General features: G+C 71.0%; 53 protein-coding genes and 2 pseudogenes (2 of these 55 running past the window's edge). 24 read left to right on the top strand and 31 right to left on the bottom strand.

Annotated features, from left to right (window positions below; all coding sequences use genetic code 11):
• On the top strand, positions 1–519 hold the 3' portion of the coding sequence (locus tag CFW40_RS30115; RefSeq protein WP_256331203.1) for a class I SAM-dependent methyltransferase. 444 nt of this gene lie to the left of the window's left edge; the window shows 519 of its 963 coding nt (coding positions 445–963); the start codon falls outside the window, past its left edge; the stop codon is at positions 517–519.
• A gap of 449 nt (positions 520–968) precedes the next feature.
• On the opposite strand, the gene CFW40_RS30110 is transcribed toward CFW40_RS30115, so the two are convergent.
• A complete protein-coding gene (locus CFW40_RS30110) occupies positions 969–3,566 on the bottom strand; it encodes an MFS transporter (RefSeq protein WP_107446820.1) in 2,598 nt (865 codons plus the stop codon).
• A 254-nt stretch (positions 3,567–3,820) separates the two neighbouring features.
• A complete protein-coding gene (locus CFW40_RS30105) occupies positions 3,821–4,264 on the bottom strand; it encodes an SRPBCC family protein (protein ID WP_088800944.1) in 444 nt (147 codons plus the stop codon).
• 158 nt (positions 4,265–4,422) lie between these two features.
• Between CFW40_RS30105 and CFW40_RS30100 the strand changes: the two genes are divergently transcribed.
• Positions 4,423–5,472 carry an Rv2578c family radical SAM protein gene (locus tag CFW40_RS30100; RefSeq protein ID WP_088800943.1) on the top strand — a complete coding sequence of 350 codons (1,050 nt, stop codon included), beginning with the start codon at positions 4,423–4,425 and terminating at the stop codon, positions 5,470–5,472.
• Between the two features lie 8 nt (positions 5,473–5,480).
• Here CFW40_RS30100 and CFW40_RS38420 read toward each other — a convergent pair whose 3' ends face one another.
• From CFW40_RS38420 to CFW40_RS30090, 4 genes are all read right to left on the bottom strand, one after another.
• A complete protein-coding gene (locus tag CFW40_RS38420; protein WP_256331204.1) occupies positions 5,481–5,615 on the bottom strand; it encodes a hypothetical protein in 135 nt (44 codons plus the stop codon).
• Positions 5,616–5,654: 39 nt separating this feature from the next.
• Positions 5,655–6,044: a hypothetical protein gene (locus CFW40_RS30095; protein WP_256331205.1), complete on the bottom strand. Its 390-nt coding sequence runs from the start codon at positions 6,042–6,044 to the stop codon at positions 5,655–5,657.
• A gap of 450 nt (positions 6,045–6,494) precedes the next feature.
• Positions 6,495–6,668, bottom strand: coding sequence for a hypothetical protein (locus CFW40_RS37315; protein ID WP_176956340.1), 174 nt, complete (start codon positions 6,666–6,668; stop codon positions 6,495–6,497).
• The gene (locus tag CFW40_RS30090; protein ID WP_088800941.1) at positions 6,665–6,874 is read right to left on the bottom strand and encodes a hypothetical protein; all 210 of its coding nucleotides are present in this window, start codon (positions 6,872–6,874) and stop codon (positions 6,665–6,667) included. Before CFW40_RS30090 ends, CFW40_RS37315 begins: the two co-directional genes overlap by 4 nt.
• A gap of 279 nt (positions 6,875–7,153) precedes the next feature.
• On the opposite strand from CFW40_RS30090, the gene CFW40_RS30085 reads away from it, so the two are divergent.
• A complete protein-coding gene (locus CFW40_RS30085; RefSeq protein WP_088802449.1) occupies positions 7,154–7,723 on the top strand; it encodes a hypothetical protein in 570 nt (189 codons plus the stop codon).
• A gap of 207 nt (positions 7,724–7,930) precedes the next feature.
• Here the strand turns inward: CFW40_RS30085 and CFW40_RS30080 are convergent, their stop codons facing one another.
• The gene (locus tag CFW40_RS30080) at positions 7,931–8,662 is read right to left on the bottom strand and encodes a HEAT repeat domain-containing protein (protein ID WP_088800940.1); all 732 of its coding nucleotides are present in this window, start codon (positions 8,660–8,662) and stop codon (positions 7,931–7,933) included.
• A gap of 386 nt (positions 8,663–9,048) precedes the next feature.
• Here CFW40_RS30080 and CFW40_RS30075 point away from each other — a divergent pair, with 386 nt between their 5' ends.
• The 9 genes from CFW40_RS30075 (at position 9,049) to pssA (ending at position 20,186) form a co-directional block, all read left to right on the top strand.
• Complete coding sequence (locus CFW40_RS30075; RefSeq protein ID WP_088800939.1) at positions 9,049–10,896, top strand: 3-hydroxyacyl-CoA dehydrogenase family protein; 1,848 nt, start codon at positions 9,049–9,051, stop codon at positions 10,894–10,896.
• Between the two features lie 136 nt (positions 10,897–11,032).
• Positions 11,033–11,836, top strand: a complete 804-nt coding sequence (locus CFW40_RS30070) for a TetR family transcriptional regulator (protein WP_088802448.1) — start codon at positions 11,033–11,035, stop codon at positions 11,834–11,836.
• A gap of 562 nt (positions 11,837–12,398) precedes the next feature.
• On the top strand, positions 12,399–13,736 hold the full coding sequence (gene ccrA, locus CFW40_RS30065) for a crotonyl-CoA carboxylase/reductase (RefSeq protein WP_088800938.1): 1,338 nt from the start codon (positions 12,399–12,401) through the stop codon (positions 13,734–13,736).
• A gap of 39 nt (positions 13,737–13,775) precedes the next feature.
• A complete protein-coding gene (locus tag CFW40_RS30060) occupies positions 13,776–15,812 on the top strand; it encodes a methylmalonyl-CoA mutase family protein (protein WP_088800937.1) in 2,037 nt (678 codons plus the stop codon).
• On the top strand, positions 15,809–16,783 hold the full coding sequence (locus CFW40_RS30055) for a CoA ester lyase (protein WP_088800936.1): 975 nt from the start codon (positions 15,809–15,811) through the stop codon (positions 16,781–16,783). Before CFW40_RS30060 ends, CFW40_RS30055 begins: the two co-directional genes overlap by 4 nt.
• Before the next feature lie 5 nt (positions 16,784–16,788).
• Positions 16,789–17,313, top strand: a complete 525-nt coding sequence (locus tag CFW40_RS30050; protein WP_088800935.1) for a MaoC family dehydratase — start codon at positions 16,789–16,791, stop codon at positions 17,311–17,313.
• A gap of 2 nt (positions 17,314–17,315) precedes the next feature.
• Positions 17,316–18,521: an acyl-CoA dehydrogenase family protein gene (locus CFW40_RS30045; protein WP_088800934.1), complete on the top strand. Its 1,206-nt coding sequence runs from the start codon at positions 17,316–17,318 to the stop codon at positions 18,519–18,521.
• 170 nt (positions 18,522–18,691) lie between these two features.
• Positions 18,692–19,339 carry a phosphatidylserine decarboxylase gene (locus tag CFW40_RS30040; protein ID WP_088800933.1) on the top strand — a complete coding sequence of 216 codons (648 nt, stop codon included), beginning with the start codon at positions 18,692–18,694 and terminating at the stop codon, positions 19,337–19,339.
• Positions 19,326–20,186, top strand: a complete 861-nt coding sequence (gene pssA, locus CFW40_RS30035) for a CDP-diacylglycerol--serine O-phosphatidyltransferase (protein WP_256331206.1) — start codon at positions 19,326–19,328, stop codon at positions 20,184–20,186. The genes CFW40_RS30040 and pssA overlap by 14 nt, the downstream gene beginning before the upstream one ends.
• 99 nt (positions 20,187–20,285) lie before the next feature.
• Here pssA and CFW40_RS30030 read toward each other — a convergent pair whose 3' ends face one another.
• Positions 20,286–21,434 (bottom strand): glycerate kinase, encoded by a 1,149-nt coding sequence (locus tag CFW40_RS30030; RefSeq protein WP_088800931.1) that lies wholly within the window; start codon positions 21,432–21,434, stop codon positions 20,286–20,288.
• Positions 21,435–21,648: 214 nt separating this feature from the next.
• Here CFW40_RS30030 and CFW40_RS30025 point away from each other — a divergent pair, with 214 nt between their 5' ends.
• Together CFW40_RS30025 and CFW40_RS30020 are read left to right on the top strand one after the other, a co-directional pair.
• Positions 21,649–22,152, top strand: a complete 504-nt coding sequence (locus CFW40_RS30025; protein WP_176956648.1) for an NUDIX hydrolase — start codon at positions 21,649–21,651, stop codon at positions 22,150–22,152.
• Positions 22,153–22,192: 40 nt separating this feature from the next.
• The gene (locus CFW40_RS30020; protein WP_088800929.1) at positions 22,193–23,023 is read left to right on the top strand and encodes a nucleotidyltransferase domain-containing protein; all 831 of its coding nucleotides are present in this window, start codon (positions 22,193–22,195) and stop codon (positions 23,021–23,023) included.
• A gap of 76 nt (positions 23,024–23,099) precedes the next feature.
• Here CFW40_RS30020 and CFW40_RS30015 read toward each other — a convergent pair whose 3' ends face one another.
• Positions 23,100–23,630, bottom strand: coding sequence for a DinB family protein (locus tag CFW40_RS30015; protein ID WP_088800928.1), 531 nt, complete (start codon positions 23,628–23,630; stop codon positions 23,100–23,102).
• Between the two features lie 37 nt (positions 23,631–23,667).
• Between CFW40_RS30015 and CFW40_RS30010 the strand changes: the two genes are divergently transcribed.
• The 3 genes from CFW40_RS30010 to CFW40_RS30000 all read left to right on the top strand — a co-directional run bounded on the left by CFW40_RS30010 (position 23,668) and on the right by CFW40_RS30000 (position 26,481).
• A complete protein-coding gene (locus CFW40_RS30010) occupies positions 23,668–24,426 on the top strand; it encodes an enoyl-CoA hydratase (RefSeq protein WP_088800927.1) in 759 nt (252 codons plus the stop codon).
• A 138-nt stretch (positions 24,427–24,564) separates the two neighbouring features.
• Positions 24,565–25,134: a TetR/AcrR family transcriptional regulator gene (locus tag CFW40_RS30005; protein ID WP_088800926.1), complete on the top strand. Its 570-nt coding sequence runs from the start codon at positions 24,565–24,567 to the stop codon at positions 25,132–25,134.
• Between the two features lie 132 nt (positions 25,135–25,266).
• A complete protein-coding gene (locus CFW40_RS30000; RefSeq protein ID WP_088800925.1) occupies positions 25,267–26,481 on the top strand; it encodes a GDSL-type esterase/lipase family protein in 1,215 nt (404 codons plus the stop codon).
• 55 nt (positions 26,482–26,536) lie between these two features.
• Here the strand turns inward: CFW40_RS30000 and CFW40_RS29995 are convergent, their stop codons facing one another.
• The 8 genes from CFW40_RS29995 to CFW40_RS29960 all read right to left on the bottom strand — a co-directional run bounded on the left by CFW40_RS29995 (position 26,537) and on the right by CFW40_RS29960 (position 36,024).
• Positions 26,537–27,082, bottom strand: a complete 546-nt coding sequence (locus CFW40_RS29995; protein ID WP_088800924.1) for a methylated-DNA--[protein]-cysteine S-methyltransferase — start codon at positions 27,080–27,082, stop codon at positions 26,537–26,539.
• A gap of 10 nt (positions 27,083–27,092) precedes the next feature.
• Positions 27,093–28,565: a DNA-3-methyladenine glycosylase 2 gene (locus CFW40_RS29990; protein ID WP_088800923.1), complete on the bottom strand. Its 1,473-nt coding sequence runs from the start codon at positions 28,563–28,565 to the stop codon at positions 27,093–27,095.
• A gap of 126 nt (positions 28,566–28,691) precedes the next feature.
• The gene (pip, locus tag CFW40_RS29985; protein WP_088800922.1) at positions 28,692–29,651 is read right to left on the bottom strand and encodes a prolyl aminopeptidase; all 960 of its coding nucleotides are present in this window, start codon (positions 29,649–29,651) and stop codon (positions 28,692–28,694) included.
• A 108-nt stretch (positions 29,652–29,759) separates the two neighbouring features.
• Complete coding sequence (locus CFW40_RS29980) at positions 29,760–31,073, bottom strand: diacylglycerol kinase family protein (RefSeq protein WP_088800921.1); 1,314 nt, start codon at positions 31,071–31,073, stop codon at positions 29,760–29,762.
• A gap of 54 nt (positions 31,074–31,127) precedes the next feature.
• A complete protein-coding gene (locus tag CFW40_RS29975; RefSeq protein ID WP_088800920.1) occupies positions 31,128–31,640 on the bottom strand; it encodes an O-acetyl-ADP-ribose deacetylase in 513 nt (170 codons plus the stop codon).
• A gap of 44 nt (positions 31,641–31,684) precedes the next feature.
• A complete protein-coding gene (locus tag CFW40_RS29970; RefSeq protein ID WP_088802447.1) occupies positions 31,685–33,106 on the bottom strand; it encodes an NAD(P)/FAD-dependent oxidoreductase in 1,422 nt (473 codons plus the stop codon).
• Positions 33,107–33,146: 40 nt separating this feature from the next.
• Positions 33,147–34,073: an inositol monophosphatase family protein gene (locus tag CFW40_RS29965; protein ID WP_088800919.1), complete on the bottom strand. Its 927-nt coding sequence runs from the start codon at positions 34,071–34,073 to the stop codon at positions 33,147–33,149.
• An 85-nt stretch (positions 34,074–34,158) separates the two neighbouring features.
• A complete protein-coding gene (locus CFW40_RS29960; protein WP_176956342.1) occupies positions 34,159–36,024 on the bottom strand; it encodes a gamma-glutamyltransferase family protein in 1,866 nt (621 codons plus the stop codon).
• A gap of 356 nt (positions 36,025–36,380) precedes the next feature.
• Here CFW40_RS29960 and CFW40_RS29955 point away from each other — a divergent pair, with 356 nt between their 5' ends.
• The 3 genes from CFW40_RS29955 (at position 36,381) to CFW40_RS29945 (ending at position 39,454) form a co-directional block, all read left to right on the top strand.
• Positions 36,381–37,145, top strand: coding sequence for a Sir2 family NAD-dependent protein deacetylase (locus CFW40_RS29955; RefSeq protein WP_088800917.1), 765 nt, complete (start codon positions 36,381–36,383; stop codon positions 37,143–37,145).
• Positions 37,146–37,400: 255 nt separating this feature from the next.
• Entirely contained in the window at positions 37,401–38,063 is a 663-nt protein-coding gene (locus tag CFW40_RS29950) for a response regulator transcription factor (RefSeq protein WP_088800916.1), read from the top strand.
• Complete coding sequence (locus tag CFW40_RS29945; protein ID WP_088800915.1) at positions 38,060–39,454, top strand: HAMP domain-containing sensor histidine kinase; 1,395 nt, start codon at positions 38,060–38,062, stop codon at positions 39,452–39,454. The genes CFW40_RS29950 and CFW40_RS29945 overlap by 4 nt, the downstream gene beginning before the upstream one ends.
• A gap of 131 nt (positions 39,455–39,585) precedes the next feature.
• On the opposite strand, the pseudogene CFW40_RS29940 reads toward CFW40_RS29945, so the two are convergent.
• Together CFW40_RS29940 and CFW40_RS29935 are read right to left on the bottom strand one after the other, a co-directional pair.
• Positions 39,586–40,311, bottom strand: a pseudogene (locus CFW40_RS29940) (hypothetical protein); the annotation flags it as partial.
• Between the two features lie 355 nt (positions 40,312–40,666).
• On the bottom strand, positions 40,667–41,509 hold the full coding sequence (locus CFW40_RS29935) for a hypothetical protein (protein WP_088802446.1): 843 nt from the start codon (positions 41,507–41,509) through the stop codon (positions 40,667–40,669).
• Positions 41,510–41,586: 77 nt separating this feature from the next.
• Here CFW40_RS29935 and CFW40_RS29930 point away from each other — a divergent pair, with 77 nt between their 5' ends.
• Positions 41,587–42,651, top strand: a complete 1,065-nt coding sequence (locus CFW40_RS29930) for a biotin/lipoate A/B protein ligase family protein (protein WP_088800914.1) — start codon at positions 41,587–41,589, stop codon at positions 42,649–42,651.
• 65 nt (positions 42,652–42,716) lie between these two features.
• On the opposite strand, the gene CFW40_RS29925 is transcribed toward CFW40_RS29930, so the two are convergent.
• Positions 42,717–43,892 (bottom strand): protein-L-isoaspartate(D-aspartate) O-methyltransferase, encoded by a 1,176-nt coding sequence (locus CFW40_RS29925; protein ID WP_088800913.1) that lies wholly within the window; start codon positions 43,890–43,892, stop codon positions 42,717–42,719.
• A 602-nt stretch (positions 43,893–44,494) separates the two neighbouring features.
• Positions 44,495–44,752 (bottom strand): hypothetical protein, encoded by a 258-nt coding sequence (locus CFW40_RS29920; RefSeq protein WP_088800912.1) that lies wholly within the window; start codon positions 44,750–44,752, stop codon positions 44,495–44,497.
• Positions 44,753–45,263: 511 nt separating this feature from the next.
• Between CFW40_RS29920 and CFW40_RS29915 the strand changes: the two genes are divergently transcribed.
• The 3 genes from CFW40_RS29915 to CFW40_RS29905 all read left to right on the top strand — a co-directional run bounded on the left by CFW40_RS29915 (position 45,264) and on the right by CFW40_RS29905 (position 47,098).
• Positions 45,264–45,998 (top strand): DUF5753 domain-containing protein, encoded by a 735-nt coding sequence (locus CFW40_RS29915; protein WP_306427445.1) that lies wholly within the window; start codon positions 45,264–45,266, stop codon positions 45,996–45,998.
• The gene (locus CFW40_RS29910) at positions 45,995–46,204 is read left to right on the top strand and encodes a DUF397 domain-containing protein (RefSeq protein WP_088800910.1); all 210 of its coding nucleotides are present in this window, start codon (positions 45,995–45,997) and stop codon (positions 46,202–46,204) included. The genes CFW40_RS29915 and CFW40_RS29910 overlap by 4 nt, the downstream gene beginning before the upstream one ends.
• A 156-nt stretch (positions 46,205–46,360) precedes the next feature.
• Complete coding sequence (locus CFW40_RS29905; protein ID WP_088800909.1) at positions 46,361–47,098, top strand: VOC family protein; 738 nt, start codon at positions 46,361–46,363, stop codon at positions 47,096–47,098.
• 201 nt (positions 47,099–47,299) lie between these two features.
• Here the strand turns inward: CFW40_RS29905 and CFW40_RS37595 are convergent, their stop codons facing one another.
• The 10 genes and pseudogenes from CFW40_RS37595 to CFW40_RS29860 all read right to left on the bottom strand — a co-directional run.
• Positions 47,300–47,959, bottom strand: coding sequence for a phage portal protein (locus CFW40_RS37595; protein WP_218136782.1), 660 nt, complete (start codon positions 47,957–47,959; stop codon positions 47,300–47,302).
• A 16-nt stretch (positions 47,960–47,975) separates the two neighbouring features.
• Positions 47,976–48,248 (bottom strand): annotated as a pseudogene (locus tag CFW40_RS39030) (phage portal protein); the annotation flags it as partial.
• 1,228 nt (positions 48,249–49,476) lie between these two features.
• Complete coding sequence (locus tag CFW40_RS29895) at positions 49,477–49,656, bottom strand: hypothetical protein (RefSeq protein WP_088800908.1); 180 nt, start codon at positions 49,654–49,656, stop codon at positions 49,477–49,479.
• 185 nt (positions 49,657–49,841) lie between these two features.
• A complete protein-coding gene (locus CFW40_RS29890) occupies positions 49,842–50,843 on the bottom strand; it encodes a TIGR03842 family LLM class F420-dependent oxidoreductase (RefSeq protein WP_088800907.1) in 1,002 nt (333 codons plus the stop codon).
• Positions 50,844–51,121: 278 nt separating this feature from the next.
• The gene (locus CFW40_RS29885) at positions 51,122–51,778 is read right to left on the bottom strand and encodes an HD family hydrolase (RefSeq protein ID WP_176956344.1); all 657 of its coding nucleotides are present in this window, start codon (positions 51,776–51,778) and stop codon (positions 51,122–51,124) included.
• Positions 51,779–51,813: 35 nt separating this feature from the next.
• On the bottom strand, positions 51,814–53,175 hold the full coding sequence (locus CFW40_RS29880; RefSeq protein WP_176956345.1) for an NCS2 family permease: 1,362 nt from the start codon (positions 53,173–53,175) through the stop codon (positions 51,814–51,816).
• The gene (locus CFW40_RS29875; RefSeq protein WP_088800905.1) at positions 53,162–53,977 is read right to left on the bottom strand and encodes a hypothetical protein; all 816 of its coding nucleotides are present in this window, start codon (positions 53,975–53,977) and stop codon (positions 53,162–53,164) included. Before CFW40_RS29875 ends, CFW40_RS29880 begins: the two co-directional genes overlap by 14 nt.
• Complete coding sequence (locus tag CFW40_RS29870; RefSeq protein ID WP_088800904.1) at positions 53,974–55,398, bottom strand: MFS transporter; 1,425 nt, start codon at positions 55,396–55,398, stop codon at positions 53,974–53,976. The genes CFW40_RS29875 and CFW40_RS29870 overlap by 4 nt, the downstream gene beginning before the upstream one ends.
• A gap of 28 nt (positions 55,399–55,426) precedes the next feature.
• On the bottom strand, positions 55,427–56,359 hold the full coding sequence (locus tag CFW40_RS29865; protein WP_088800903.1) for a nucleoside hydrolase: 933 nt from the start codon (positions 56,357–56,359) through the stop codon (positions 55,427–55,429).
• A gap of 78 nt (positions 56,360–56,437) precedes the next feature.
• A protein-coding gene (locus CFW40_RS29860) for a glycosyltransferase family 4 protein (RefSeq protein WP_088800902.1) crosses the window boundary here: on the bottom strand, positions 56,438–56,591 show its 3' portion. It continues 932 nt past the right edge of the window; 154 of the gene's 1,086 nt are visible here — the last part of the coding sequence; its start codon lies beyond the right edge, outside the window; it ends in the stop codon at positions 56,438–56,440.

Genomic DNA, 56,591 nt, shown 5'->3' with positions numbered 1-56,591 from the left:
GCCGCACGCGGGGTGCTGGTGACCGCGCAGGGCGTGCTGATGTATCTGCGGCCCACTGAAGTGACCCGGCTGATCGCCGACTGCGCCGAGGCGTTTCCCGGTGGCGCGATGGTGTTCGACACCGTCTCACGGCGCTTCAGCGCCCACACCCGCGCCGGTGCCAAGGGGCCCGGCGGCCATCGTCTGCCCCCGATGCCCTGGGGCATGGACGCGGCCGGGCGGGACCAACTGCGCGCCGCCCATCCGGCCGTCGGCGAAGTGGCCGACGTTCCGCTGCCCACCGGCCGTGGGTTCCTCGGCCATCTCGCGCCGCGCGCCGCGGCCGTGCCCCTGCTGCGCGGGGACCGCCCGCTGATCACCCGGCTGCGTTTCGGTGCGGCGTCGCCGGGTTCCGGTGCGGCATCGCCGAATTCCGGTGCGGCGCTGCCGAGTTCCGCTGCGGCGCTGCCGCATTCCCGTACGGTGCTGCCGCATTCCCGTACGGTGCTGCCGCATCCCCGTACGCCTCCGCCGGGTTGACCGTGCGCCCCTTGTCGTCCGCCCCGCCCCGGCCGACGCCCGTGGGGTGCGCTGTTCCTCGGTCTCGGGCAGCGAGTCCATCGCTCCCGGTACACCGCGGCGAACCGTGCGAACGCCGCCGCGTCGCGGAAGGCACCGATGCGCCGCCGGGCCCACTCCGGTCCGATGCGTGGCTCCGGGAAACGGATATCCGCCATGCGCACCATCCCCTCACGGGCCCCGCCCGCCGCAGGGCGGTCGGCAACGACCGTTCCCTCAGGACGGGTTCACCGGGAATCACTCCTGGAAGCCGGGCCGTTCCCACCACGGCGTACGGGCCGTGCCACCACGGCGTACGGACCTTGCGCACACGGCATACGGGCGGCATCCCTCGAAGAGGGAGTGCCGCCCGCCCACCATGCGCACCATCCGTCGCCGGCGTCCCGGCCCTCGCGGCCGTCGAGCAGCGCTCAGTCCTCGTGCCCCAGTTGGAGGTCGCGCTCGGTGCGGCCGCCGCCCGCCATCCGCAGGACGGTGGCCACCGGCGGGTATCCGGCGGCGATGACGGTGTACTCGCCGGCCGACAGATCCACGAAGCGGAACAGCCCGTCGGAGCCGGTGGTCGCGGTGTCGACGACATTGCCGGCGGCGTCCAGGAGGGTGACCCTGGCGTCCTCGACCGGGCGGCCGCCGCCGGCCCGTACGGTCCCGCGCAGCACCGCGCCGCCGGCCAGCTCGATGTCCTGGCGGGTCTCCCGCGACGCCTGCACGGTCACCGGCAGCGCGGCGGGGCGGAACGCCGGGGCGCTGGAGGCGAGAGTGTACTCGCCCGCCACCAACTCGCCGATGACGTAGCCGCCTTCACGCCCGCTGCGGGTGGTGGCGACGACCTCGCCGCGGACATCGGTGAGGGTGACCATGGCCTCGCGTACGGGTGTGCCGTCGGCGGTGGTGACGGTGCCCGCGAGGCGCCCCGCGCCGCCGAGCACGACGTCCAGTTCGACCGGCCGCTCGCCGACGGTGACGGTGACGGCCTGCGGCTGGTGCCCGCCCGCCGCCGCGATCAGCACATACGAGCCGGCCCCCGGGGTGCTCAGGGCATACCGCCCGTCGTCACCGGTGGCACCGCGGCCGACCTGGCGGCCGGCGACATCGATGAGGGTGAGCGCGGCACGCGGCACGATGCTGCCGTCGTGGTGCTGGACCGTGCCGCACACCGGGACACCGGCCGTGACGGCGGGCGCTCCGGTGCTGCCGTAGCCGTGCGTCCGGGGGTAAGTCGTCCTGCTGTCGGGGGTATGGGGGGCTGCCGCGTCGGTCGTGGAACGGGCCGGGGGCACGGCGGCGGGGTCGGCCGGAGCGCCGTACGAGGCATGCGGGGCGTGCGGGGCGTGCGGGGCGGCGTGCGGGGTCGGGGAGGTCTGCGGGGCAGGAGAGGCGTGGGACACCAGGGGTTTCTCTTTCAGGAAGAAGGCGAGCACAAGGCCCAGGACGAGCACCGGCACGAGAGAGAAGAAGATCCCCGGCAGGGCATGCGCATACGCGGCGACGGCGCTGTCGCGCAGCGAGGCGGGCAGGGCGCGCACCAGGTGCGGGGTGATCGACTCCGGGGCGGGCAGCCGTGCCGGCGCCGGCGGCCGGTCGCCGAGCCGGCGGGCCAGCCGGTCGGCCAAGAGGGCGCCGAAAAGGGCCGCTCCGATGCTGCCGCCGAGCTGCCGGAAGTAGTGGGGGGCGCCGGTCGTGGTGCCGGGGCCGGCGGCGCGTACGGAGTTCCGCACGGCGAGCGCCAGCACCGGCAGCACGAGGCCGATGCCGAGTCCGAGGAGGCCCGTCCAGAGGCTGCAGACCTCGCGCGGAGTGTGCTGCGGCATCCGCGCCGGCAGCCACATCCCCGCCCCGGCCAGCGCACAGCCCAGGACGGGGAACGTCCTGAAGTGGCCGGTGCGGCTGATGAGCCGGCCGGAGACGAGACAGCCGAGGACGAGGCCGCCCGTCACGGGCAGCATCAGCAGCCCGGACTCGGTGGCCGTGGCCCCGCCGGCCCCCTGCAGGAAGGCCGGCAGGCAGCCGACGGCGCCGAAGAGCGCGAGGCCGATGACGGCGCCGGTCAGGCCGGTGACGTGGAAGACCGCGTCGCGGAACAGCCGCAACGGGATCAGCGGTTCGGCGACGACGTGCTCGACGGCGAGGAACAGCACGGCGCAGCCGAGCGCACCGGCACCGAGCCCGAGGACGACCCGCGAGTTCCAGGCGTACTCCGTACCGCCCCAACTGCTCAGCAGGACAAGGCAGGTGGCGAACGCGGCGAGCAGCAGCGCTCCGGCGATGTCCGGCCGGGCGCGGCGCACCGGCCGCGGCAGCTTCAGGCCGACGGCGAGGACGAGGAGCGAGAGCACACCGAAGGGGACGTTGAGGGAGAAGCACCAGCGCCAGGAGGCGTGGTCGGTGCAGAGGCCGCCGAGCGGCGGGCCGGCCACGGTGGCGAGTCCGTAGGCGGCACCGGTCAGTCCCATGGCGCGACCGCGGGCCCGCGGCGGTACGACAGCGGCGATGACCGTCTGTACGCCGATGAGCAGCCCGCCGCCGGCGGCGCCCTGGACGGCGCGGAAGGCGATCAGTTCATCCATTGTCCGCGACCAGCCGGCCAGCGCCGAGCCGGCGGTGAAGACGAGGAGGGCGAAGAGGAGGACGCGCTTGCGGCCGAAGAGGTCACCGAGCTTGCCGTGGAGCGGCAGGCCGATGGCCGCGGCGAGGAGGTAGGAGGTCACCGCCCAGGACATCGTGTCCCGGCCGTGCAGTTCCCCGAGATCGCCGGCGATCTCGGGGAGCGCGGAGGCGACGATGGTCTGGCCGAGGGCCGCGAGCAGCAGCGCCGGCATCAGGGCGAGGACGACCAGGCGGACGCGGCGGGAGCCGGCCGGGGCCGTCGCCCCGGGAGGGGGCTCCTCGGACCTGCCGAGCCGGTCGGTTTCGTCGGTGGTCCTGTCGTGCGCGACCGGGGCCGTGGTCGTGCCGGAGACGGGCGGACCGCTCCGCCCGACCCGCTCGCTCAGGGTGGTCCCGCCCACGTGCTGCTCCCCTCGTCACGCCTGTTGCCGCCCAATTTCTCGCATTGGGCGACAACACCGATCAACCACGGCGAAAGGGTGCGGGCGGGGCGGGAAGGGACGTCAAGTGCGTTGCCCGGGGCGCCCATTGGGCTCCCATCAGGGCTTTCCGTACGGAAGCGGGCCGGCGGGCCGGACCGCTTCCGTTCACCGGAAACCACCCGAACCGGTGAGAGTGACGGTATGCGCTCAGGGTGACGGGCGGGGAAGGCCGATCACTTCGTGACGTGGGCCGTGAGGTTGTCGAGGATGGTGTCGTAGATCCGGCCGAGCCCCTTGGGGGCAAAGGTGCGCTCGAAGAAGCCGCCGATACCGCCGGCGCCCTGCCAGGTGGTGGTGACGACGACCTTGGCGCGCTTCTCACCGGCCGGGGTGACGACCCAGGTGGTCACCATCGAGGAGTTGCGGTCCTTCTCCACGAGCTGCCCGTCGGTCGGCTCGTCGACCTCCAGCAGGCAGTCGCGCACCCGCTTGCTCGTGGCCTGGAGCTTCCAGTGGACGAGGGTGCCCTTGCCGTCGCCGCCCTCGCGGACCTCGTACTCGCTGAAGTGCTCGGGCAGCAGCTGCCGGCGCGTGCCGGAGTAGTCGGCGAGCGCGTCGAACACGTCCTCCGGGTCCGCCGCGATCTCGCGCTGCGTGATGGCCTCGACCTGCCCCATGTGTGTGTCCTCCAGTACTCGGCTGCCGGTCCTGCGGTGCGCCGCCAAGCCAACCACCCCACGGCGGCGCGCCCAAATTCAGGGCCGCCCACCCGAAAGGGAACAGGTGTTCTATTATGGCGCCGGGGGGGGCTCTGCTGGATCCAGAAGGAGGCCCGATGCGCTGGGACAACCTCGGCGACAGCCCGTCCGCGCTGTTCGGTACGGACATCGTCAGCCGGACCGTCGACACCCCCGAATTCCGCGGGATCACCTTCCACGAAGTGCGCGCCCGCTCGATCGTGAACCGGGTCCCGGGCGCCTCCCGGATGCCGTTCGAATGGACCGTGAATCCGTACCGCGGTTGCAGCCACGCCTGTGTGTACTGCTTCGCGCGCAAGACGCACAGCTATCTCGACCTGGACACCGGGCAGGACTTCGACTCGCAGATCGTGGTGAAGGTCAACGCCCCCGAGCTGCTGCGCCGCGAGCTGGCCGGGCGGCGCTGGCGCGGTGACCACATCGCCATGGGTACGAACGTCGACTGCTATCAGCGCGCCGAGGGCCGCTACCAGCTGATGCCCGGCATCATCACGGCGCTGCGCGACTACGCCAACCCCTTCTCGATCCTCACCAAGGGCACGCTCATCCTGCGGGATCTGGCGCTGCTGCGGCAGGCCGCCGAGGTCACCGACGTCGGCATCTCCGTCTCCGTCGGCTTCCTGGACCGCGAGCTGTGGCGCACGGTCGAGCCCGGCACCCCCGCCCCGGAGCGGCGGCTGGACGTGGTGCGCACCCTCACCGCGCACGGCATCCCGTGCGGTGTCCTGATGGCGCCGGTGATCCCGTTCCTCGGGGACGCACCGGAACAGCTGCGGGCCACGGTGCGCGCCATCGCCGAGGCCGGCGCCGCCTCGGTCACGCCGCTCGTACTCCACCTGCGGCCCGGCGCCCGTGAATGGTTCCTGTCGTGGCTGGAGCACCACCACCCGCATCTCGTGCACCGCTACCGGACGATGTACGGCGACGGCGCCTACGCCCCCACCTGGTACCAGCGCCGGATCACCCGCCAGGTCCACGAATTCGCCGCGGAGTTCGGCATCGGGCCCTCCCTGCCCGGCGCGGCCCGCAAGATCCCCTCGGCGCCTGCCGCCCCCGGCCCGGCCGGTGCCCCCGGGGAGGACGAGCCCCGCTCACCGGCGGGACCGACCCAGTTGACCCTGATATGAACCGGCCCCTATCCGTCCGCCTTCTCGGCGGCGTCGGGGAAGATGAAGCCCCGTACGGGCGCTGTCTCCTCCGGCTCCTCTTCCTGAGCCTCACGGTGGGCAGCCACCAGGGCGGCGTACCGACTATTGATCAACTCAGCCATGGGGCCTCCAATCGACGCACCGAGTGTGACAGAAGCCGGTTACGGCTTGTCCCGGCACGGCGGACGGGGCGTCGGCATGGGCTTGATGGGGCCGGTGTCTGACGGGGAATGCTGGCACTTCGCAGATACCGCAATGAGCTGATCCCCGGTCGGGGCTCCCCACAGTTCCTCGTCGACGTCGTACCCGGCGATACGGATAGCGTCCTGCGTGCGCACCAGGATCAGCGGGTCGTAGTTGTCCGGGTCGTGGCCGGGGTGGTGGTGGACGAAGTCGCCCAGCGACGCACACAGCTCCTCATACACCTTGGTGTGGAGGATGAGCGCGTGCCATCCCTCGTCAACGACACGGGAGGGCGCCAGCGCGACGTCAGGCATTTTGGCGCAGGCGACGACGAACTTCAGCCCCTCGTCCGTGATGCGCTCCGCCAAGCCCCCATCCATGCCGGGGTTGGCGTCCTGCACGGTTCCGACGACGCTGAGATACGCTGCCGGGCTGATCAGATCACTTACTGTTAACACGTGCGGCCTCTCTTCGAGTTGTGTCGTACGACTGCCGTCCCCAGCCGTGATCGCTGTCCAGGCATTCGGCTGGGGACGGCTCTTCTCCTCTTGCTGGCCCGCCCCGATGAACCGAGATGTCAGGACGGCGGGGGCGGGAACTTGTGGGCGGTCGCAGATGATTGATTCAAAACGGGCGACCGCGTATCGCGCTCTGCTCTTCGCCTCGGAGCACATCAGGGGGACTGGGGCCGCGGGGGCTTCACCGTGAGGAGCACGCCCGGCGCCGCTGCGCCGGGGATCCAGAAGCTGCGGTAGACGCCAATGCTCAGGACGAACAGGATGGTCATCGCAGCAAGGCGGTGCCTATGACGTGCTTCGTCACTGCCGCCCGGCCCACTTACAGCAGTCGCACGGGAACGGGCACGGCTTGACGGCTTCGGACGCCGGCACGTACGTCACGCCGGCAATCGCGTACGGACGAACGAGCTGGGTGTTGAGCAGCACGTCGCCCGCCTGGTCATGCTGTGGCTCCAGGTCGTCGTACGACGTCATCGCTTCACCCTCCGCTTCTTGTGCAGGTGGTTCGCGATCTCGATGCCGGCAGTCGCAGCGGCAGCGGCTCTTCCCTGTTCCCGGGCTTCCTTGCGCTGCTTGTCCAGCGCGGTGCAGACGTCACAGCCCGGGACTGGCTTTGCGTCGAGGTTGTACGGATCCGTCAGGTGTACCGGGGGTGACATCGTCCGCTTCGGCTCGGTCATGTCTCCAATAAACGCTGCTACGAAGGACGTTGGTACGCCCATGGCCAGGACGGAGCGGCCTCTTCAGCGCTATCTTCCCAAGAGGCCCAAACGTCCCTGGGAGGAACCTTGAACAGCGCGCTGCGAGACGCTATGGCGAGCGCAAAGGTCAGGCCCAACCAACTAGCACGTATGGTCGGGGTTGAGCCCAAGACCGTCGAACGATGGCTGAGCAACCCTGACCGTGCTCCGCGGGAGTCCACGCAGGAGGACGCCGGCCGCGCGCTAGGAGTGGACCCCGTGACTCTGTGGCCCAAATCGGTGCGTTCCCACGTCAAGACAGGGCACGACCGCGAGATCGTTGCGGCCTACCCCTTTCGTAGTGCCGCCCCCACGTCGCTCTGGGCATCCCTCATTGACGGAGCATCCCAGACTCTGACGTTCGCCGGCTATACCAACTACTTTTTGTGGCAGCAACACCCACGGCTCGGTGCCCGTCTTGCCGCGAAGGCGAAGCACGGGACCCGTGTGCGCTTCCTCGTCGGCGACCCTGAGTCGGAGGTGACGACGAAGCGGGAAGAGGTGGAGGGTGTCCCGTTGACTGTCAGCACGCGCATCAGGATCACGCTCGACGCGTTGGCCAAGATGGGCCGCCACGAGGGCGTAGAAGTGCGCTTCAGTGATCAACACATCGCACTGTCCGTCTTCATGTTCGACGACCACATGCTCGTCACCCCGCACATTGCGTCACTCCTCGGCGATGAGTCACCCATGTTCCATATCCGCCGGCTGGAGGACGACGGGCTGTACGACCGGTTCGCCAGCCACGTGACGGCGCTGTGGGAGGGCGGCCGCCCGGTCGAGGCGTAGTTCCCGAACGCAGCAGCCCCGCCGGAATCCCGACGGGGGCTGCTGGCGGTGACGTCTGCGGCGTGGGGGAGGATCCGACCGTGCCCAGTGGCGGCCGCCGGGGGCCGGGACGGCGGCCCACCGCCAGGACACTGAATGCGCCGGTTTTGTGCCGGACGGGGCGCAGGAGGCGTATGAGGTGGGCGGCCGCAGCACCCCCGGGCCGCGCTACCGGCGCCCGCTGACGTCCGGAGCGGAACCGCCGGCGGACCCCCGGCTCCGCTCCCCCGGCCCCCGGCCCGGCGCACCGGCCCCCGCGCCCCCCTCCCCCGCCCCGGGTCCGGCCTGCGCCGGCGTGTTCTCGTGCACCCCCAGCCGCGCCAGTGACGCCGCCGCCGCGGCCGCCAGCCGGGGATGGGTGACGGCCGTGGTGAGGGCGGGGACCGCGCGGCGGTCGCCCAGTGCGCCCAGGCCCTCGACACAGGCGAGCGCCACCCGCCAGTAGGGGTTGTGCGGGGTCAGCAGCCGCTCCAGGGTCGCGATCAGCGCGGGGACGGACTGTGGTGCGCGGAGTTCGGCGAGCAGCCGGACCGGGTGCAGGGCGTAGGCGGTGCGCAGCGGGTTGGTGGCGAGCGCGGCGGCGGCGCGGGCGGTACGGGGGTCGCCGAGGCGGGCCAGGGCGTGTGCGGCGGTGGCGCAGCGCACCGGGTCGCGGTAGTTCAGCAGCAGCACCAGCGTCTCGAAGGCCCGCTTGTCGCCGGCGCAGCCCAGGATGAAGGCGGCGATCTCCCTGGCCCACAGCGGGCGTTCGACGGCGACCAGCATCCGGGCCAGTTCCTCCCGCCCGGCCGGGGTGTTCTTGCGGGCCAGCCCCAGCAGCCGTTCGTAGGCGACCAGATCCTGCGGGGAGCGGAGTTCGGCCCGCACCCGGTCCGTCAACTCGTGGAATTCCTCTTCCATTTGAAGATCCCCTCCCGCCGGGCCGCCCCGGTTCCCGCGACGTGGTCCGCACCACAGCCTAATGACCCCCGCTACCCCTGGCGCTCTGGTTACTCACCGGTTAACCTGCTGGAACGAGCAGCACCACTGCTCGGGCGGCCTGGTGACGCAGCCGCCACAGAGTGAAGTCGGTTCGGCACAGCACGACATCAGTACGGAGAACGCGGCACGGCCCCGGGACAGGGCCCGCCGTACCTCCCGCACCGCCGGTGCTCCAGCAGCGCTGCGGCTCCCGCGGCTCACCGCCGCCCTTCCGCCGCTGCGCAGTGCAGGTATCGCACCGCGCGGATACCCCTCAGTCGTCACTTCTCCCCTGTTGCCAGGGGAACACCCTCAGGAGTCTCGCGATGGGCCCTCAGTCCACCCCTGATCTCTCAACTGAAGCCTCCCCCCTGTCCCTTTCCACCGTCGCCGTCGTCGGCCTGGGCACCATGGGTACCGGTATCGCCGAGGTGCTGACCCGGGCCGGCCGCGAGGTCATCGGTATCGACACCGACGAGGCCGCGGCCCGGCACGCCGTCACGGCCCTGGAAGCCGCTACCGCCCGCGCGGTGCGGCGCGAGCGGATCACGGAGCGGGAGCGGCAGGACATCCTGGCCCGGTTCCGTACCTTCACCGATCTGCAGGCCGCAGCGGACGCCGATCTCGTCATCGAGGTCGTGCCCGAGGACTACGAGCTCAAGCGGCAGGTCTTCGCCGGGCTCGACGCCGTGGTCCGCCCGGACACCATCCTGGCCACCGGCACCAACGCGCTGTCCGTGACCCGGCTGGCCGCCGATTCGCAGCGCCCCGAGCGGGTGCTCGGTGTGCATTTCTTCAACCCCGCACCGGCCATGAAGCTGGTCGAGGTGGTCTCCTCCGTGCTCACCGCGCCGGCCGCGGTCGCGGCCGTCACGGAGCTGGCGCACGCCCTGGGCAAGGACCCGATCGCGGTGGGTGACCGCCCCGGTTTCGTCGCCGACGGCCTGCTGTTCGGCTACCTGAACCAGGCCGCGGCGATGTACGAGTCCAAGTACGCCACCCGCGAGGACATCGACGCCGCGATGCGGCTGGGCTGCGGCCTGCCCATGGGCCCGCTGGCGCTGCTCGACCTGATCGGCGTGGACACCGCGCGGACCGTCCTGGAGGCGATGTACGCCGAGTCCCAGGACCGGCTGCACGCCCCCGCGCCGATCCTCGGCCAGCTGGCCGAGGCGGGGCTGACCGGCCGCAAGGCGGGCCGCGGCTTCTACACGTACGAAGCGCCGGGATGGGGGCACCTCCCAGCGGTAGCTGGGGGAGCCACGGTCGTGCCGGACGCGGAGAGCCCGGCGGACGGCGACCAGCCGGCCGGCGGGCGCACGGTCACCGGCGTCGGCGTGGCCGGCTCCGGGACGATGGCCAGCGGGATCGCCGAGGTCTTCGCCAAGGCGGGCTACAAGGTCGTGCTGGCCGCCCGCAGCCTGGAGAAGGCCGAGAAGGCCAAGGCCCGGATAGCCAAGTCGCTGGGCCGCTCCGTGGACAAGGGCCGGATGAGCGCCGAGGCCCGGGACACCGCGCTGGCGGCGATCACCCCGGCCGGGTCGCTGGACGCGTTCGCGGATGTGGACCTCGCGGTCGAGGCGGTGGCCGAGGACCTGGCGGTCAAGCAGGAGCTGTTCAAGACCCTGGACAAGGTCTGCAAGCCGGGCGCCGTCCTGGCCACCACCACCTCCTCGCTGCCTGTCGTGGCCTGCGCCCGCGCCACCTCGCGCCCGCAGGACGTCATCGGGATGCACTTCTTCAACCCGGCGCCCGCCATGAAGCTGGTCGAGGTGGTCCGTACGGTCCTGACGGCCGACGACGTGCACGCCACCGTGCGGGCGGTCTGCGCCAAGGTCCGCAAGCACCCCGTGGACTGCGGCGACCGGGCCGGGTTCATCGTGAACGCGCTGCTGTTCCCGTACCTGAACAACGCGATCAAGATGGTCGAGGAGCACTACGCGACGCTGGACGACATCGACGCCGCCATGAAGCTCGGCGGCGGGTACCCGATGGGCCCGTTCGAACTCCTCGATGTGGTCGGCCTGGACGTGTCCCTGGCCATCGAGAAGGTGCTGCACGCGGAGTTCCGCGACCCCGGGCTGGCCCCGTCGCCGCTGCTGGAGCACCTCGTCGCCGCGGGCTGCCTCGGCCGCAAGACCGGCCGCGGCTTCCGTGAGTACGCCCGGCGCTGACGCGTGGCGGCACCCCGGCCCGGCCGGGGGAGGATGGGGTGGACTGCTGGAACCCGACGGCGGTCCACCCCCGCTCACGGGGGCACAGGCTGTACCTCATGCCGCAGGTCGCGTAAATATGCAGTACCGTCCCCACATGTCCCAGCCCGCTCGTACGCACCCCTCCGACACCCCCGACAACGCCACTCCCGGTACCCGCCGGGCGGCCGCGCAACGGCTCAAAATGCGCCGTGAATTGTCGTCGGCGGCGATGGAGCTGTTTGCGACCAAGGGCTACGAGGCGACGACGGTCGACGAGATCGCGGCCGCCGCGGGCGTCGCCCGGCGTACCTTCTTCCGCCACTTCCGCTCCAAGGAAGAGGCGATCTTCCCCGACCACGACGACACCCTCGTCCGCGCGGAGGCCGTCCTGGACGCCGCTCCGCCGCACGAGAACCCCCTGGACACGGTCTGCCGGGGCATCAAGGAGGTCATGCGGATGTACGCGGCCTCCCCGGCCGTGTCGGTGGCCCGCTACCGCCTGACCCGCGAGGTCCCCACCCTGCGGGAGGCCGAGATCGCTTCGGTGGCCCGCTATGAGCGGCTGTTCACCCGCTATCTCCTGGGCCACTTCGACGAGGGCGCCCACCGCGAGGGCGACGACGATCCGCTGCTCGCCGAGGTCGCGGCGTCCGCCGTGGTCACCGCGCACAACCACGTGCTGCGGCGCTGGCTGCGGGCCGATGCCCAGGGCGATGTCGAGGCCCAGCTCGACCACGCCTTCGAGATCGTCCGGGAGACCTTCGGCGCCGGCATCGGCGCGGGCCGCACCGGCAGCGGGGAGAACCCCCCGGCGGCCGTCTCGCGGGAGGGCGAGGTGCTGGTCGCGGTGGCCCGTACGGACGCCCCGCTGGACGAGGTCATGCGCACCATCCGCAAGGCGATCAAAGAACACAAGTAACGCCCTCCGGCCGGAGCCGGACAGGAACGCGGCCCGGTGCCCTTGGACCGACCGGGCCGCGACACGGATGGCGTAACGCCACCCCTGCACACTCTGCACGCACAACCAATTTCTTTGCGTCACCGAGAGGCCCCCCAGCGGGCCTCTTTTGCTCATGCGTGCCGACCAGATGACATCTGAGAGAAATTCTTGGCACTCAGTGTCTTGTCGACTGGCACGCGGTGTCATACGTTGAAGGTGTCCGGGCGGCCGGCGTGCTGCGAACCCACGCACGCCGGCTGTCCCACCAGCCCTATGTGGCTGTCCGCCCGGATGCCTGCGTCACAGGCACTTCCCAGCCGCCCGCTGGGCACCGCGCTGCTTTGCTTCCAAAGCCCTTGTCACAAGCAAAGGCGAAGCGAAGCGGAGCCAGCGCTGCCAGGCACCGCGGCCGACGGTTCTGCGACCCCCGCAGAGACGACGGCAACGGCGCCAACCCCGGCCGAACCGACGGCACCACCTCCCGCACCACCCCGACGTTCCCTCAAGCCGTTTCCGCAACGCGCTTCGCCGGAGGCACCCCGTGAACGAAATCCTGGACGCAATCCTCGCGCCTGACACCACCAGCGCCGACTTCGCCGGCCTGACCATCCCCGAGTCCTACCGCGCGGTGACCGTGCACAAGGACGAGGCCGATATGTTCACCGGCCTGGAGACCAAGGAGAAGGACCCCCGCAAGTCGCTGCACGTCGACGACGTGCCGGTGCCCGAGCTGGGCCCGGGCGAGGCGCTGGTGGCCGTGATGGCCTCCTCCGTGAACTACAACTCCGTCTGGACCTCGATCTTCGAGCCGATGTCGACGTTCGGGTTCCTGGAGCGCTACGGCAAGCTCTCCCCGCTCACCAAGCGGCACGACCTGCCGTACCACGTCATCGGCTCCGACCTCGCGGGCGTGGTCCTGCGCACCGGGCCGGGCGTCAACTCCTGGGGCCCCGGCGACGAGGTCGTCGCGCACTGCCTGTCCGTCGAGCTGGAGTCCTCCGACGGCCACAACGACACCATGCTCGACCCCGAGCAGCGGATCTGGGGCTTCGAGACCAACTTCGGCGGCCTGGCCGAGATCGCGCTGGTCAAGTCCAACCAGCTGATGCCCAAGCCGAAGCACCTGAGCTGGGAGGAGGCGGCGTCGCCCGGCCTGGTCAACTCGACCGCCTACCGCCAGCTCGTCTCGAAGAACGGCGCGGCGATGAAGCAGGGCGACAACGTCCTGATCTGGGGCGCCAGCGGCGGACTCGGCAGCTACGCCACCCAGTTCGCGCTGGCCGGCGGCGCCAACCCGATCTGCGTGGTCTCCTCCGACCAGAAGGCGGAGATCTGCCGGAAGATGGGCGCCGAGGCGATCATCGACCGCAACGCCGAGGGCTACAAGTTCTGGAAGGACGAGCAGACCCAGGACCCCAAGGAGTGGAAGCGCTTCGGCAAGCGCATCCGCGAACTCACCGGCGGCGAGGACATCGACATCGTCTTCGAGCACCCCGGCCGCGAGACCTTCGGCGCGAGCATCTACGTCACCCGCAAGGGCGGCACCATCACCACCTGCGCCTCGACCTCGGGCTACATGCACGAGTACGACAACCGCTACCTGTGGATGTCGCTGAAGCGGATCATCGGCTCGCACTTCGCCAACTACCGCGAGGCGTGGGAGGCCAACCGCCTGATCGCCAAGGGCAAGATCCACCCGACGCTGTCGAAGACGTACAGCCTCGAGGAGACCGGACAGGCGGCGTACGACGTGCACCGCAACCTCCACCAGGGCAAGGTCGGCGTGCTGGCACTGGCCCCCGAGGAGGGGATGGGCGTGCGTGACGAAGAAATGCGCGCCAAGCACCTCGACGCCATCAACCGGTTCCGGAACGTCTGAGGCAACTCGGACTCCGGACCACGAAGATACGGGCCTGATATGACTGAGCGTCAGAAGGATCGTCCGTGGCTGATGCGGACCTACGCCGGCCACTCCACCGCCGAGGCGTCCAACGAGCTGTACCGGCGTAATCTCGCCAAGGGCCAGACGGGTCTGTCGGTCGCGTTCGACCTCCCGACGCAGACCGGTTACGACCCCGACCACATCCTCGCCCGCGGCGAGGTCGGCCGGGTCGGGGTCCCGGTGTCCCACCTCGGCGACATGCGACGGCTGTTCCAGGACATACCCCTGGACCAGATGAACACCTCGATGACCATCAACGCGACGGCCATGTGGCTGCTGGCGCTGTACGAGGTGGTCGCCGAGGAGCAGGGCGCCGACATCTCCAAGCTGTCGGGGACGACGCAGAACGACATCGTCAAGGAGTACCTCTCGCGCGGGACGCACGTCTTCCCGCCGGGACCCTCGCTCCGGCTGACCACCGACATGATCACGTACACGGTGGCGCACATCCCCAAGTGGAACCCGATCAACATCTGCAGCTACCACCTGCAGGAGGCGGGAGCCACGCCGGTCCAGGAGATCGCGTACGCGATGTCCACCGCGATCGCGGTGCTGGACGCGGTGCGGGACTCCGGGCAGGTACCGCCGGAGAAGTTCGGCGATGTCGTGGCCCGTATCTCGTTCTTCGTGAACGCCGGCGTCCGCTTCGTCGAGGAGATGTGCAAGATGCGCGCCTTCGGCCGCATCTGGGACAAGATCACCCGCGAGCGCTACGGCATCGAGAACGAGAAGCAGCGCCGGTTCCGCTACGGCGTCCAGGTCAACTCGCTCGGCCTGACCGAGGCGCAGCCGGAGAACAACGTCCAGCGGATCGTCCTGGAGATGCTGGCCGTCACGCTCTCCAAGGACGCTCGCGCCCGCGCCGTCCAGCTCCCGGCCTGGAACGAGGCCCTGGGGCTGCCGCGGCCCTGGGACCAGCAGTGGTCGCTGCGCATCCAGCAGGTCCTCGCCCACGAGAGCGACCTCCTCGAATACGAGGACATCTTCGCCGGCTCGCACGTCATCGAGGCCAAGGTGGACGCCCTGGTCGAGGAGTGCTTGGCGGAGATCGAGCGGATCCAGGAGATGGGCGGCGCGATGGCCGCGGTGGAGTCCGGCTACCTCAAGTCGCAGCTGGTCACCGCGCACGCCGAGCGGCGGGCCCGGATCGAGGCCGGCGAGGAGAAGATCGTCGGCGTCAACTGCTTCGAGGGCACCGAGCCCAACCCGCTCACCGCGGACCTCGACACCGCCATCATGACCGTCGACCCGGCCAACGAGGCACGCGTCGTCCAGGCGCTGCACGACTGGCGGGACAACCGCGACGAGACGCGCGCCCAGGAGTCGCTGTCTGTCCTGAAGAAGACCGCGGCCGGTGACGGCAACCTCTTCGCGGCCACCCTGGAGTGCGCCCGCGCCGGTGTGACGACCGGCGAGTGGGCCTGGGCGCTGCGGGACGTCTTCGGCGAGTTCCGGGCCCCCACGGGCGTCTCCAGCGCTCCCCTGGCGGTCGCCGCCGAGGAGGGCAGCCCGCTCGCCGCGGTCCGCGAGAAGGTCGCCAAGACCGCCGCCGAACTCGGCAGCGGAAAGCTGCGGCTGCTGGTCGGCAAGCCCGGCCTGGACGGCCACAGCAACGGCGCCGAGCAGATCGCCGTACGGGCGCGGGACGCCGGCTTCGAGGTGATCTATCAGGGCATCCGGCTGACCCCGGAACAGATCGTCTCGGCCGCGGTCGCCGAGGACGTGCACTGCGTCGGGCTGTCGATCCTGTCCGGCTCGCACGCCGAGCTGGTCCCGGACGTCCTGGCCCGGCTGCGGCGCACCGGCGTGGACACCACTCCCGGGCCTGGCGGCCCTCCCATACCGGTCATCGTCGGCGGCATCATTCCCTCCGCCGATGCGGCAGCGCTCCGGGAAGCCGGAGTGGCGGCCGTGTTCACCCCCAAGGACTTCGGTATTACGGAGATCATCGGCCGTATCGTCGACGAGATCCGGAAAGCGAACCAGCTCGACCCCCTGGAGGTCCCCGCATGACCCAGGCCGCACCGCCGGTGTCCCGGCTGCGCCCGCGCCGCTCCTGTCTGGCGGTCCCCGGCAGCAACCCGCGCTTTCTGGAGAAGGCCCAGGGTCTCCCTGCCGACCAGGTCTTCCTGGACCTGGAGGACGCCTGCGCACCGCTCGCCAAGGAGGGCGCCCGCCACCACATCGTCGAGGCGCTGAACCAGGGCGACTGGACGGGCAAGACCCGGGTCGTACGGGTCAACGACTGGACGACGCACTGGACGTACCGGGACGTCATCACGGTCGTCGAGGGCGCGGGGCAGAACCTCGACTGCATCATGCTGCCGAAGGTCCAGGACGCCCAGCAGGTCGTGGCGCTGGACCTGCTGCTGACGCAGATCGAGAAGACCATGGGCTTCGACGTCGGCCGGATCGGCATCGAGGCGCAGATCGAGAACGCCAAGGGCCTGGTGAACGTCGACGCGATCGCCGGCGCCTCACCGCGCCTGGAGACCATCATCTTCGGCCCGGCCGACTTCATGGCGTCCATCAACATGAAGTCCCTGGTGGTCGGCGAGCAGCCGCCCGGCTATGGAGCGGATGCCTATCACTACATTCTGATGCGCATTCTGATGGCGGCCCGCACCTACGATCTGCAGGCGATCGATGGTCCGTACCTTCAGATCAAGAACGTTGACGGTTACCGTGAGGTCGCCGGCCGCGCCGCCGCCCTCGGCTTCGACGGCAAGTGGGTGCTGCACCCCGGTCAGGTCGAGGCCGCCAACGAGGTGTTCTCCCCCTCCCAGGAGGACTACGACCACGCCGAGCTGATCCTGGACGCCTACGAGTGGCACACCTCGGAGGCAGGCGGCGCCAAGGGTTCCGCGATGCTCGGCGACGAGATGATCGACGAGGCGAGCCGGAAGATGGCGCTGGTCGTCGCCGGCAAGGGCCGGGCCGCCGGCATGACCCGCACATCCAAGTTCGAGGCCCCGGAGGCATAAGCACCATGCAGTTCGGCCGTACCTATGAAGAGTTCACCGTCGGCGATGTGTACAAGCACTGGCCGGGAAAGACGGTCACCGAGTACGACGACCATCTCTTCTGTCTGCTCACGATGAACCACCACCCGCTGCACATGGACAGCAACTACGCGGAGCAGACCACCGATTTCGGCAAGAACGTCGTCGTCGGCAACTACATCTACTCGCTGCTGCTGGGCATGTCGGTGCCCGACGTCTCCGGAAAGGCCATCGCCAACCTGGAGATCGAGTCGCTGAAGCATGTGGCGCCGACCTTCCACGGCGACACGATCTACGGCGAGACCACCGTGCTGGACAAGACGCCCTCGCGTTCCAAGACGGACCGCGGCATCGTGTACGTCGAGACCAAGGGCTACAAGCAGGACGGCACCCTGGTCTGCGTCTTCCGGCGCAAGGTCATGGTCCCCACGGCCACCTACATCAAGGAGCGCGGCGGCGAGCAGCCCGGCCGCCCGGAGCTGCAGGCCCCTTTGGCCAAGAAGGAGAAGTAGCCATGACCCGTCTCGCGCAGACCGAGGGCTTGACCGACATCCAGCGGGAAATCCTCTCCACCGTCCGCGACTTCGTGGACAAGGAGATCCTGCCGGTCGCCACGGAACTGGAGCACCGCGACGAGTACCCGTCGCAGATCGTCGAGGGCCTGAAGGAACTCGGCGTGTTCGGCCTGATGATTCCCGAGGAGTACGGCGGCCTGGGCGAGTCCCTGCTCACCTACGCGCTGACCGTCGAGGAGATCGCCCGCGGCTGGATGAGCGTCTCGGGCATCATCAACACCCACTTCATCGTGGCGTACATGCTCAAGCAGCACGGCACGCAGGAGCAGAAGGACTACTTCCTGCCGAAGATGGCGGCCGGTGAAATCCGCGGCGCCTTCTCGATGTCGGAACCGGCGCTGGGCTCGGACGTCTCGGCGATCTCGTCCAAGGGCGTGCGGGAGGGCGACGAATACGTCCTCAACGGGCAGAAGATGTGGCTCACCAACGGTGGTTCGTCGACGCTCGTCGCGGTGCTGTGCCGGACGGACGAGGGCCATCCGGAGGGCACCGCCCCGCACAAGTCGATGACGACCTTCCTCGTCGAGAAGGAGGCCGGCTTCGGCGAGGTGCGTCCCGGCCTGACCATTCCCGGCAAGATCGACAAGATGGGCTACAAGGGCGTCGACACCACCGAGCTGATCATGGACGGGCTGCGGATCCCGGCCGATCGGGTGCTCGGCGGCGAGACCGGACGTGGCTTCTATCACATGATGGACGGCGTCGAGGTCGGCCGGGTCAATGTAGCCGCCCGCGGCTGCGGTGTCGCCCAGCGCGCCTTCGAGCTGGGTGTTTCGTACGCCCAGCAGCGGCACACCTTCGGCAAGCCGATCGCGCAGCACCAGGCCATCCAGTTCAAACTGGCGGAAATGGCGACAAAGGTCGAAGCCGCGCATGCGATGATGGTTAATGCCGCTCGCAAAAAGGACTCGGGCCAGCGAAACGACCTCGAAGCGGGCATGGCGAAGTACCTGGCCTCCGAGTACTGCAAGGAGGTAGTGGAAGACGCTTTCCGCATCCACGGCGGTTACGGCTTCTCCAAGGAGTACGAGATCGAGCGGCTCTACCGCGAGGCCCCGATGCTCCTGATCGGCGAAGGAACCGCCGAGATCCAGAAAATGATCATTGGGCGACGGCTACTGGAGGAGTACCGGATCCAGGGGTGAACATCCCGTTTGGGGCACTTTGTCCTAGACGAAGATCACACCCCGTCATCGTTCTTCGGCCACGGATTGGCTCTGGCTCTTGGCCAGTTGCCGCTCGTAACCGATAGCATCCCCGGAAAGCCGCCGTCCCCCGTATCCATACGCGGCATCCTCCGCTACGAAGGTCATCCATGCCCCACAGCCAATCCTCTGCACAACGCGGTAGCGTCCGCCTCGCGCGCGGAGCGTCGCCGTGGCTCCTGCCGACCGTTGCCACGGCAGCGGTCAGCCTCGCCCGGTCCCGCCGGTCGGGTCGCTGGGCCGCCGTTGCCGTGCCCACCACCGCACTGGCGGCGGGCATGCTGTGGTTTTTCCGCGACCCCGAGCGGGAGATCGCTCAGGGCCGTGTCATCTCTCCGGCTGACGGCGTGGTGCAGAGCATCATGCCGTGGAAGGACGGGCGCACCCGCGTCGCGATCTTCATGAGCCCGCTGAACGTCCACGTCAACCGTGCGCCCCTGGCCGGCACGGTGACGTCCGTGGAGCACATCCCCGGCGGGTTCGTCCCGGCGTTCAACAAGGAGAGCGAGAACAACGAGCGGGTCGTCTGGCACTTCGACACCGAGCTCGGCGACATCGAGATGGTGCAGATCGCCGGCGCGGTGGCCCGCCGCATCGTTCCTTACGTGCCCCAGGGCACCAAGGTCGAGCAGGGTGAGCGGATCGGACTGATCCGCTTCGGCTCGCGCGTCGACGTCTACCTCCCGGAGGGCGTGGAGGCGGCGGTCGAGGTCGGCCAGGCGACCACCGCGGGGGTGACTCGTCTTGACCGTGATTGATCCGGAGACGCAGGCGGGCTGGGTGCCCGAGGCCGACGAGGACGAGGACGACATGCCGCTGTCCACGCGGCTGTCGATAGCGGACACCCTCACCCTCGGCAACGCCATCTGCGGCTTCATGGCCGTGTACTTCACCACCACCGGCGTGCTGATCCCGCATCTGACGGGCACGGATGACGGCGGGATGGCCCGGCACAGCGCGGCGATGGCCGTGATCCTCATGCTGCTGGCGTCGGTCTTCGACCTCTTCGACGGGATGGTGGCGCGCAAGCTGCGGGCCTCGGCGATGGGGGCCGAGCTCGACAACCTCTCCGACCTGATCAGCTTCGGCCTGGCGCCCGCGTACTTCGTCGTGACCTGGGGCATGGTCACCCACGATGCGAACCAGCGGGTGTCCGTGGTCGCGGCCGTCGTGGTGCTGCTGGCGGTGGTGCTCCGGCTTGCGCGGTTCTCCTGCGTGCCGATGCGCGACGGAATGTTCCAGGGCATGCCCGGCCCGTTCGGCGCCCTGACCGTCGTCGCCATCGTGCTGCTGGAGCTGCCGTTCGTGCCGACGCTGCTGGCGATCGTCGGGGTGGCCTGGCTGATGGTGAGCCGGGTCGAGTACCCCAAGCCGCGGGGGCGGCTCGCGGTGGCGATGCTCAGCTGGATCGTGCTCAGCATGGGCATGCTGACGGCCTGGGCGCTGGACGCCCCCGGCGGCCAGCTGCTGCTGCAGACCGGCTGCGCCCTGCAGGTGGTCCTGGGTGCGATGATCCCGCTGTTCGCGACGGCCCGGAGGGTGAACACCTTCCGCGACAACCGCCGCGAGTCGCGGGCCGAGTCCCGCGCCGCACAGCTCCCCTAGTACCACCCGGACGCACGAAGCGGACGACGCCGCGGGCCCCGAGCGAATTCTTTCGCCCGGGGCCCGCGGCGTTGTGGTGGGTGCGGCCCGCGCCGCGCCTCAGACCAGGAAGTCCCGCGCCAGCTGCTCCGCCGCCCGCTCCAGCAACGGGCCCGCCTCGGCCATACAGCGGGCCGGGTCGGGCTCCAGATCCGTCAGGGCGTAGGCCCGCCGGATGCCGGCCGCGCCGAGCGCTTCCTGCGGCAGCTGGAGCCGGCCGCAGACCGCGACCACGTCCACGCCGGCCGCGCGGGCCGCGGCGGCGACCCCGGCCGGCGCCTTGCCGTGCAGCGTCTGGGTGTCGAGCGAGCCCTCACCGGTGATGACGAAGGTGGCCTTCGCCAGCGCCGGGGCGAAGCCCAGGACGTCGAGCATCACCTCGATCCCGGGCCGGAACTCCGCGCCCAGGCCGACCAGCGCGCCGTAGCCGATCCCGCCCGCGGCGCCCGCGCCGGGTGCCAGCGCGGCTTCCGCGGCCTTCGGCCCCACCGCACGCCCCAGCACCTCGGCGTAGTGCGCCAGCGCGGCGTCCAGCGTGGCCACGTCCTCCTCGCTCGCGCCCTTCTGCGGACCGTAGACCGCCGGGGCGCCCTTGGGGCCCGTGAGCGGGTTGTCGACGTCGCTGGCCAGCACGATGCCGGTCTTCGCCAGCCGGGGGTCCAGCCCCGACAGGTCGGCCGTGGCCAGGTCGCGCAGCGGGCCGCCGCCGGGGGCGACCGGCTCGCCGTCCGCATCCAGGAACCGGGCGCCCAGCGCCGCCAGCATGCCGGCGCCGCCGTCGGTCGTGGCGCTGCCGCCGACACCGAAGACGATCGAGGTCGCGCCCGCGTCGAGGGCCGCGCGCAGCAGTTCGCCGGTGCCGTACGTGGTCGCCGTCAAAGGCGCGAAGACACCCGCAGGGAGGTGCTGGAGCCCGGAGGCCTCCGCCATTTCCACCACCGCGGTGCCTCCCCCGGCGCCCGCTGGGGATGACCCCACGCGCAGCGCGAAGGTGGCCGTCACGGGCGCACCGGTCGGGCCGGTGACCCGTGCCTCGTGGCGGGTGAAGCCGGCCGCGAGTGCCGCGGCGACAGTTCCGTCGCCGCCGTCCGCGACCGGCACGGCCGCCACGTCCAGCCCGGGAATCACACGCCGCAGACCGGCCGTGACATGCTCGGCGACCTCGACGGCCGTGAGCGAGCCCTTGAATTTGTCCGCGGCGATCAGCACCTGTGCCGAAGAAGTCCTTGCTGCGTCCGCCACCGTGTTTCCCCTTGCTTTTCGTACGGGCAGTCGCGCCGCTGTGACCTTATCCGGCGAGGGGTCCGGCGACCAGGGCACTTCGGTTCGCGGTGCAGCCGAGCGCCCCCGGGGTGCGCCGCGAAGATCTCCGGGAGCGGCCCGGCCCCGGACCCGTTCCGTCTAGGCTCGCGCCGTGACCACCATGGACTACGCCACCTACCTCGCCGGTCTGCCCCGCGTGCTCGCGGGCGCGGGCGTCCTCTTCCGCGACGCGGAGGGCCGCATTCTGCTCGTGGAGCCCAACTACCGCGACACCTGGATCCTGCCGGGCGGCACCGTCGAGTCGGACCACGGCGAGTCGCCCCGGCAGGCGGCCCGCCGTGAGACCGCCGAGGAGATCGGCCTGGACGTCAAGCCGGGCCCGCTGCTCGCCGTCGACTGGGTACGCAGCACGGACCGGCCGCCGCTGGTGTTCTACCTCTACGACGGCGGCGTGCTGGACGCCGCGCAGCTGTCCGCGATCCGTGTCCAGGAGGACGAGCTGCTGTCCTGGCGCATGGTCCACTGGGACGAGGCCCAGACCCTGGTCAACCGCGGGATGGCCCTGCGCCTCGGCGCCGCCCTGAAAACCCTCGCGGACGGCGGCGGCCCGGCGGAACTGGAGGACGGCGTGCTGCCGGCCGGGGCTGACGGTACGCCGGGATAAATACGGGCAGCGGCTGGGGTGCCTCGTTTAGCGTGGCGGGATGGATGACATTGCCGCGAAGGTCGCGCAGGTGCCGGGAGTTGTCGGAGTGATGCTCGGGGGAAGCCGGGCACGGGGCGCCCACCGACCGGACTCCGACTGGGATCTGGGCGTCTACTACCGGGGCGCGCCGGATCTGGCGGCGCTGGAGGCGCTGGCCGCGGAGGCGACCGGCGGCCCCGTCGAGGTGTACGGACCGGGGTCCTGGGGCGCATGGGTCAACGGCGGGGCCTGGCTGGTGCTGCCCGACGGGAGGCAGGTGGACTGGATCCTGCGGGATGTCGACCGGGTGCGGCGGGTGTGGGACGAGTGCCGTGAGGGCCGCTTCGAGATCGGGGTCCAGGCCGGTCACCCCCTCGGCTTCTGGTCCCCCGCCTACCCGGGCGAGGTGGCGCTGGGCCGGGTGCTCGCCGATACCGGCGGGGAGCTGGACCGCCTCCGGCAGGAGACCCGGAGCTATCCCGAGGCCCTGCGCAAGGCCCTGACGCGTGACGGGGTCTGGGACGCGGGGTTCTCGGTGGCGATGGCGGGCAAGTCGTCCGCGGCCCGGGACGTGCTGCACGTGACCCTGTGTCTGTCCCGGGCCGTCGGCTACCTCGTCCAGGCGCTGCACGCCCATCACCGCCGCTGGTGCCTCAATGAGAAGGGCGCGCTCGCGGCGGCCTCGGCGATGCCGGAGACACCGCCCGGCTTCGGAGACCGGGCCTCCGTCCTGCTCGGCGGCATCGGGCACGGGGGAAGGGAGTTGAAGCGCTCGCTGGAGGCCGCGGCGGAGCTGGTGGACGAGGTACGGGGCGTGGTCGGCGACCTCACCCTGGCCGATATGGGCTGACCCGGCCCCGCGACCTCCCGATCGGGCAGCGGACGCTCCCGGCCGGTCCGGAGTTCGCGGGGGCACTTCCGCCGGCCTATTCGCCGGTGGCTCCGTCCGCCAATTCCCGTGCGATGTCGAGGTGCCCTGCGTGTCGTGCGTACTCCTGCAGCAGGTGGAAGAGGATCCAGATCAGGGTGGGCCGGTCTTCCTCGGCCAGAACGCGTCCACCGAGGGTGGCGGCCCGGTCCTCCAGCCGTGCCGCGGCGACAATGGCGCGGGACCGGGCGCACTGTTCCTGGAAGAACTCCTTGACGTCCGCGAAGGATTCGCCGGAGTCCACGTGCCACGGTCCGGGCCTTTCGTGAAATTCACCCCAGGGATTTTCGACATCCTGGCCGCTGAACCCCCATTGCAGCCAGCGCAGTTCCACGCAGGCCAGGTGCTTGAGCAAGGCCAGCGGGGCCCAGCCGGTGGGCAGCCGGCTGCTTCTCAGCTCTTCGTCGGACATGCCCTGCAACTTGCGCAGCACGGCGTCCCGGTAGAAGTCGAGGTAGCCGGTCAGGAGCTCGTACGGGCTGGTGAGCGTCACCGGAGGTTCTGCCGCGGGCTCGATTCTGTGCACCATGACGAGGACCTTAAGGCACCGTTTTAGTCTGAGCCCCATGACCTCAGACCTTGTCCTGCTCGAAAGTGACGGCCCGCTCCGCACCATCCGCCTCAACGCGCCCGAACGCCGCAACGCCCTCGATCTCGACCTGCTCGGTGAACTCGCGTCCGCCATCGCCGCCGTCGCAGCCGACGCGGACGCTCGCGCCCTGATCGTCGCCGGGGCCGGCCCGGCCTTCTGTGCCGGAGCGAACCTGGAGAGCATGTTCGGCGACATCACCAGGCCGGTGCACGAACTCCGGGCGCATCTGAAATCGGTCTACGCCTCCTTCCTCGGCCTGCGTGAACTCACCATCCCCACGATCGCTGCCGTCCAGGGCGCGGCCGTGGGCGCCGGGCTCAATATCGCCCTTTCCTGCGACCTCGTCATCGCCGGTCCGCGCGCCGCCTTCGGGCCGACGTTTGCCGACATCGGCCTGCATCCCGGGGGTGGTTGTTCCTTCCTGCTGACCGAACGCATGGGGCCCGCCCATGCCACCGCGGCGCTGCTGTCGGGCGACATCATCAAGGCCGAGGACGCCGTGCGACGGGGCCTGGCCAATCTGCTGGCCGAGGATCCCGAGGCGAAGGCCACGGAGTTGGCCGCTCGGTACGCGCAGCGCGGCAAGAGTCTCAACGCCGACATCAAGCGTTCGGTGCGGATCGCTGCGACGTCCGACTTCCCCACGTCGCTCGACTTCGAGTCGTGGGCGCAGGCGTCATCCGTGGGCAGCGAGGAATTCGGCCGCTACATGGAGGAGTTCCTCAAGCGCTAGTCCGGGGGGCGGTCCGGTGTGTGGAGGCGCGAGGCGTGCGGAGTGCGAGGCGTGTGCAACGTGAGGGCGTCCAGTTGGCGGGTTGCCTACAACCTATAGGTAAATGCATAATCACTGTAGCCAACTGAAGGGGAGGCCATGGCACGCGCGGGACTGACCACGGAACGCCTGGTCCAGGCGGGTGCGGAGCTGGCGGATGCGGTCGGCTTCGATCAGGTGACCGTCTCGGCGCTGGCGCGACAGTTCGACGTCAAGGCCGCGAGTCTGTACTCGCACCTCAAGAATTCCCAGGACCTCAAGACCGGGATCGCCCTGCTCGCGCTGGAGGAGCTTGCCGACCGGGTCGCCACCGCCCTGGCCGGCCGGGCCGGCAAGGACGCCCTGGCCGCCTTCGCCAACGTCTACCGCGACTACGCCCGGGAACACCCCGGCCGCTACACCGCGGCGCGTCTCCGGCTCGATCCGGAGACGGCGGCGGCGAGCGCGGGGCCCAGACACGCAGAGATGACGCGGGCGATCCTGCGCGGCTACGACCTGACGGAGCCGGACCAGACGCACGCCGTCCGGCTGCTGGGCAGCGTCTTCCACGGCTACATCAGCCTGGAGGCGGCTGGCGGCTTCAGCCACAGCGCTCCCGACTCACAGGAGACCTGGACGTGGGTCCTGGACCGCCTCGACGCGCTCCTGCGGAACTGGCCCGGCCCCTGAGACCTGCGGGCACCGCCGTCACGGCCGTCACCGCATCAGCCCGTAGGCCCCAGGCCCGTAGGCCCGTAGGCCCGACAGCGCATCACCACATCTGAACGCACACTTCGGCATCTCGATCACCAGGCTGGGACGATGCACACCGAACACCACTGGATCACCACGCCCCTCACCGCGGACCTCCTGCGCGGCGCCCTCGATCTGGAACACACCGCACACGGGGTGCTGCCGCACCGGCTGCCCGCCCGGGCCCGCGCCCAGTACACGGACGGGCAGCTCGCCATGGCGGAATCCCAGCCCTCCGGCGTGCGGCTGGTCTTCCGGACCCGGGCCACCGCCATCGAACTGGACGCGCTGCCCACCAAGCGGGTCTACGTGGGTCTCCCGGCCCGCCCGGACGGCGTGTACGACCTGCTGGTCGACGGCCGGCCGGCCGGCCGGGCAGGCGTGAGCGGCGGCAACACCCTGACCATCGACATGGCCGCCGGAACCGCCGAGCAGCAGCCAGGACGGCCCGGTACCCTCCGGTTCTCCGGCCTGCCCGAGGGCGTCAAGACCATAGAGATCTGGCTGCCGCACAACGAGACCACCGAACTCGTCGCCCTGCGCACCGACGCCCCCGTCGAGCCCGCGCCGGACCGGGGCCGCAAAGTCTGGCTGCATCACGGCAGTTCGATCAGTCACGGCTCCGACGCCGCCAGTCCCACCACCACTTGGCCCGCACTCGCCGCCACCCGCGCCGGTGTGGAACTGATCAACCTGGGCATGGGCGGCGGCGCCCTGCTCGACCCGTTCACCGCCCGTGCCCTGCGGGACACCCCCGCCGATCTCATCAGCCTCAAGATCGGCATAAATGTGGTGAACGTCGATCTGATGCGCCTGCGCGCCTTCGTCCCTGCCGTCCACGGCTTCCTCGACACCATCCGCGAAGGCCACCCCGCCACCCCGCTGCTGGTCGTCTCGCCCCTCCTGTGCCCCATCCACGAGGACACCCCCGGCCCCAGCGCCCCTGACGTCAGCGCCCTCAGCAGCGGGCAACTGCGGTTCCGGGCCACCGGCGACCCCGCGGAGCGTGCCCACGGCAAACTGACCCTGCGCGTCATCCGGGACGAGCTGGCCCGGATCGTACGGCAGCGGGCGGCCGAGGACCCGAACCTGCACTACCTCGACGGCCGTGATCTCTACGGCGAGGCCGACGCCGCCGAACTGCCGCTGCCCGACGGGCTCCACCCGGATGCCGCCACCCACCGCCGCATCGGCGAACGCTTCTCGCAGCTGGTCTTCCGGGCCGAAGGGCCCTTCACGGACCGCCCCTTCACGGACCCCAGCCTCAAAGACCGCAGCGCATGACACCGGTGCCCGCTCGCCACCCATGAGCGGCGAGCGGGCACCCGGCGCGCCCCGGTCACCCGCACGCCTCCGCCGGGAACAGCCCGTCCGCCGTCCGCTCGAAGGCGAGCAGGCGGCGCTTGCGGTCGAGCCCGCCCCCGTAGCCGGTGAGACTGCCGTTGGCGCCGACGACGCGGTGGCAGGGGACGATGATGCCGACCGGGTTGCGCCCGTTGGCCAGGCCGACCGCGCGGGCCGCCGTCGGGACACCGAGCCGTTCGGCGAGCTGCCCGTACGACAGGGTCTCGCCGTACGGGATGGTGCCCAGCGCCGCCCAGACCCGGCGCTGGAAGGGCGTGCCGTGCAGTGCGAGCGGCAGGTCGAAGGTGGTCAACTCACCACGGAAATAGGCCCGGAGCTGGGCGATGGCCGCGGCGAACGGCGAGTCGCCGGGGTCCCCCGGAGCGCCGAAGGTCTCCTGGGGCGGGCGGTGGCGCTGGTCGGTCATGTACAGGCCGGTGAGGGTCTGGCCGGCGGCGACCAGGGTGAGCGGCCCCACCGGGGTGCCGTCCAGGACGGTGTGGGTGCGGGGCGCGTCGGGTGCGGGTGGGTGAACCGTCATGGCTGCGGCCTCAGTTCGTCGGGAGGTGGTTGATGGCGTGGTCGTCGGTCGCCCAGAGGTACTGGACGGCGTAGGCGCGCCAGGGGCGCCAGCGCGCGGAGTGCCCGGTGAGGGCGGCCGGGGTGTGCGGCAGACCGAGCCCGGCGGCCGCACGGCGCAGCCCGAGGTCGGTCGGTGTGAAGGCGTCCGGGTCGCCCAGTGCGCGCATGGCGATGCATTCGACGGTCCAGGGTCCGATGCCCGGCAGCGCCGCGAGCCGTTCGCGGGCCTCGTCGCGGTCGCTGCCGACGCCCAGTTGCAGCGCGCCGGAGCCGAGGGCGGCGATGACGCCGGTGAGGGTGGCGCGGCGGGTGCGGGGCATCGCCAGCGCGTCGGGGTCCAGCTCGGCGAGCGCGGCGGATGTCGGGAAGAGGTGGCTGAGACCGCCGTCGGGGTCGTCGACGGGTTCGCCGTGCGCACGCACCAGCCGTCCGGCGTGGGTGCGGGCCGCCGCGGTGGACACCTGCTGGCCGAGGACGGCGCGGACCGCGAATTCCTCGGCGTCGACCGTCCGCGGGACCCGTCGTCCCGGTGCCTTGTCGACGAGCGGCGCCAGCAGCGGGTCCTCGCGGAGCAGCCCGTCGACGGCCTCCGGGTCCGCGTCGAGGTCGAGCATCCGGCGGCAGCGGGCGATGGCGCCCGCCAGATCGCGCAGATCGGTGAGGGAGAGGCGGCAGTCGATGTGGTCGGGGCGGGGCGCGAGGGCGACGATGCCGTGCCCGTAGGGGAGGTTCAGGGTCCGGCGGTAGGCGCCGTCCCGCCACTCCTCGACACCGGGAACCGCGGTGGCGGCGAGGTGCCCGAAGAGGTTGTCGGGGTTCAGCGGCTGCCGGAAGGGCAGCCGCAGCGCGAGCGCGCCGGGCACCGCCGCACGGAGCCCCGGCCTGGCGCGCCGCCGCAGCTCCGTCGGGGACAGCGCGAAGACCTCCCGTACCGTCTCGTTGAAGGTGCGGATGCTGGCGAAACCGGCGGCGAAGGCGATATCGGCCATCGGCAGTGCCGTGGTCTCCACCAGGAGGCGGGCGGTCTGGGCCCGCTGGGCGCGGGCCAGGGCGAGCGGCCCGGCGCCCAGCTCCGCCAGCAGCTGGCGCTCCGTCTGCCGGGTGCTGTAGCCGAGCCGGGCCGCGAGGCCGGGGACACCCTCACGGTCGACGATGCCGTCGGCGATCAGCCGCATGGCGCGGGCGACGAGGTCGGCGCGCGCGTTCCACTCGGGAGAGCCCGGACTGGCGTCGGGGCGGCACCGCTTGCAGGCCCGGAACCCGGCCTGCTGGGCGGCGGCCGCGCTCGGGTAGAACCGCATGTTCTCCGGCTTGGGCGGCACCACGGGGCAGCTGGGGCGGCAGTAGATACGGGTCGTGAGCACGGCGGTGTAGAACCAGCCGTCGAAGCGGGCATCCTTGGACTGCACGGCGCGCAGACAGCGCTCGGTGTCGGTGTGCATGCCTTCAGGATTGCTCAGTCGGCGCCGTCCGGCTGGCGAGAATCCGACATCAACGTCGGGCTACCAGGGGCGGCGCAAGTCGCCGGGCCGCCGCCCCGCAGACCCCCCGGCCCGCCCCCTCGGCCCTCACTTCCCGGCGAACCGGTCGAGCGCGCCGATCACCGCCCCACGCATCGCCTCGCTCCCCTTGTGCCCCGCGTCGGGGATGACGGTCAGCCGGGCGGCGGGCCAGGCGCGGGCCAGCTCCCAGGCGGTGTGCGGCGGTCCTCCCATGTCCTGGCGGCCCTGGATGAGCACCCCCGGGATGTCCGCCAGCCGCCCGGCGTCCCGCAGCAGGGCGCCCTCCTCCAGCCAGGCGCCGTGCGAGAAGTAGTGCGAGCAGATCCGGACCAGGGCCACCCGGGCGTCCGAGGGGCGGCCCCCGTAAGGGCGTGGAGCGCCGTACGACTCCAGGGAGAGCACCGCGTCCTCCCAATCGCACCAGTCGGCGGTGGCCCGCTCGCGCACCGCGGGGTCGGGGTCCGCCATCAGACGGGCGTACGCCCCGACGATGTCGCCGTCCGGCCCCACTCCCGGAGCACCGGCGAGGAAGCGTTCCCACGCCTCCGGGAAGAACCGGCCGGCGCCCCGGTAGAGCCAGTCGATCTCCGAACGCCGGGTCATGGTGACACCGGTAATGACGATCTCCGACACCCGCTCCGGGTGCCGCTGCGCGTACGCCAGGATCAGTGTCGAGCCCCACGATCCGCCGAACAGCAGCCAGCGGTCGATGCCCAGGTGCTCCCGCAACTGCTCCATGTCGGCGAGCAGATGGCCGGTGGTGTTGTGCCGCATGTCGGTGGCCGGGTCACTGGCGTGCGGGGTGCTGCGTCCACAGCCGCGCTGGTCGAAGAGGACGATGCGGTAGCGGTCCGGGGCGAAGTACTGCCGCTTGCCCGTGCTGCATCCCGACCCCGGTCCACCGTGGACGACCAGCGCGGGCTTCCCTTCGGGGTTGCCGCAGACCTCCCAGTACACGCGGTTGTCGTCGCCGACGTCCAGCAGCCCGGTGGCGTACGGCTCGATGGCCGGGTAGAGCTCCGTCATTTTCGGTTCCCCTTCCCCTGTTTCAGCTGAGGGTCATGCTGCCTGCTTTCTCCGGCCGATGTGCTTCGCTCCGCCGTAGGAGCTTCGGCAGGACCGGGCGGGCCGCGCTCAGCCGGCGGCGCGCCCCCGTGCCGCCCGCCCCATCCGCACGGCCAGCCGGCGCACCCGGCGCCAGTTCATCGTCGGTGCGCTCTGCGGCACGCCGGGGCGGTGGCGGGGCACCCGTACGCGCAGGGCGCCGGGTGCGATCCGGCAGCGGACCGGGGTGGGCAGGGTCAGGGCCTCGCCGTCGACGCCCGCCTGGACGGCGGGCGCGTCGGCGTCGATGACCACTTCCGTGGCGGTGAGCGAGGTCAGCCCGGGGCCGCGGCGGCCGCGCAGCATCCAGGCGGCCTGCGCCGCGTTGTCGACGTGCACGCCCAGTACGCCCAGGAGGCCGGAGTCCAGCCGCTCCCGGCGTCCCAGGCCCGCCGGGTCCCCCATGCGGTACGGGTTGTTGCTCACCAGTACGGCCTGCGGCCCGTCGAGGGCCGTGGTGCCGGCCCGGACGGCCAGCCGCGGGCCGCTGTGCCGGGTCAGCAGGTCCGGCAGCAGGTCGAGGATCGTACGGGCCTTGTCGTCGCGGTACGCCGGGCTCTGCACCACCGCGGCATAGGCCCCGAAGGAGGCGTTGTTGACGAAGACGCGGTCGCCGACGTAGCCGAGGTCGACCCGCAGCTCGACGCCGTCGGTCAGGGCCTCCAGGCAGGTCGAGGGGTCCTCGCGGTCGAGGCCGAGGTCCAGGGCGAAGTGGTTGCGGGTTCCCGCGGAGATCACCAGGAACGGGATACCGCGCTCCGCCGCCACGCCCGCGACCAGCGCCTGGGTGCCGTCGCCGCCGGCCACGCCGAGCAGGTCCGCGCCCTCGTCGACGGCACGGCGGGCCAGGGCGGCCACGTCCTGCGGGTGCGCGGGGTCCAGCACCACGACCTCGGCGCCCAGCTCCTCGGCCTTGTGCACCAGCTGGAACCTCCCGACCTTCCCGCCGCCCGAGCGCGGATTCATGATCAGGAAGGGGCGGGCGGGGCGGCCGGCCGGCGCCTCCCTCGGGGCCGCCGGGCCGGTCTCCCCCACCAGCGCGGCCCGGCCCGCGGAGACGGCCAGCGCCCACAGCCCGAGCGAGACCAGCACCACCCAAAGCAGCCCGGCGGCGACATAGAGCACGAGGACGGCGAGCGGCGCCACCACGACCAGTACGAGAGCGAGCGCCCGCACCACGCCCCGGTGCGCGAGCACCCACCACACGCCGGCCGCGGTGACGGCCAGACCGGCCGCGCCCGCGCCCACCAGGACGACGCTCCGCAGCCCGGCGAACAGCAGCAGCACCAGCACCGCCACCGTCCCCGCCGCCAGTGACAGGCGGGCGAGCCAGCGTCCGTCCATGGCCTCGCACCTCCCTTTGCGCGGTAGCCGTCGGTCGGCCCATACGGTCCGCGGTCAGTCGCCCTGCGCGGCGAATGCCGCATACGCGCGGTCGTCGAAGAGGACGAAGCGCACCTCTTCGACGGCGGTGTCCGCGTCGCGCACCGTCTCGACGGCGATCCGGGCGGCGTCGTCCACGGGCCAGCGGTAGACGCCGGTGGAAATGGCCGGAAGGGCGACGGTCCGTGCGCCCAGTTCGTCGGCCACCCGCAGCGCCTCGCGGTAGCAGGAGGCGAGCAGATCGCTGCGGTCCTCGCTGTCGGAGTGGACGGGGCCCACGGTGTGAATCACCCAGCGGGCGGGCAGTCGGCCGGCGGTGGTGGCGACGGCCTGACCGGTGGGCAGACCACGGCCGTAGCGGGAGTCGCGCAGCGCGCGGCACTCGGCCAGGATCTCCGGGCCGCCGCGCCGGTGGATCGCGCCGTCCACACCCCCGCCGCCGAGCAGCGAGGAGTTGGCGGCGTTGACCACGGCGTCCACGGTCTGTTCGGTGATGTCGCCCTGGACGAAGGTGAGGGAAGTGCTCATGGTGTCCGAGCGTAGGGAGGGTCGGACACCATGGCCACCTGGATTCAGCGGCGGTGCGCGCGCAGGCGGCGCCAGACCCGCTTGGCGGCGTAGTGGCCGGACATGCCGTGGACGCCGGGGCCGGGCGGGGTGGCCTGGGAGCAGAGGAAGACGGCGGGGTGGGCGGTTTCGTAGGGGACGCGGGCGAGCTTGGGGCGGATCAGCAGCCGCAGGCCGGCCGCGGAGCCGGTGGCGGTGTCGCCGCCGACGTAATTCGCGTTGCGGGCGGCGAGTTGGGGTGGGCCGGCGACCGCACGGGCCAGGACGAGGTCGCGGAAGCCGGGGGCGAAGCGCTCGATCTGCCGCTCGACGACGTCGGTGGCGTCGCCTTCCCAGCCGTGGGGGACATGGCCGTACGCCCAGAAGGTGTGCTTGCCCTCGGGGGCGCGGGTGGGGTCGATCAGACTGGGCTGAGCGGTGATCAGGAAGGGGACGGAGGGCGCCCGGCCCTCGGTGGCGGCGTTCAGCGCGGCGGAGATCTCGCCGCTGGTGGGGCCGATGTGGACGGTGCCGGCGCGGCGGGCCTCCTCGGCCGTCCACGGCACCGGGCCCGAGAGGGCGTAGTCGACCTTGAAGACGCTGGGGCCGTACTTCACGTCGCGGTAGGCGTTGCCCAGGCCCGCGATCCGGGCGAGCGCGGTCGGTGCGGTGTCGAAGACGTAGGCGCGGGCCGGCGGCAGGTCGTCGAGGCGTTTGACCTCGAAGTCGGTGTGCACCGCGCCGCCGTGGGCGCGCAGCAGACCGGCGAGCGCGTCGGAGATGGCCTGGGAGCCGCCGCGCGCCACCGGCCAGCCCTTGGCATGTGCGGCGAGCGCGAACATCAGGGCCATGCCGGAGGTCCCGAAGCCGCCGAGCGGGGCGTTGGCGTGCGCCGCGAGCCCGGCCATCAGGGCGCGGGCCTTCTCGTCCTGGAAGCGGCGGCTCAGGAGGGTGACCGGCTGCGCCGCGACCAGACCGAAGCGGGCGTAGGTCAGCGGGTCCTGCGGCAGCCCCAGCCACTGCGTACGCAGGAAGTCATGGGCCATCGACTCCCACTTGCCGGTGAAGGGTTCGACGAGCCTGCGGTAGGCGCCGGCGTCGCGCGGTCCGAAGGACATCGCGGTCTCGCCGACGGAGTGGGCGAGCACGGCGGCCGTGCCGTCCGGGAAGGGGTGCGCCATGGGGAGGTCGGCGTGCAGCCATTCGAGGCCGTAGCGGTCCAGCGGCATGGTGCGGAAGGCGGGCGAGCCGGCGCCCGTGGGGTGCACCGCCGAGCAGGGGTCGTGGCGGAACCCGGGGAGGGTCAGTTCCTCGGTGCGGGCGCCGCCACCGATGGTGTCGCGGGCTTCGAAGACCTCCACGGACATACCGCGGCGGGCGAGTTCGACCGCCGCCGTCAGGCCGTTGGGCCCCGCCCCGATCACCACGGCATCGAGCATCCTCGGCACCTGCGCCACTCCCCTCAAGTCCGACCCTCGTCGGTGAGGGTCAGTTGGCGGCTGCCAGCAGTCCGAGGATACGCCGCGCCGTTGCGGTGTCCCGCGCCGCGGTGAAGGGCAGCGCATTGCCTCCTTCGATACGGAACGGCTGCCCGGCGACCGTGCCGCTCGCGCCGCCCGCCTCATGGACCAGCAGCAGCCCGGCCGCGTGGTCCCAGGCATTTTCCCAGCTGAAGGCCGTGGCGTCGATCTCGCCACGGGCAATGTGCAGGTACTCCAGGCCCGCCGAGCCACAGGGGCGCGGGGCGATACCGCCGGTCTCCAGAGTGGCGAGCACCCGCTTCTGCTCGTCGGTGGTGAAGTCGAAGTGGGACGTGGCGACATCGAGGACGGCACCGGACGAGGGGCTGCCGGCCCGGAGCGGTACGCCGTTCAGCCGGGCGCCGGCGCCGCGGCGGGCGACGGCCATCAGGCCGAGCGCGGGGGCGTACGTCCACGAGGCCAGCACCTCGCCCCGGTGGGCGAGCGCGACGAGCGTGGCGAAGCCGGGGTCGCCGTGGACGAACTGGCGGGTGCCGTCGACCGGGTCGACGATCCAGACGGGGGCGTCGCCGTGCAGTGCGTCGAGCACGGCCGGGTCGGCGTGCACCGCCTCTTCGCCGACCACCAGGGAGCCGGGCAGCAGGGCTGTGAGGGAGGCGGTGAGGTGCTCCTCGGCGAGCCGGTCGGCGACCGTGACGAGGTCGTGCGGGCCGTTCTTCTCGACGATGTCCTCGGCGGCGAGCTGCCGGAAGCGGGGCATGATCTCGTCGGCCGCGGCGCGGCGGACGGCGGCCTCGACGGCGGCCAGGTCCAGCGCCGACGCGTCGAACAGCGGGGCCCCGGAGACGTCGGGGGCGGTCGCGGCGGCCGGTGGGGTGGCAATCGGGGTAATCGCGGTCTCTCCGGTTTCTTGGGTACGAAGTGCATCGATCATGTGTCCATCGAACCATGAGCCACTGACACGGCGGCTGGAATCCAGGTGAACTCGGGATGCCGCGGAGCCCACGGGGCAGGGGCCCTCAGCGCCCGGCGGCGTACCCCTGCATCCCCCGCGGATTCGCCGCCGCGGACAGCACCCCGGTCTCCGCGTCCCGCGCCACCGCGCACAGCCGCCCCTCGGACCAGGCCTCACCCACCGTGACGAGATGCCCACGCCGACGCAGTCCGTCGATGACCCCGCCGCCGATGCGGGACTCCACGGTCACGCTCCCCGGCCGCATCGTGCGCGGGAAGAAGGAGCCGGGGAAGGAGTCGTGGTGCCAGTTCGGGGCGTCCACCGCGCCCTGCAGATCGAGGCCGCCGCGTACCGCCCCGCGCAGCGCCACGGCCAGGAAGAAGTGGACCTGCCACTGGTCCTGCTGATCGCCGCCCGGCGTGCCGAAGGCCATCACCGGGACCCCGTCGCGCAGTGCGAGGGACGGGGAGAGGGTGGTGCGGGGGCGGCGCCCCGGGGTGAGCGAGTTGGGCAGCCCCTCCTCCAGCCAGGCCATCTGCAGCCGGGTGCCGAGCGGGAAGCCGAGCGCCGGGACGACGGGGTTGGACTGCAGCCAGCCGCCGGAGGGGGTGGCGGAGACCAGGTTTCCCCAGCGGTCGACGACATCGATATGGCAGGTGTCGCCCCGGGTGGCGCCGTTCCGGTCGATCTCGGGGGCGACCTCCGCCGGTACCCCGCGGGCCGGGGCCGGGGCCGGGGCCGCCACGCCGCGCGCGATGGTCGGCTCACCGGCGCCGCTGCTGGAGATCCCCCTCGCGTCGGAGTCGTCGACGCCCGCCGCTGCCGCGTGCTTGCTCAGCCGCGGGGTGCGGCCGTGCGGGCTGCCGGGCCGCAGCTCGTACGAGGCGCGCTCGCCGACGAGGGCCCGGCGGGCGGTGTTGTATGCGTTGCCCAGCAGGGCGTCGAGCGGCACCTCGTCGGCGTCGCCGTACCAGGCCTCACGGTCCGCCATCGCCAGTTTGCCGCCCTCGATGAGCAGATGCACGTACTCGGCGCTGCCGTAGGCGGGCAACTCGTCCGGCAGCAGGGCGAGTTGCTGGAGAAAGGCGGGACCCTGGGACCAGCCGCCCGCCTTGGCTACGGTCCAGCCGTTCCAGTCGTGGGTGACGGGCTCCTCGTAGGTGGCGGAGTAGGCGGCCAGGTCGTCGCCGGTGAGGGTGCCCGCGTGGCGTTCACCTGAGGTGTCCATGGCGGGGCGGGCCGCGTAGTCGGCCAGCGCCTCGCCGATGAAGCCTTCGCGCCAGATACGGCGGGCGGCCTCGATCTGCGCCTCACGACCCGCCGACTCAGCCTCTGCCTCCGCGAGCAGGCGGCGCCAGGTGGCCGCCAACGGCCGGTTCCTGAGCAGCCCGCCGGGAGCGACGGACCGGCCGCCCGGGAGGTAGATCTCCGCGGACGAGGTCCACTCCGTCTCGAAGAGCGCCCGGACCGTCTCGACGGTCTCACCGATCCGCTCGACGGCAGGATGGCCGTGTTCGGCGTAGCCGATGGCGTACCGCAGGACCTCGGCCAGGGACTTGCTGCCGTGGTCGCGCAGCAGCAGCATCCAGGCGTCGAACGCCCCGGGGACCGCGGCCGCCAGCGGCCCGGTACCGGGCACCAGGTCGAGGCCCAGCGAGGTGTAGTGCGCCACGCTCGCACCGGCCGGCGCCGGCCCCTGCCCGCACAGCACCCGCACGGGCCCCCCGGCGGGCGCCACGATGACCGGCACCTCGCCCGCCGGACCGTTCAGATGCGGCTCCACCACGTGCAGCACGAACCCGGCGGCCACCGCCGCGTCACAGGCGTTGCCGCCGTCCTCCAGGACGGCCATCGCGGACTGGGAAGCCAGCCAGTGCGTAGTGGAGGCCATGCCGAAGGTGCCTTGGAGGGTCGGGCGGGTGGTGAACACGGGAGACTCCTCTGTGGGCGCGCGTCTGTGCCGGTGTGTCCATGGGTGCGTGTCATGGGTGCGTGTCATGGGTGCGTGTCATGGGTGCCTGCGGACGGCTCACGGGGCGGCCGGACGCCGCCCCCGAAGGCGCCACCCGGAAGGTGCCGCCCTGGAAGGTGCTGCCCTGGAAGTGGTCACCGCATCCGTCCGGAACACGTCGGCCCGGCAGCACACGCCACGGGCCGCAACCGGAGACCGGCAGCTGCTGGGACGGCATGGCCGCACCGCCGCGACCTCACCACCGCATCCGCACCGCCGCATCACACCCCCGAATTTCCTTCGCTCTCCCCGCCCCCTCTGCGTACCCTCACGTCATGACCGGCACCGATGCGTCCCCCGCCCGGCCGACCGGCCGGCCGCTCGTCGCGATCCTCACCGGGGCGGGCATCTCCACCGACTCCGGGATTCCCGACTACCGCGGGCCCAACGGGCTGTGGCGGCGGGATCCGGAGGCGGAGAAGCTCGTCACGTACGACACGTACATGGCCGATCCGGAGATCCGGCGGCGGTCGTGGCGGATGCGGCAGGAGAGCCCGGCGTTCCGGGCCGAGCCGAATGCCGCGCACGAGGCGGTGACCCGGCTGGAGCGCTCCGGGACGCCGGTACGTGTGATCACACAGAATGTGGACGGGCTGCATCAGCTCGCCGGGATGCCCGAGCGCAAGGTGCTCGAACTGCACGGCACCGTGCGGACCGTGACCTGCACCCGCTGCCATGCCCGGTCGCCGATGCAGGAGGCCCTGGTGCGGGTGGCCGAGGGCGAGCCCGATCCGCCGTGTCTGGTGTGCGGCGGGATCCTGAAGTCGGCGACGGTGATGTTCGGGGAGCGGCTGGACCCGCAGGTGCTCGGTACGGCGCTGGGCGTGGCGAAGGCGGCGCAGATCTTCTTCGCGGTCGGGACGACGCTCCAGGTGCAGCCGGCGGCCTCGCTCGCCGGGGTGGCCGCGGAGCACGGCGCGCGTCTGATCATCGTCAACGCCGAGCCGACACCGTACGACGCACTCGCCGCCGAGGTGATCCGCGAACCGATCGGCAGCGCGCTGCCGAGGCTCCTCGCAGGGCTGGAGGAGTGCGCCTGAGGCGGCGGGCTGCCGGCCGCGGTGCCGTTCATTCTGCCGGGCCGGGCCGGGGCCGGGCACCGGCCGGCGAACCCGGCGGGGCCGATCTGCCCTGCCCGGCACGTGAGGCGCCGGGCGGGCGCTGCGCCCTGGGCCATGCCCTCTCCCGCCGCCATCGTCTACAGTGCAGTAGACCGTCTACTTACCTGTAGTCGCTCCGGGTCGCCGCAGCCCGGTCGTACCCGAGTCAACGACGTCGGCCTGTGAGGATCATCGTTGCCTGTCACCATCCTGGTCGTCGAGGACGATCACGCCCTGCGGGACGTGCTGGTGCGCGGACTGCGTGACGAGGGCTTCGGCACGCTGGCCGCGCAGGACGGCGCCACTGCCCTGCGGCTGGCCGGCGACGGCGTGGACGCAGTGGTACTGGACGTCGGGCTGCCGGACGCGGACGGGCGGGACGTGTGCCAGGCGATGCGGGCGCAGGGGTTCTACGCCCCGGTCGTCTTCCTGACCGCGCACCATCAACTCCACGACCGCCTCAGCGGGTTCTCCGCCGGGGGTGACGACTACCTCCCCAAGCCGTTCCACCTCGCCGAGCTGGCCGCCAGGTTGCGCGCCGCCCTCAAACGGTCCGGTCCCGTGGCGCCCGCGACCACCGGGGACCTGGTCCTGGATCCCGTGCAGCACCGCCTGTGCGTACGGGGCGTCGAAGTGGCCCTGACGCCCACGGAGTTCCGCCTGCTGGCCGCGCTGATGTCCGGCCTGGGGGCGGTGGTGAGCAGAAGGGATCTGGTCCGGGCCGGCTGGCCGGAGGGCGCGCAGGTCAGTGACAACACCCTCGACCAGTATCTGAGCCGGCTGCGCCGCAAGATCCGGGAGGCGGGCAGCGAACTGACGATCAGCACCCTCCGGGGGATCGGACACCGGCTGTCATGAGCGCCGTCCCCGGCCTCCTCGCCGCGTCGGCCCGCCGTTGCCGCCCCCGCACACTGCGAGGCAGGCTGTCCCTGATCGCGCTGACCACCGCCGCGCTGGTGATGGTGGTGCTCACCGTCGTGTTCAACACGATCGTCCGCCAGCGCCTCCAGCAGCAGGCGGACGACGAACTGCGCACCCGGGCCGGCGCCGTGGCCGCGACCGTCGACACCCGCCACCACCCGGTACGTGTCCTGGAGACGCCGGGCGACGCCGCCCTCGACACCAACGTGTGGATCTACGCGGGCACCCGGCTGCTGGAGCACCCCTCCTCCGCCCCGCCCGGCGACACGGTCACCGCCACCGCGGCCCGTCTCGCCGCGCACGGGGGCAAACGCTGCGCCGCCATGACGGCCGGTGACCGGATACGCCTGTGTGCCGAGCCCGTGGGCGCGGCCCGGCCGGGTACCGGGCCCGCCGCCGCCGTCGTCGTCACCGCCATGGACCTCGCGCCGTACCACGCCTCGGCCGACACCCTGCTCATCGCCTCCCTCGCCCTGGACGCCGGTGTCCTGGCCTGCACGTATGCCGTGACCCGGCTGGCGGTGGGGCGCGCCCTGCGACCCGTGCGGGCGATGACGGAGCAGGCCACCCGGTGGAGCGTGGTCGCCTCCGCACAGCGCTTCGGCGCCGGGGACCGCCCCGTCGAACTCACCCGGCTCGGGGCCTCGCTGGACGAACTCCTGGACCGGATCCGTGCCGTGCTGCGCCACGAACAGCAGCTCACCGGGGAGCTCTCCCACGAGCTGCGCAACCCCCTGGCGCGGATCACCGCCGAACTCGACTGGTGGCAGGCCCGCCCCCGCTCCGCAGCCGAAACCCGCGCCACCCACACCGCCATCGCCGATGCCGCCACCTCGATGCGCACCATCTGCGACACCGTCCTCGACGACGCCCGGGCCGGCGCCCACACCGTTCCCGGCACGGCGGACGCCATGGCCGTGCTGCGCCGGCTCGCCGCCCGGCTCGATGCCCCGGGGAGGATCACGCTCACGGTGTCCGGCCCGGACACCCTGGTGGCCGGGGTGCCCGCCGCACTGCTGGAGCGCATCGTCGCCCCGCTCCTCGACAATGCCCTGCGCTACGCCCGCACCCGGGTCGCCCTCCGCGTCGCGCCGGAGCCCGAGGGCATGCGCGTAGCGGTCGTCGACGACGGTCCCGGGGTCCCCGCCGCCTTCACCGCGCACCTCTTCCAGCCGGGCCGGCGTGCCGATCCCGAGGACGGACACGGCGGAGCGGGCCTGGGACTGCCGCTCGCGCGACGCCTGGCCCGCTCCGCCGACGGTGAGGTGACCCATGACGCCGGGCACACCCCGGGCACGCGCTTCGTGGTCAGCCTGCCCGCCGGGTGACCCGGCCCCGCCCGACGCCCCCGGACGGGACGGCGGCGGCCGACGCCCTCCCGGTGGTGCCCAGGCCGGTGGTACTCAAGAGACTCCCGTGAGAGTCGTGTCCTGGGGACCGCGGTCCTGCGCTCCTGCACGTGGGCGTAGCCCATGAGGCCGAGCAGCAGCGCGAGGAGCACCGCCGACGAGCCCGCCGTGCCGAGGTCGAGGCCGCCCTTGGCGACCGGCTTGGTGAGGAAGTCCCCGGCGGTCGCCCCGAGGGGCCGGGTGAGCACGAACGCGATCCAGAACAGCACCACGTTCGGCACGGCCGGCACCCGCATCAGGGCGAGGAGTACGGCGAGCACACCGGTGACGAGCAGGGCACCGCCCGCGTAGCCGAGTCCGGAGCTGTCGGAGAGGAAGTCCCCCATGGACGTGCCGAGCGTGTTCGACACCAGGATCGCCGCCCAGAAGAGGGCTTCCGCACGGAAGGTGACGATGTCCCGGATGGCGAACGTCAGCCCGGTGGCCTTCCAGACGGCGAAGATGACGAGCAGCAGCGAGATCAGGATGGCGGCCCCGGTGGGGTATCCCAGCCCCAGCCCTTGTGGCCCCCAGCCGAGCGAGGTCGCGCCGCCGGTGAGGAACTTGGCGCTGGCGTCCCGGTTCATGAAGTCGGACATCGTGGTGCCCGCCATGCTCGTGGACAGGATGACGGTCCAGTAGAAGAAGGGGTTGTAGCGCCGGGACCGCAGCTGCACGACCAGCGTGACCACGAAGATCAGGAACAGCGCGATGGTGGTCAGGAAGTAGCCGAGCTTGAGGGTCTGGGCGAAGAGGTCACCGGCGGTCTCGCCGAGGGTCGTCGCGGCGGTCTTCATGACCCAGAAGGCCAGGGTGACCTCCGGGAGCTTCCGCATCACGTACCTGTCGGTGCCGGCGACGTCCATATCGGTCAGGACTTCGGGCTCAGGCAATGTCGATCCCTCCTGGGTGGCGCCTTTGCATCGCCTCACGTGGTGCCGTGGGGCCTGGCGAAGTGCGCACAGTGGCGGCTGTTGGCGGGTACGAGGCACACCGCGCTCAGCGATGACGTCGCACGCCGCCCCACGCTCCCAGCCGCAACCTGAACGCATCCTGAACACCACCGGCCGCACCCGCGAAGCAGCCCCGGACGGGTGAAGCGGGCCCCCGAAGTCCGGGAGCCCGTTTCACCCGTCCGGGACGAGCCCGCGCTCAGCTCGCCCGGGAGGTGAGCCGTTCCGGCTCGGAAACGTCTCGCCGGGTGACGGTCAAGAACACCACCAGGCCGAGGATGACGGTCAGGAACAGCACGCTGGTGATCACTGTGCCCAGCCCGAGTCCGCCGCCCGAGGTGGGCTGTGACAGGTAGTCGCCGATCGACGCGCCCAGCGGCCGGGTCAGGATGTAGGCGATCCAGAAGCTCCACACCGCGTCCAGACCGAGGGCGAAGTGCGCCACCGCGACGGCGGCGATCGCCAGGGCGAACAGGCCGGCGGAGACCCAGTACCCGAGGTCCATGCGTTCGGCGACCAGGTCACCGGCCGCGGTGCCCAGGGCGAAGGTGAACAGCACGGCGAGCCAGTAGAAAGACTCGCGCCGGGTGGTGTCGACGTGGTGGATGGACAGCGTCCTCTCGCTGCGGTACCAGGCCACGAACACCACGACGAGGGCCACCGCGAAAGCCACGGTGCTGGTCTCCAGCGGTACCCCGAGGTTGTCGGTGAGGTTATCGCTGATCAGCGTGCCCACGACGCTGATCAGCGCCACGGCGAGCCAGTAGACACCGGGCCGGTAGGCGCGGGTGCGGAACTGTGCCACCAGGACGGCGACGAGCAGGACGCTCATCAGCAGCGACACACCGGTCAGGCCCAGGCCGAGCTTCTCGTTCAGCAGGTCGGCCGCGGTCTCGCCCACCGTGGTGCACAGGACTTTGATGACCCAGAAGTACGCCGTGACTTCGGGAACCTTGTTCCAGCGGAGGCGTTGGCCGAGGGGGGCGGAAGGGGGGCCGGACGCCGCGTGCGCCTCAACGGCCCCAGGAATATCAGCTGTCATGGTGCCCGACCGTGCCATCCGCAGCCTGAACATATCCTGAGCATCCTCAACCGTCTGCCGGGCCCGGAGGTAGCACAATGCACGGTGAGTACAAGGTCCCCGGGGGCAAGCTCGTGGTCGTGGACCTCCGCGTCGAGGAGGGGCGGCTCAAGAACGTGCGGGTCGCGGGTGACTTCTTCCTCGAACCGGACGAGGCCATCCTGCAGATCGACGACGCGCTGGAAGGCGCCCCGGCCGACACGGACACCGCCGGCCTCACCGCCCGGATCAACGCCGCGCTGCCCCCGTCGGCCGTGCTGTTCGGCTTCACCGGCGAAAGCGTGGCCATCGCGGTACGCCGTGCCCTGGCCCAGGCCACGGACTGGAGCGACTACGACTGGCAGCTCATCCACGAAGCGCCGCAGCCACCGGCCCTCCACATGGCGCTCGACGAGGTCATCACGGCCGAGGTGGCTGCCGGGCGGCGCCCGGCCACCCTCCGGGTCTGGGAGTGGGACTCCCCCGCCGTCATCATCGGCAGCTTCCAGTCCCTGCGCAACGAGGTCGATCCCGACGGCATCGCCCGCCACGGCGTCACGGTCGTCCGCCGGATCTCCGGTGGCGGCGCGATGTTCGCGGAGCCGCAGAGCACCATCACCTACTCCCTCGCCGTCCCCGAGGCGCTGGTGTCCGGCCTGTCCTTCGCCGACAGCTACGCCTACCTCGACGACTGGGTCCTCACCGCACTCGGCGACATGGGCATCAAGGCGTGGTACCAGCCGCTCAACGACATCGCCACCGAGTTGGGCAAGGTCGCGGGCGCCGCGCAGAAGCGCGTGGTCGGGCCGGGCGGCGGGCCCGGTGCGGTCCTGCACCACGTGACGATGTCCTACGACATCGACGCCGGCAAGATGCTCGATGTGCTGCGCATCGGTAAGGAGAAGCTGTCCGACAAGGGCACCAGGAGCGCCAGGAAACGCGTCGACCCGCTCCGCCGGCAGACCGGCCTGCCCCGCGAAGCCGTCATCGAGAAGATGATCGACTCCTTCCGCTCCCGCTACGGCCTCACCCGCGGGCAGGTCACCGAGGAGGAGATGGCCCGCGCCCGGGAGCTCGTCCGCACCAAGTTCGAGGACGCCGAGTGGACCGCACGTATTCCCTGACCGGCCGTCATGGCAAAGACCCCGCCCATGCGCCACGGGGGTAACGCACGGACAGGGCCGGCCCCTCAAAGCGTCCAGGAGTTGGCCGGGTCGTCCAGCCACACCCTTTCGCCCCTGGCGGTCACGGTCAGACCGAACCGTGAGGGGGCCGGGCGGCCTTGGCCCTCCCACCACCGGAACGCGGCCTCCGCTTCGTCCCACAACCGGCGGGGGCCGGACTGCCAGACGCGCGCCGTCTTCCCGTCGCGGAACATGCAGCAGGCCCAGGACCGGTCGCTGAGGCCGTAGAACCAGACCGGCCGTGCGCCGTCGTCCTTGGCCGCCACGACTTGCCGGCACCGCGGGACCCGGAGGCCCAGGGCGAACCGCTCGGGGCCGAATCGGTCCCCGACGAACTCCGCTTCGGTGACCGTCGTGGACGACTCGTCGCCATCCGCCACGCTGCCCGTGACGTACTCCTTGTGGACCACCGGCGAGAGCCGCTGGGAACGGAGCTTCATGAACTCCACGGGGCCCGTGAAGTTCCCGGCCGCGGACTTCCCGTCCGGCGCGACCACCAAGCGGGCCACCGCGTCGGCGTGGGAGAAGTTCGTCCCCCACGGGGCAACGATGACACCACCCGGCCTGCACTGCTCCAGCCACGCGGGCGGGGTGGACCGCAGGCCACACGTGGCGATGACCCGGTCGTACGGCGCGCCGTCCAGGTAACCCTGGAACCCGTCGCCGTGGACGACGTGGAGGGGGATTCCCAGGCGCTCCACCGTGGCCATGGCGGCCGTGGCCACCGCCCGGTCCACCTCCACCGTGGTCACGCACCCGGGCCCCGCACGGTGGGCCATGAGCAACGCATTCCAGGCTGTGGCGGTGCCGATCTCCAGGGCCTTGTGGCCGGGCCGGAGGTCCAGATCCTGGAGCATCCGGAAGACGACCGAAGGCATGGACGCGGAACTGGTCGGGACCTGACCCGGTCCGGTGCCAGTGTGCTTCCCGTCGTCCCATTGAGTGACGATCGGTACGTCTGAATCTGCGAACTCCAGCCACCTGGTGGGGTCATCCGCTTTGGAAACGGCCACGCTCCGGCCGACCGCCATGTCGAACGGCCACATGAGGTCCGGCAGCACGGTGGAGCGGGGAACGGCCGCGTACGAGGGTGCCCAGTCTGAGGAGAGGGCCCCTGAAGCCATGAGGGCACGCCCCAGCCCGTCAAGGCCGGGGCGCTCCTGTGGTGCGTCGGTGGTCACTGGATCAGGCCACCTTGGGCGGGTTGGGGACACCGGGGCCACCATCCGGGGTCGGGGGCGTCTGCGGGCCGGGCCACGGCTCACCCGGGACCTTGTCGCCACCGTCATTCGCAAGGATCACGGTCACTGCTCCTCCATGTGCTCTCTCGGTGCTGGTTCAACCGGCCGACTGCCGCCGTCCGTGGGCAGTCGCCCGGGGCCTTGCCCGCCCCCGCCGGGATCACTCAACAAGCGCGGGGACGCCGGAATGGGCATCCGGCCAGGGGCGGAGTACGGGTGGGCCAGTCGGCATCCGGCTTGCTGTGGACGCGCTCCCACATCCGGTCCAACAGCTCGGCCCTTTCGGCCCGTTGTCTGCCCGCGCTGTGGTGGTCCTTGGCCACGGCGCTGGTCGGCTTCAGGTCACCCCGCGGCTTGCGGGCGCCCAATGGCCTACTCACTTCCGCCCTCTCCCTTCTGGGAACGCGCGCCCGCCGCCACGGGAACGCCGTCGTGTGCGGGGTGGCGCCGGAGCAACACCCGACAGTCCACGGCACGAGTCCGGTCACCAGCCTTTTCGGCTGCCGCCAACGCCTGTTCCAAGTCGGTGCACGTCGTGCAGCTCACGGCATGCCTCGCTTCCGTGCCCGCTGGAGCTTCGCCAGGGCCTGGAGCTGTCGGCCTTCGCGCTCCGTGCCGGGTCGCAGACGGCCGTACGCCACGTCCCAGGTAAGGCCCGTGGGCCGCTCCAGGTCGACCATCAAGCCCTTCACTTCTCGCACCACGGCCACCATGTCGGCGTCGCGGTCGAAGACGACGCTCCCCGCCCTGATCTGCTGGGGCGACGTATAGAACGCGGATGGTGCCTTCGTCTCCCTCATCTCCGTGCCTCCCTTCCGTGGGGGTGACCCGCGATCACACCGTTCAGGCTCCGGACTTCCAGCGAACGGCCCGCTCGGCGGGCCATCTCCCGCTCCTGGCAGCAGAGTTCGCACACGTCGCACCCAGGAACCGGTACGGGCTCCACCTTCGGTGCGGCCGTGGCCAGTCCCCGTTCCGCCAGGTCCCCGGCGGACGCTGAAGCTGTTCGCTCAGTCACCCGAACCCCTCACTGTGTGCGTCTGGTTGGTGACAAGAGTGAGGTAAGGATCGTTACGGTGAAGAGAGATTCAGCGCCCAACCTGGGCGTTGGTCAGGACGAGACATGCGTACGCCGTTGACCGGCACAAATAACGCGACGGCCGTACGTGACCAGGTCAATGGTCAGGGGGAGTTATGGACCATATCGGGGGCGCAACAGGGGGCGCAGGGGGCGCCGAAGACACCTACGACCCACGCAGGCAATTCGCCGAGGAGTGCCGGAGCCACCGGGAGCTGTACCCCGGAGGGCCCTTGAACCAGACTCAACTGGCGAAGCTGACCCGCACGTCGAAGAGCACCATCAGCCGCGTGGAAACGTGCGTGGGGCCGGTACCCGCGGACCTTCCCGCCCTCTTGGACCAGGTCTTCTCGACGGACGGGCTGTTCAAGCGGCTGTACGAGGAGATCACCGCCCAGTCCTTCCCTGTGCATTCCCGCCGGCGAATCGAGCTGGAGCCAAAGGCGGTCAGCATCTCCGCATGGTCGCCCACTGTCGTTCCTGGGCTCCTTCAGACGGCGTCGTACGCGCGGGCCCTTCTCCGGGAGGGTGACCCGCGGGCGAGCGACGCAGAAGTGGCCACGCTGGTCCGGGCGCGAATGGCGAGACAGGAAGTGCTGAAGGGTAGTTCCCCGCCGGACTTCTCCGTGGTCATCTGTGAGTCCGTGCTTCGGCGGAACGTCGGCGGCCTGGACGTAATGCGGGAACAGCTCTCCGCGTTGCTCGCCCACGGCTCCCGGCGAACCACCGTGCTGCAGGTGATGCCGCTATCTGCGGAAACTCACGGGCTCATGGACGGTTCCATGTCCATCCTGACCACCCCCGACAGCTCGCCCGTGATCTACACGGAGGGCATCAGATCAGGAACGATCATCGAAGATCCTTCCACGGTGCGGCTCCTCTCCCGGTCCTACGATGTACTCACCACTTCAGCCCTCTCACGTGACGCATCAGCCCGGATGATCCAACAGCTTATGGAGGCATCGTGACCCCCCTGACTCACCCCTGGGTCAAGTCCAGCTACAGCAGCCAAGATGGTGGCGACTGCCTGGAGTGGTCCCCGGCGCACGTCAGCGCCCACGGCACCGTTCCCGTGCGAGACAGCAAGGCCCCCCACGGCCCGGCCCTGACGTTCGAGCCAACAGCGTGGTCAGCGTTCGTCACCGGCATACAGGCGGGAAACTTCACCGCGTAAGCGCGTAGTCGCGTACGCCGAAACGCGGACGGCCCCCTCCCGAGGCCCAGGAGAGGGGCCTCTGCGCGCCCAGTGAAACGGAAAAGGGCTCCGCCGGATGATCTCCATCCGTGAATTCGCATGCCTGCCCGATGGGGGGCACCTAAGGTATGCGGCATGACGCTGCAACTTGTTCAGGTGAACTTCAAGGCCCGGGACGACTCGGCGCTCGGCAAGTTCTGGGCGGGAGTACTCGGCTGGGAGGCTTCCAGCGAAGGGCCCGGCGTCACCAACCTCGTACCCGTGGGCTTCGACTGGCCGGATCCGTCCGCCGTCTGCATCGATCTCGTCCGCGTCCCGGACCCGGAGACGGTGAAGTACCGCGTGCACCTTGAGCTCGCCTCCGCCTCCGAAGCCCATCAGGCGGAGTTGGTCGCACGGCTGAAGGAGCTCGGGGCCACGCCCGCCGATGTGGGCCAGGGCGATGTGCCGTGGACGGTGCTGGCTGACCCAGAAGGCAACGTGTTCAGCGTCCTGGAGCCCCGGGAGGTCTACCGGGACACCGGGCCGATAGCCGCCGTGGTCGTCGACTGCCCCGACCCACGGGCCATGGTCCGGTTCTGGGGCGAGGCGATCGACTGGACCGTCCACGAGCTGACCGACGACCGCGCCCTGCTGCGCTCCGTCAAGGGCGTCGGGCCGTACCTGGAGTTCCGGCGCACGCCCGACGACGACGTCGTCTGGACCCGCATCCATCTCGACGTGATGTCCGACCCCGTCGATGATCAGGCGAGGGAGGTCGCCCGGCTCGAAGGCCTCGGCGCGGTACGGGCCGACGTGGGTCAGGGTGACGTTTCCTGGGTCGTCCTGGCCGATCCGGCGGGCAACGAGTTCTGCGTCCTCGGCCGGGGCTGACGCGGAATTACGGCCGCGCCGTCGTGCGGCCCGACCGCCCCGGTCGTGCGGCCGCGGTCAGACCGGCCGGGGCCACGCTTGGACGTACGCGTATAGGTCCGTCCCTCGTAGGTGGCGGTCAGCTTCACGAGCGCCGGGGCCATCCCTTGGACCAGCTCCCCCGCCGGGACTTCAGCGGACGTGACGGCCGTGGCCGCGAACTCATCGGCGGCCACGCAAAGCTCCTTCTTCGTCCAGCCCTGGCTCTCCTTTGGGGCCTTCAGGGTGGCCAGCTTGTCCTGGCACCGGTCCCCCTTCGGCCAGCACGTCGTCCGGCTGGTCGTCCGGCTCTTCTGGGTCCGGCTCTTCGGTGTCCGGGGCCGGTGGTTCGATGGCGGGCGCCGGTGCCGGAGGCTCCTCTTCGGCTCCCACGTCGGTCAGGTTCATGGGCACCCGGTACGTCTCGCCGATGCCGTCGGGCAGGGGCGCCAGGTCTTCCGCGGCGCGGACTTCATCGATGGAGTAGATGCCGTTCATCAGGCCGACGGCGTACAGCTCCATGCGCTCCTTCGGGGCCCCGCGCTTGATCCCGTCCAGGTTGAACTTCACGAAGCGAAACCGGTCGGCCGTCTCGGCGAAGATGAGCCGATCGAAACCGGCTTCGATCCGACGGAGCCACGGGAGAAGGGAGAACGTCGAAAACGCGATGTTCTGTTCAGCCAGGCCCGAACCCCCTGAAGTGGAGTTCGTAGCGTCGAATATCAGGTGAGACGGAACGCCGAAGATGCGCGCGATTTCCGGGACCTGGAACTGGCGGGTCTGGAGAAACTGGGCTTCGTCCGGTGTCGAACGCCTCGAAGACCTTCCGTCGCTGGCCGTCAATCAGGACCATGTGCGGGATGATCTTCGTCGGATCCAGCACGTCCAGGCCCACGATGTTCGGGCCGGCCCACCGGATGGCCAGGTATGCGTTCCCCTCCAAGAGCAGGGAGGGCACGGTCTGGGAGAGGATGTCGATACGCCCCATGCCGCCGGGCTCCGCGTTCGGGAAGTCCAGCCACTCCGGAGACGTGATCTCCTTCCGGGCTCCGCCCCTCTTGGAGTACACGGTGATGGGAAGCGTCGCGATCGTCTCCGACAGGAGCCAGACGCATCCGAAAACGGCCGACACCTGGAGAGCTTCAGTCGACGTGGCCCGCTCCCCGGACGACGTGGTCAGGCCGTACACCGTCGGGTCGTACGGCTCCCACGCACGGGCCTCCGTGGCCGGAGACTCGCCCCGGCCGATCAAGTTGGACCAGACCCCCTGGGCCCCCTCCGTCCGCTCACGCGGGCGTCAAAGGCCGCCCGCTTACCAGTCGTTAAACATGTCCGGGTCGTCGGGCAGCCCGCCCACGACGTGGATCCCTTCGGCGTCCTCCCACGTCGCGACGATCGGGGAGTCAGTGACGCCGTTGTCTTCACGCGCCACATGACGGCGCCGTGGACGGCCAGGATCATGGCCACGGCGGCGTCAATCTCGCTGCTGCACCATCCCTCGTCGCCATACGTACACGCCGTACAGCGTTGGTCTGTGCGTTGCGCCCACGCTCGTACTGGGCGTGGTGCAGGGAGCATCGGCCCCCCTTGTCTGCCCAGGCCCTACAGTCCAGGCACCACCTACGCATGGAACCCCCTCCCCTGTCACCCGAGCGGAACATGTTCCGGTTGAGGGCGGATCACAAAGGCGTCGCGATGTACAAGACGGCGCGTTGTACATGAAGGACCGCGATTATCGACCGGCACCGGAGGGGGGTAGCCACCTGCCTCAAACTCACCTCTTAAGAGGTGAGTCATCTAGATAGCTTCAAGATCCCTCTAGAACAATCTCGAAAGTCGCCAGTCCCAAGGTGGGACAGAATTCCCCGATCCGGGACTGACGCCCACAACAGGCCAACAGGCCAGGTCAGAGGGCCCGGAGTTATTCGCCGTGCATGCATGCATGCCATTCGTGCTTGCTTGCTAGCTAGCAGATCTCCATGGGAGCCTTGCCGACCTCCAGTGGAACTCACCAGGCATTCAGCCAGCTAAACAAAAGGTTTAGCGCACTAAACACGCTGAGCATCACAGAACAAGGCGACAACACCCCACCGGAAACGCTACCGTTTGCGACGACATCAACGTCGCCCGCATGGGCGTTATTTGGCGTGCCCGAACACTGGAGAGAGAGCCGTGAGCGACCCTCAGACCCCCATCATCAAGATCCACACCAAGAGCGTGCGTCTCTCCGTGTACCGCATTCCGCCGTGGTTACTCGTATCCTTCGCAACCATCGTTGGATCGGGCGGCGTTGGGTGGATCATCACCAACCGGTAGCCCTCGAAGGGAAGTGAGTCCCCCATTGCAGCCGCGTAAGCCGGTCAGGGGGCCGTGTGGACGCGGCGTTCGGAGAGCGGGACGGGGCGCAGGTCGGCGTTGACGTACCGGCCGTGTGCGGGGATGGCTCCCGGGGCGGGTTCGACGCGGCCGTCGTGGGCGGTGAGTTGGCCCTGGGGCGCTATGGGGAGGTCCGGTGGCAGGGGTGAGGGGGTCGCGGGCATGCGGGGCCTTTCGTCCGGGTGCGGGCCGCCCGGTGGCCGGGCGGCGCGGCATGGCATCGGTCGTGGCGCCCGGCCGGCGGGCGGGCCGCCGTCGGCCGCTGCGGGGGGCTCGCCCGAGCGTTCGCCGGGCGCTCCGGTGCCGCCTCGCCCAAGGCGGAGTGCACCGCCCTCCCGCCGGCGCCCGTTCAGTCGGCGAACGCGGGAAGGATTTCCGCTCCGTAGGCGTCGATGGTGGATTCCTTGGCGTCGTGCATGGCGTAGAGCGCGAACTGGTCGACGCCCAGGGCCTGGAGCTGCCGGAGTTTGCCGATGTGCGCGGCGGCCGGGCCGAGCAGGCAGAAGCGGTCGATGACCGCGTCCGACACGAAGCCCGCGTCGGGGTTGCCCGACCGGCCGTGGTGCGCGTAGTCGTAGCCCTCGCGGGAGGCGATGTAGGCAGTCAGCTCGTCGGGCACCATGCCGGAGTGCTCGCCGTAGCGGGCGACGAGGTCGGCGACGTGGTTGCCGACCATGCCGCCGAACCAGCGGCACTGGTCGCGGGCGTGGTCGAGGTCGTCGCCCACGTAGGCCGGTGCGGCGACACAGATGGTGAGGGCGGCGGGGTCACGGCCGGCGTCCTTCGCGGCGGTCCGTACGGCCTTGATCATCCATTCGGTGAGGAAGGGGTCGGCGAGCTGGAGGATGAAGCCGTCGGCCAGTTCGCCGGCCATGGCGAGGGCCTTGGGGCCGTAGGCGGCCATCCATACCGGGAGCTTGCCGTTCTTGATCCAGGGGATCTTGATCCGGTGGTCGCCGACGTATGCCTCCCGGCCCTCGGCCAGATCGCGGATGGCGCCGATGGCCTGGCCGAGCCGGGCCAGGGTGTTGGGCGGCCGTCCGGCCACCCGCATCGCGGAGTCGCCGCGGCCGATACCGCAGACGGTGCGGTTGCCGTACATCTCGTTGAGGGTGGCGAAGGTGGAGGCGGTGACCTCGGGGGCGCGGGTGGAGGGGTTGGTGACCATCGGGCCGACGATCAGGTGCTCGGTGTGTTCCAGGACGCGGCTGTAGAGGACGAACGGTTCCTGCCACAGCACGGTCGAGTCGAAGGTCCAGCCGTAGCGGAAGCCGTTGCGCTCGGCACGGCGCATCAGGGACACCAGGGCGGAGGAGGGCGGGTCGGCCTGCAGAACAACTCCGAAGTCCACGGCGGCGCTCCTTAGCTGAGGTACTGACAGGTGCCACGCGGGATGTGCGGGCCGTGGCTCGCTGGTACGCGCTGGGCGGGCGCTCATCGCCGAGCGGCTAGGGAGACACCCCCTAAGGCACCGACGTCCGCGGCCACTGCACCATAGGTCAAACGAGCAGCCGGCGCTCCGCAACATGCCGGGGACCGCGCCGGCGACTTGGACTCTCCCTCCTTGAGGCTCGGCCGAGGCGGCTCAAGCGCCTGGAGCCGGATGGGAGACGACTGGCTTGGTTCTCCTCAGTCGCCGGGATCGGCGCGGGGGACCCAGCCGTTGGCGGCTCCTGTGTGGATGAGGTCCTGTGCGTACTGCCAGAGGTCTGCGGAGGCATCCTTGATCACGGACTTGCGGGTGAGCACGTCCTGCTCGGTGACTCCCGGGGTGCGCCAAGTGCCCCCGCGGTTGCCGTAGTTGAGGAGAAGGGGCTGGAGCCGGTCCATGGCCTTGGCGAATCGCGCCTCGGGGGTGCTGCGTTCCTCGAACTCGTCCCACAAGGACCGGAAATGGTCTCGCTGGTCGGCGGGCAGGAGGGCGAAGAGCTTGTCCGCTGCCTGTTGTTCCCGCGCTTCCTGGTCGGCGGCGGCTGCCGTGTCGTACAGGAAGGTGTCTCCGGCGTAGATCTCCACCAGGTCGTGCAGGACGACGAGGGCGAGGACCTTGCTGGTGTCAAGGGGCTCGTCCGCGTATTCGGCGAGTACCAAGGTCATCAGGGCGAGGTGCCAGGAGTGCTCGGCGTCGTTCTCCTTGCGGTTCGCGGCCAGCAGCGGGCTCTGCCGGAAGACGTCCTTGAGCCGGTCCACCTCGATGATGAACTCGATCTGGCGGCGCAGTCTGTCGGGGGTGCCGTCGGGCTGCTGGACCGATGCGGCGAGCAGGGGGGCGTCGTCGTGGGGCATGGCAGGCTCCTTGAAGGGGTTCGGGTGTGCACTGTTCAGAGGTGGAGATAGTGCAGAAGGACACTGGCCGTAAGAACCAGCGTCGTCACCCACAGGGCGGGATGCGGTCGTCGGCGGCCAAGTACGCTCGCGGCCGTGGTCACCAGGAAGGCCGCGGCCATGGCCTGGTCGATCGCGAGGGTGACGATCGTGACACCCACGGCGGTCGCCGTGACGGCCAGGCCCAGGCGGTCCACTCCGCCTGAGCGGGGCGCGGTGAGCATCTTGACCGCCACGAAGACCAGCGCACCGGTGGTGGCTTCGACGGGGACGTGGGCCAGGAGCGGATCCAGGAACAGGCAGGAGAACAGCAGCAGTCCGGTGACGATCGCCGCGATCCCGGTGCGGGCGCCGGCGCGGATACCGACCGCGCTCTCCACGAAGGCCACGAAACTGGAGGATCCGGCTGCGGATCCGGCGACCGTGGCGCCGGCGTCGACGAGCAGTGCCTGACGCATACCGGGCACCTGCCCGTCGCCGTCCATCAGGGGGGTGTGCGCCGACAGGCCCACCACTTTCGCGATGCTGCCGAAGAAGTCGAGGGCGAACAGCACGAGGATGATGCTCCACGCTCGCGGGTCGGAGATGACGGTGAGGTCGAAGCGGAGCAGCGCGGCCCCGCTGCCGTGGACGCCGTCGTGGACCGCCTCGGTGCTGATGCCCGCGAACGCGCAGTACAGCGCGGCGGCCGCGATGCCGCCGAGGACCGCTGCGGCACGGGCCCCCAGGGCGTCCAGGGCCAGGGCGACGGCGAGGCCGGTGTAGAGGGCGATGGCGGGTGGCCCCGTCCAGTCGCCCAGGCCGGACAGCCGCCCGTCGGACGTGGTGACGAGGTGGCCGATCTGCACGCCGATGAGGCCGATGAACGTGCCGACCGCGGCGGCGAGCGCCGAACGCATCTGTGGGGGGATCGCGTTGATCACGGCCTCGCGCAGCCGCAGCAGGGACACCGCGAGCATCGCGATGCCGGACCAGAACACCATTCCCAGTGCCTCGGGCCACGTGTAGGAGAGGGTACCGACCACGGAGAAGGCGATCATCGCGTTCATCTCCATGCCGGGTGCCACGGCGAAGGGGAGCCGCGCCCACAGTCCCATGATCATGGTGGCGAGGCCGCCGACCGCTGCCGTCGCGAAGAAGGCGGCGGCGTGCGGGATGCCTCCCTGGCTGAGGATGGCCGGGTTGACGACCACGATGTAGGAGAGTGCCAGGAACGTCGACAGCCCGGCGAAGATCTCGCGGCGCCAGGTGGAGCCCCTCGCGCTCAGGCGGAAGTACCGGTCGACCGCTCCGTGGCCGGACCCGGGGTGGGCAGCGACCGGCTTCGGCCTGAGTCCTGGGCGGTCAGGCGGGGTCACGTCGTGGTCCGCGGGGCGGAAAGGCGGGGGTGACGGGGCTGATGGTGTCTCCGACATCGCCCAGCAGTACCTGGTCAGGTGCGTCCGGTGCCACGGCGTAGAACTTTCCGTTCAGCGCCCCGGACACGTGACCGACGTGCAGGGTCAGCGACACCTCCAGCTGTTCGGCGTACCTCGCCAGGGCGAGTGCGCCTTGCCGGGTGGAGTGGCAGGTGAAGATCTCGACGTCGGCTCCCGGCCGGAGTGTCAGCTGCAGCATCGTCATGAGGGTCACCCCGCTGGCCACGACGCCGTCGACGATGACCAGCCGGTCCGCCTGCGAGGGCAGCCATTCGTCCACACCGACGAGCAGTCCCCCGGCCACCGGCATCCGCTTGGCGTGGGGTGTCCAGCCCCGCTGCCGGGGCAGGACGGCAAGGCACTCGGCCAGGATGCGCCCCTCGCGCTCCGGCGCGATGACCGTCGTTCCCGGTGCGGACGCGCTGTGCTGCGCCTGGACGGGGAGCAGGCCGTAGATGTCGAGCAGCGCCTGGAGGTAGCGGCTGCGGTCGGCCTCCCGCTGTTCGGGAAGGTTGGCGACCTCGGTGACGGTGGACATCCGCTCGCGCACCGCAGGAACGCCGGCGGACGCCACACGTATGGTGTCCGGCAGCGCGCCGGGGGCGTGCAGCGACTCCAGCAGCTGGGGGGCGAAGTGGACGAGGTGGCTGAAGTACGTGTCGTGTTCCTTCTCGAACTCGTCCACCGTCTGCCGGGCCCGCGGCGGGAGCCCGGTCCTGTCGAGTAAGCGGGCAGCGTTCATCGATGACCTCCGGTCCTGTGCTGCGAGGGCTGGTCTTGCCGGGACACCGGGGCGGGCGGCCGGCCCGTACGGGTGAGGAGGAACAGCGCCGAGGGTGCGGCCGCCGCGGCGATGACTGCGGTGACGCAGAACGTCCGGACGAAGTCGGCGGTTGCCGGCTGCTCGCCGTGGATCAGGACCAGCAGCGCCAGGCCGAGGGAGCCGCCGAGGTACTGCGCCGTTGTCACCAGGGCGCTCCCGGTCGCGTTGCTCGCCTGTGGGAGGTCACGGGTCCCGGTGATGAACATTCCGGTGAACGCCATCCCCTGCCCCAGGCCGCTGAGCAGCAGTCCCGGCAGGATGGCCGGCAGGTAACCGCCCTCGGCGCCCACGGCCAGGGCCAGCACCACAAGGCCGGCCGCACCGGTGAGGAACGCCGTGGACAGCAGCCGCCGCAACGGCAGCCGGCCGGCCAGGCGGCCGGCCACCGTGTTCCCCACGGTGATGGCGCCGGCCAGCGGAAGGAAGGCCAGGCCCGCGGCGAACGCGCTGTAGTCCCGTACGTCCTGGAGGTAGAGGGTGACGAGGTAGAACTCGGCTCCGAAGCTCGCCATGTACAACGCCGCTGCCAGGCAGGCCACTTGAAGGGTCCGTACGCGCAACAGGGCACGGGGCACCAGCGGCCTGCGCCGTCTCTGGCTGAGTGACAGGAGTGCCCCGGCCGGGATCGTCACCGCCAGCGCGGCGGCGACGACGGGGAGGGAGGGCCGGGCGCGGGAGAGTTCGGTGAAGGCGAGGACAAGGGCCACGACCGCGGCACACGCCGAGAACGTGGCCACCGTGGCGACGGGAGCCCGGGCTCCGGCCGTGGTGGAGCGGACCGCATTGCCGGCGGCGAGCAGACAGATCACCACGATGGGGATGTTGATCCAGAAGATCCACTGCCAGGAGGCCACCGCGAGGATGCCTCCGCCGGCCGTGACACCGAGGGCGAGCCCGACCGCCCCCGTGGTGCCCCACACGCTCACGGCCCGGTCGCGCTCCGGGCCCGTCGGGTAGGCGGAGCTGAGCAGGCCCAGTGTCGCGGGCACCAGCAGGGCCGCCGCCACCCCTTGTCCGACACGGGCGGCGATCAGCACCCCGGCGGACGGCGAGAGGGCGGCCCCGATCGAGGAGGCGGCGAACAGCAGCTGGGCGGTGAGGTACACCCGGCCGGCGCCGAAGACGTCCGCCAGCTGCCCGCCCAGCAGCAGAAACCCGGCGAAGAAGATCGCGTACGCGCTCACGATCCACTGCAGCGCGACCGCGGAAAAATGGAGGCTTGCCCCGATGTCGGGCAGCGCGACGTAGATGATGGAGAAGTCGAGCGCCACCAGCAGCTGCGCCCCGGCCAGTGCCGTCAGTAAGCGGGCACCCGGTGTCGGAAGGGGGGAAACGGGCACGGTCGGTCAGCCTCCGTAGGTCAGCTGGTCAGCCCAGGGCGGTGAGCGCCGCGATGAACACATCCCAGAACCGTTCGGTGTCCAGCCGCGTCGCCACCCGGGCGTTGGCGGGCCTGCCGGTGACACCGTAGAGGTCGATCACGGTCGCGCCGCGGGTGAACTCCCCGTGCAGTTCGATCGAGACGGGAGCCTCGACGCATTCCACGAGGCTCGCATCGAGCACCCGGGCGATGGCGACGGGATCGTGGAGCGGCGCGTCGGGCAGGTCCCAGATCTGGTCGTAGGTGCTGGAGCGGAAGGCGAGGAGGGCCGCGGACGCCTTGCCGATGTGCGTGCCCACGTCGGTGATCCGCTGCAGCACGTCGCGGGTGACCGGCGCCTGGTGCGTGACATTGAGGCCGCAGTACGTCAGGGGGACGCCGCTGGCGAGCACTTCGTGGGCGGCCTCGGGGTCGACCAGGATGTTGTACTCCGAGTAGGGCAGGGTGTTGCCGCGGTGCGTGGCCCCGCCCATGCACACGATTTCCTTGATCTTCTCCTTGTCCTGCGGGTGGAGGGCGAGGAGTCCCGCGATGTTCGTCTGGGGTCCGGTGACCACCAAGGTGAGGGGTTCGGGGCTGTCGGCCAGCAGGTTGTGGAGGAGGTCCACGGCATGTGCGGAGTGGAGCGGCACCTCCGGTTCCGGGAAGTCCCAGCCGTCCAGGCCGGTTTCGCCGTGCACGTCGTCGCCGATCAGCAGTCTGCCGGTCAGCGGCTTGAGGTATCCGGCAGCGACGGGCACGTCGAAGGCTTTGGCCAGGGAGCACATGCGCCGTGCGTTCAGGGCGGTCTTCTCCACGGTCTGATTGCCCGCGCTGGTGGTGACCGCCTTCAGGTCCACGCGGGGGTCGCCGACGGCGAGCAGGATGGCCATCGCGTCGTCGTGGCCGGGATCGCAGTCCAGGATGATGGGGGTGGGCATGGGGACTCCAGGTGTTCGGTCGGGGGCCTGCGGCGGATCGGCGGTGGTGCTTCGGCGGTGGTGGCGGCGCCCGCCTCGTTATGCCGCGCGGGCGAGGGTCCGGTAGAAGGCCAGGTGGCGCCGGCCGGCGGTCGCGAAGCCGTCACGGAGGCGCCCGGCCAGGGCGCGGTCGCCCGCCGTCGGCACCACCGGCGGCTGTTGCGCGGCCTCTCGGAGTGCGCTGGTCAGTGCG

Source organism: Streptomyces sp. 2114.4 (assembly GCF_900187385.1).
In the GTDB taxonomy this organism is placed as follows: Bacteria; Actinomycetota; Actinomycetes; order Streptomycetales; family Streptomycetaceae; genus Streptomyces; species Streptomyces mooreae.
Note: the sequence above shows the minus strand (reverse complement) of the source record. Positions and strands in the feature narration are given on the sequence as shown.

Bases quoted from the DNA above. Each gene is read 5' to 3' on its own strand.
- CFW40_RS30105 (WP_088800944.1), bottom strand. From the start codon at position 4,264: ATGGGGCAGGTCGAGGCCATCACGCAGCGCGAGATCGCGGCGGACCCG.
- CFW40_RS30100 (WP_088800943.1), top strand. From the start codon at position 4,423: ATGCGCTGGGACAACCTCGGCGACAGCCCGTCCGCGCTGTTCGGTACG.
- CFW40_RS38420 (WP_256331204.1), bottom strand. From the start codon at position 5,615: ATGGCTGAGTTGATCAATAGTCGGTACGCCGCCCTGGTGGCTGCCCAC.
- CFW40_RS37315 (WP_176956340.1), bottom strand. From the start codon at position 6,668: ATGACGTCGTACGACGACCTGGAGCCACAGCATGACCAGGCGGGCGAC.
- CFW40_RS30090 (WP_088800941.1), bottom strand. From the start codon at position 6,874: ATGACCGAGCCGAAGCGGACGATGTCACCCCCGGTACACCTGACGGAT.
- CFW40_RS30080 (WP_088800940.1), bottom strand. From the start codon at position 8,662: ATGGAAGAGGAATTCCACGAGTTGACGGACCGGGTGCGGGCCGAACTC.
- CFW40_RS30075 (WP_088800939.1), top strand. From the start codon at position 9,049: ATGGGCCCTCAGTCCACCCCTGATCTCTCAACTGAAGCCTCCCCCCTG.
- CFW40_RS30070 (WP_088802448.1), top strand. From the start codon at position 11,033: ATGTCCCAGCCCGCTCGTACGCACCCCTCCGACACCCCCGACAACGCC.
- CFW40_RS30060 (WP_088800937.1), top strand. From the start codon at position 13,776: ATGACTGAGCGTCAGAAGGATCGTCCGTGGCTGATGCGGACCTACGCC.
- CFW40_RS30055 (WP_088800936.1), top strand. From the start codon at position 15,809: ATGACCCAGGCCGCACCGCCGGTGTCCCGGCTGCGCCCGCGCCGCTCC.
- CFW40_RS30050 (WP_088800935.1), top strand. From the start codon at position 16,789: ATGCAGTTCGGCCGTACCTATGAAGAGTTCACCGTCGGCGATGTGTAC.
- CFW40_RS30045 (WP_088800934.1), top strand. From the start codon at position 17,316: ATGACCCGTCTCGCGCAGACCGAGGGCTTGACCGACATCCAGCGGGAA.
- CFW40_RS30040 (WP_088800933.1), top strand. From the start codon at position 18,692: ATGCCCCACAGCCAATCCTCTGCACAACGCGGTAGCGTCCGCCTCGCG.
- CFW40_RS30025 (WP_176956648.1), top strand. From the start codon at position 21,649: ATGGACTACGCCACCTACCTCGCCGGTCTGCCCCGCGTGCTCGCGGGC.
- CFW40_RS30020 (WP_088800929.1), top strand. From the start codon at position 22,193: ATGGATGACATTGCCGCGAAGGTCGCGCAGGTGCCGGGAGTTGTCGGA.
- CFW40_RS30015 (WP_088800928.1), bottom strand. From the start codon at position 23,630: ATGGTGCACAGAATCGAGCCCGCGGCAGAACCTCCGGTGACGCTCACC.
- CFW40_RS30010 (WP_088800927.1), top strand. From the start codon at position 23,668: ATGACCTCAGACCTTGTCCTGCTCGAAAGTGACGGCCCGCTCCGCACC.
- CFW40_RS30005 (WP_088800926.1), top strand. From the start codon at position 24,565: ATGGCACGCGCGGGACTGACCACGGAACGCCTGGTCCAGGCGGGTGCG.
- CFW40_RS30000 (WP_088800925.1), top strand. From the start codon at position 25,267: ATGCACACCGAACACCACTGGATCACCACGCCCCTCACCGCGGACCTC.
- CFW40_RS29995 (WP_088800924.1), bottom strand. From the start codon at position 27,082: ATGACGGTTCACCCACCCGCACCCGACGCGCCCCGCACCCACACCGTC.
- CFW40_RS29990 (WP_088800923.1), bottom strand. From the start codon at position 28,565: ATGCACACCGACACCGAGCGCTGTCTGCGCGCCGTGCAGTCCAAGGAT.
- pip (WP_088800922.1), bottom strand. From the start codon at position 29,651: ATGACGGAGCTCTACCCGGCCATCGAGCCGTACGCCACCGGGCTGCTG.
- CFW40_RS29980 (WP_088800921.1), bottom strand. From the start codon at position 31,073: ATGGACGGACGCTGGCTCGCCCGCCTGTCACTGGCGGCGGGGACGGTG.
- CFW40_RS29975 (WP_088800920.1), bottom strand. From the start codon at position 31,640: ATGAGCACTTCCCTCACCTTCGTCCAGGGCGACATCACCGAACAGACC.
- CFW40_RS29965 (WP_088800919.1), bottom strand. From the start codon at position 34,073: ATGATCGATGCACTTCGTACCCAAGAAACCGGAGAGACCGCGATTACC.
- CFW40_RS29955 (WP_088800917.1), top strand. From the start codon at position 36,381: ATGACCGGCACCGATGCGTCCCCCGCCCGGCCGACCGGCCGGCCGCTC.
- CFW40_RS29945 (WP_088800915.1), top strand. From the start codon at position 38,060: ATGAGCGCCGTCCCCGGCCTCCTCGCCGCGTCGGCCCGCCGTTGCCGC.
- CFW40_RS29935 (WP_088802446.1), bottom strand. From the start codon at position 41,509: ATGACAGCTGATATTCCTGGGGCCGTTGAGGCGCACGCGGCGTCCGGC.
- CFW40_RS29930 (WP_088800914.1), top strand. From the start codon at position 41,587: ATGCACGGTGAGTACAAGGTCCCCGGGGGCAAGCTCGTGGTCGTGGAC.
- CFW40_RS29920 (WP_088800912.1), bottom strand. From the start codon at position 44,752: ATGAGGGAGACGAAGGCACCATCCGCGTTCTATACGTCGCCCCAGCAG.
- CFW40_RS29905 (WP_088800909.1), top strand. From the start codon at position 46,361: ATGACGCTGCAACTTGTTCAGGTGAACTTCAAGGCCCGGGACGACTCG.
- CFW40_RS29895 (WP_088800908.1), bottom strand. From the start codon at position 49,656: ATGCCCGCGACCCCCTCACCCCTGCCACCGGACCTCCCCATAGCGCCC.
- CFW40_RS29885 (WP_176956344.1), bottom strand. From the start codon at position 51,778: ATGCCCCACGACGACGCCCCCCTGCTCGCCGCATCGGTCCAGCAGCCC.
- CFW40_RS29875 (WP_088800905.1), bottom strand. From the start codon at position 53,977: ATGAACGCTGCCCGCTTACTCGACAGGACCGGGCTCCCGCCGCGGGCC.
- CFW40_RS29865 (WP_088800903.1), bottom strand. From the start codon at position 56,359: ATGCCCACCCCCATCATCCTGGACTGCGATCCCGGCCACGACGACGCG.